Source organism: Rhizobium sp. PRIMUS64, from assembly GCF_023006465.1.
Taxonomy (GTDB): domain Bacteria; phylum Pseudomonadota; class Alphaproteobacteria; order Rhizobiales; family Rhizobiaceae; genus Rhizobium; species Rhizobium leguminosarum.
The window spans coordinates 114,171-171,841 of record NZ_JALBGX010000001.1; the positions used below are offsets into that span (position 1 = coordinate 114,171).

The 57,671-nt window shown below is 60.3% G+C and carries 52 protein-coding genes (2 of these 52 cut by a window edge); 14 read left to right on the forward strand and 38 right to left on the reverse strand.

The features are described 5' to 3' along the window. The 6 genes from MOV76_RS00550 to araD form a co-directional block, all read right to left on the reverse strand. Positions 1–800, reverse strand: the 5' portion of a protein-coding gene (locus MOV76_RS00550; RefSeq protein ID WP_247263564.1) for an ABC transporter substrate-binding protein. Its footprint begins 721 nt before the window's first position; only the first 800 of its 1,521 coding nucleotides appear in the window; its start codon is at positions 798–800; its stop codon lies beyond the left edge, outside the window. Positions 801–984: 184 nt separating this feature from the next. Then, positions 985–1,890: a 5-dehydro-4-deoxyglucarate dehydratase gene (locus MOV76_RS00555; RefSeq protein WP_112906899.1), complete on the reverse strand. Its 906-nt coding sequence runs from the start codon at positions 1,888–1,890 to the stop codon at positions 985–987. A gap of 17 nt (positions 1,891–1,907) precedes the next feature. Next, positions 1,908–3,422, reverse strand: coding sequence for an aldehyde dehydrogenase (NADP(+)) (locus MOV76_RS00560; protein WP_247263565.1), 1,515 nt, complete (start codon positions 3,420–3,422; stop codon positions 1,908–1,910). Positions 3,423–3,601: 179 nt separating this feature from the next. After that, positions 3,602–4,312 (reverse strand): ribonuclease activity regulator RraA, encoded by a 711-nt coding sequence (locus MOV76_RS00565; protein WP_247263566.1) that lies wholly within the window; start codon positions 4,310–4,312, stop codon positions 3,602–3,604. Positions 4,313–4,334: 22 nt separating this feature from the next. Then, complete coding sequence (locus MOV76_RS00570; RefSeq protein ID WP_047619902.1) at positions 4,335–5,525, reverse strand: L-talarate/galactarate dehydratase; 1,191 nt, start codon at positions 5,523–5,525, stop codon at positions 4,335–4,337. A 9-nt stretch (positions 5,526–5,534) separates the two neighbouring features. Then, positions 5,535–7,271, reverse strand: a complete 1,737-nt coding sequence (gene araD / locus MOV76_RS00575; protein ID WP_018245654.1) for an L-arabinonate dehydratase — start codon at positions 7,269–7,271, stop codon at positions 5,535–5,537. 141 nt (positions 7,272–7,412) lie between these two features. Between araD and MOV76_RS00580 the strand changes: the two genes are divergently transcribed. Next, positions 7,413–8,132 carry a GntR family transcriptional regulator gene (locus MOV76_RS00580; RefSeq protein ID WP_018245653.1) on the forward strand — a complete coding sequence of 240 codons (720 nt, stop codon included), beginning with the start codon at positions 7,413–7,415 and terminating at the stop codon, positions 8,130–8,132. Positions 8,133–8,159: 27 nt separating this feature from the next. Here MOV76_RS00580 and MOV76_RS00585 read toward each other — a convergent pair whose 3' ends face one another. The 8 genes from MOV76_RS00585 to MOV76_RS00620 all read right to left on the reverse strand — a co-directional run bounded on the left by MOV76_RS00585 (position 8,160) and on the right by MOV76_RS00620 (position 14,989). Continuing rightward, positions 8,160–9,107, reverse strand: coding sequence for a 2-hydroxyacid dehydrogenase (locus MOV76_RS00585; RefSeq protein WP_247263567.1), 948 nt, complete (start codon positions 9,105–9,107; stop codon positions 8,160–8,162). Then, entirely contained in the window at positions 9,104–10,738 is a 1,635-nt protein-coding gene (locus MOV76_RS00590) for an ABC transporter ATP-binding protein (RefSeq protein ID WP_247263568.1), read from the reverse strand. Before MOV76_RS00590 ends, MOV76_RS00585 begins: the two co-directional genes overlap by 4 nt. Then, positions 10,731–11,657 (reverse strand): ABC transporter permease, encoded by a 927-nt coding sequence (locus tag MOV76_RS00595; protein WP_018245650.1) that lies wholly within the window; start codon positions 11,655–11,657, stop codon positions 10,731–10,733. The genes MOV76_RS00590 and MOV76_RS00595 overlap by 8 nt, the downstream gene beginning before the upstream one ends. Before the next feature lie 3 nt (positions 11,658–11,660). After that, a complete protein-coding gene (locus MOV76_RS00600; protein WP_018245649.1) occupies positions 11,661–12,575 on the reverse strand; it encodes an ABC transporter permease in 915 nt (304 codons plus the stop codon). A 164-nt stretch (positions 12,576–12,739) separates the two neighbouring features. Further along, the gene (locus MOV76_RS00605; RefSeq protein ID WP_247263569.1) at positions 12,740–13,609 is read right to left on the reverse strand and encodes a DMT family transporter; all 870 of its coding nucleotides are present in this window, start codon (positions 13,607–13,609) and stop codon (positions 12,740–12,742) included. Between the two features lie 271 nt (positions 13,610–13,880). Beyond that, positions 13,881–14,162 carry a hypothetical protein gene (locus MOV76_RS00610; RefSeq protein WP_018245646.1) on the reverse strand — a complete coding sequence of 94 codons (282 nt, stop codon included), beginning with the start codon at positions 14,160–14,162 and terminating at the stop codon, positions 13,881–13,883. A 152-nt stretch (positions 14,163–14,314) separates the two neighbouring features. Further along, positions 14,315–14,797 carry an NUDIX domain-containing protein gene (locus tag MOV76_RS00615; protein ID WP_222335357.1) on the reverse strand — a complete coding sequence of 161 codons (483 nt, stop codon included), beginning with the start codon at positions 14,795–14,797 and terminating at the stop codon, positions 14,315–14,317. Between the two features lie 24 nt (positions 14,798–14,821). Then, positions 14,822–14,989: a hypothetical protein gene (locus MOV76_RS00620; RefSeq protein ID WP_018245644.1), complete on the reverse strand. Its 168-nt coding sequence runs from the start codon at positions 14,987–14,989 to the stop codon at positions 14,822–14,824. A 237-nt stretch (positions 14,990–15,226) separates the two neighbouring features. On the opposite strand from MOV76_RS00620, the gene MOV76_RS00625 reads away from it, so the two are divergent. Continuing rightward, complete coding sequence (locus tag MOV76_RS00625) at positions 15,227–15,907, forward strand: redoxin domain-containing protein (protein ID WP_018245642.1); 681 nt, start codon at positions 15,227–15,229, stop codon at positions 15,905–15,907. Positions 15,908–16,016: 109 nt separating this feature from the next. On the opposite strand, the gene MOV76_RS00630 is transcribed toward MOV76_RS00625, so the two are convergent. From MOV76_RS00630 to MOV76_RS00670, 9 genes are all read right to left on the reverse strand, one after another. After that, the gene (locus tag MOV76_RS00630; RefSeq protein ID WP_247263624.1) at positions 16,017–17,087 is read right to left on the reverse strand and encodes an ABC transporter ATP-binding protein; all 1,071 of its coding nucleotides are present in this window, start codon (positions 17,085–17,087) and stop codon (positions 16,017–16,019) included. 67 nt (positions 17,088–17,154) lie between these two features. Beyond that, positions 17,155–18,453, reverse strand: a complete 1,299-nt coding sequence (locus tag MOV76_RS00635; protein WP_247263570.1) for a D-tagatose-bisphosphate aldolase, class II, non-catalytic subunit — start codon at positions 18,451–18,453, stop codon at positions 17,155–17,157. Beyond that, positions 18,450–19,403: an SIS domain-containing protein gene (locus MOV76_RS00640; protein WP_247263571.1), complete on the reverse strand. Its 954-nt coding sequence runs from the start codon at positions 19,401–19,403 to the stop codon at positions 18,450–18,452. Before MOV76_RS00640 ends, MOV76_RS00635 begins: the two co-directional genes overlap by 4 nt. An 11-nt stretch (positions 19,404–19,414) precedes the next feature. Next, positions 19,415–20,248 (reverse strand): carbohydrate ABC transporter permease, encoded by an 834-nt coding sequence (locus MOV76_RS00645; RefSeq protein ID WP_020493433.1) that lies wholly within the window; start codon positions 20,246–20,248, stop codon positions 19,415–19,417. A gap of 23 nt (positions 20,249–20,271) precedes the next feature. Next, positions 20,272–21,189, reverse strand: a complete 918-nt coding sequence (locus MOV76_RS00650; RefSeq protein WP_247263572.1) for a carbohydrate ABC transporter permease — start codon at positions 21,187–21,189, stop codon at positions 20,272–20,274. After that, a complete protein-coding gene (locus tag MOV76_RS00655) occupies positions 21,186–22,442 on the reverse strand; it encodes a sugar ABC transporter substrate-binding protein (protein ID WP_247263573.1) in 1,257 nt (418 codons plus the stop codon). The genes MOV76_RS00650 and MOV76_RS00655 overlap by 4 nt, the downstream gene beginning before the upstream one ends. A gap of 31 nt (positions 22,443–22,473) precedes the next feature. Further along, positions 22,474–23,433 carry a BadF/BadG/BcrA/BcrD ATPase family protein gene (locus MOV76_RS00660; protein WP_247263574.1) on the reverse strand — a complete coding sequence of 320 codons (960 nt, stop codon included), beginning with the start codon at positions 23,431–23,433 and terminating at the stop codon, positions 22,474–22,476. Next, positions 23,430–24,224, reverse strand: coding sequence for a DeoR/GlpR family DNA-binding transcription regulator (locus tag MOV76_RS00665; protein WP_247263575.1), 795 nt, complete (start codon positions 24,222–24,224; stop codon positions 23,430–23,432). Before MOV76_RS00665 ends, MOV76_RS00660 begins: the two co-directional genes overlap by 4 nt. 199 nt (positions 24,225–24,423) lie before the next feature. Then, a complete protein-coding gene (locus tag MOV76_RS00670) occupies positions 24,424–25,740 on the reverse strand; it encodes an alpha-glucosidase/alpha-galactosidase (protein WP_247263576.1) in 1,317 nt (438 codons plus the stop codon). Between the two features lie 99 nt (positions 25,741–25,839). Here MOV76_RS00670 and MOV76_RS00675 point away from each other — a divergent pair, with 99 nt between their 5' ends. Next, a complete protein-coding gene (locus MOV76_RS00675) occupies positions 25,840–26,706 on the forward strand; it encodes a helix-turn-helix domain-containing protein (RefSeq protein ID WP_247263577.1) in 867 nt (288 codons plus the stop codon). 121 nt (positions 26,707–26,827) lie between these two features. Here MOV76_RS00675 and MOV76_RS00680 read toward each other — a convergent pair whose 3' ends face one another. From MOV76_RS00680 to MOV76_RS00705, 6 genes are read right to left on the reverse strand one after another with little or no spacing between them, the layout of a single operon-like run. Then, the gene (locus MOV76_RS00680) at positions 26,828–27,499 is read right to left on the reverse strand and encodes a flavin reductase family protein (protein ID WP_247263578.1); all 672 of its coding nucleotides are present in this window, start codon (positions 27,497–27,499) and stop codon (positions 26,828–26,830) included. Between the two features lies 1 nt (position 27,500). Continuing rightward, complete coding sequence (locus tag MOV76_RS00685) at positions 27,501–28,925, reverse strand: Xaa-Pro peptidase family protein (RefSeq protein ID WP_018245630.1); 1,425 nt, start codon at positions 28,923–28,925, stop codon at positions 27,501–27,503. A 45-nt stretch (positions 28,926–28,970) separates the two neighbouring features. Then, a complete protein-coding gene (locus tag MOV76_RS00690) occupies positions 28,971–29,792 on the reverse strand; it encodes an ABC transporter permease (RefSeq protein ID WP_018245629.1) in 822 nt (273 codons plus the stop codon). After that, on the reverse strand, positions 29,785–30,612 hold the full coding sequence (locus MOV76_RS00695; protein WP_018444758.1) for an ABC transporter permease: 828 nt from the start codon (positions 30,610–30,612) through the stop codon (positions 29,785–29,787). Before MOV76_RS00695 ends, MOV76_RS00690 begins: the two co-directional genes overlap by 8 nt. Positions 30,613–30,621: 9 nt before the next feature. Further along, complete coding sequence (locus MOV76_RS00700; RefSeq protein ID WP_018444757.1) at positions 30,622–31,671, reverse strand: extracellular solute-binding protein; 1,050 nt, start codon at positions 31,669–31,671, stop codon at positions 30,622–30,624. Next, positions 31,668–32,903, reverse strand: a complete 1,236-nt coding sequence (locus tag MOV76_RS00705) for an ABC transporter ATP-binding protein (RefSeq protein WP_047620200.1) — start codon at positions 32,901–32,903, stop codon at positions 31,668–31,670. The genes MOV76_RS00700 and MOV76_RS00705 overlap by 4 nt, the downstream gene beginning before the upstream one ends. 505 nt (positions 32,904–33,408) lie before the next feature. Between MOV76_RS00705 and MOV76_RS00710 the strand changes: the two genes are divergently transcribed. The 4 genes from MOV76_RS00710 to MOV76_RS00725 all read left to right on the forward strand — a co-directional run bounded on the left by MOV76_RS00710 (position 33,409) and on the right by MOV76_RS00725 (position 37,364). Then, a complete protein-coding gene (locus MOV76_RS00710) occupies positions 33,409–34,341 on the forward strand; it encodes an ABC transporter substrate-binding protein (protein WP_247263579.1) in 933 nt (310 codons plus the stop codon). Between the two features lie 5 nt (positions 34,342–34,346). Beyond that, positions 34,347–35,183: an amino acid ABC transporter permease gene (locus tag MOV76_RS00715; protein ID WP_247263580.1), complete on the forward strand. Its 837-nt coding sequence runs from the start codon at positions 34,347–34,349 to the stop codon at positions 35,181–35,183. Between the two features lie 129 nt (positions 35,184–35,312). Continuing rightward, on the forward strand, positions 35,313–36,443 hold the full coding sequence (locus tag MOV76_RS00720) for a sugar phosphate isomerase/epimerase family protein (protein ID WP_247263581.1): 1,131 nt from the start codon (positions 35,313–35,315) through the stop codon (positions 36,441–36,443). 174 nt (positions 36,444–36,617) lie between these two features. Beyond that, positions 36,618–37,364, forward strand: a complete 747-nt coding sequence (locus tag MOV76_RS00725) for a GntR family transcriptional regulator (protein ID WP_026188695.1) — start codon at positions 36,618–36,620, stop codon at positions 37,362–37,364. 181 nt (positions 37,365–37,545) lie between these two features. Here MOV76_RS00725 and MOV76_RS00730 read toward each other — a convergent pair whose 3' ends face one another. Together MOV76_RS00730 and MOV76_RS00735 are read right to left on the reverse strand one after the other, a co-directional pair. After that, complete coding sequence (locus MOV76_RS00730) at positions 37,546–38,505, reverse strand: HD-GYP domain-containing protein (protein WP_309506022.1); 960 nt, start codon at positions 38,503–38,505, stop codon at positions 37,546–37,548. 86 nt (positions 38,506–38,591) lie between these two features. Then, positions 38,592–40,406, reverse strand: a complete 1,815-nt coding sequence (locus MOV76_RS00735; protein WP_247263582.1) for a bifunctional diguanylate cyclase/phosphodiesterase — start codon at positions 40,404–40,406, stop codon at positions 38,592–38,594. Between the two features lie 369 nt (positions 40,407–40,775). On the opposite strand from MOV76_RS00735, the gene MOV76_RS00740 reads away from it, so the two are divergent. The 7 genes from MOV76_RS00740 (at position 40,776) to MOV76_RS00770 (ending at position 49,070) form a co-directional block, all read left to right on the forward strand. Beyond that, positions 40,776–42,311, forward strand: coding sequence for a sensor histidine kinase (locus MOV76_RS00740; RefSeq protein ID WP_018245619.1), 1,536 nt, complete (start codon positions 40,776–40,778; stop codon positions 42,309–42,311). Positions 42,312–42,601: 290 nt separating this feature from the next. After that, complete coding sequence (locus MOV76_RS00745; RefSeq protein WP_047619946.1) at positions 42,602–43,612, forward strand: LacI family DNA-binding transcriptional regulator; 1,011 nt, start codon at positions 42,602–42,604, stop codon at positions 43,610–43,612. 42 nt (positions 43,613–43,654) lie between these two features. Beyond that, positions 43,655–44,929, forward strand: coding sequence for an ABC transporter substrate-binding protein (locus MOV76_RS00750; protein WP_032983656.1), 1,275 nt, complete (start codon positions 43,655–43,657; stop codon positions 44,927–44,929). A gap of 72 nt (positions 44,930–45,001) precedes the next feature. Continuing rightward, positions 45,002–45,853 carry a carbohydrate ABC transporter permease gene (locus MOV76_RS00755; protein ID WP_018245616.1) on the forward strand — a complete coding sequence of 284 codons (852 nt, stop codon included), beginning with the start codon at positions 45,002–45,004 and terminating at the stop codon, positions 45,851–45,853. Further along, entirely contained in the window at positions 45,850–46,707 is an 858-nt protein-coding gene (locus MOV76_RS00760; RefSeq protein WP_018245615.1) for a carbohydrate ABC transporter permease, read from the forward strand. Before MOV76_RS00755 ends, MOV76_RS00760 begins: the two co-directional genes overlap by 4 nt. Before the next feature lie 13 nt (positions 46,708–46,720). Beyond that, positions 46,721–47,779, forward strand: a complete 1,059-nt coding sequence (locus MOV76_RS00765) for an ABC transporter ATP-binding protein (RefSeq protein WP_047619950.1) — start codon at positions 46,721–46,723, stop codon at positions 47,777–47,779. 19 nt (positions 47,780–47,798) lie between these two features. Continuing rightward, entirely contained in the window at positions 47,799–49,070 is a 1,272-nt protein-coding gene (locus MOV76_RS00770) for an MGH1-like glycoside hydrolase domain-containing protein (RefSeq protein WP_193444479.1), read from the forward strand. Between the two features lie 13 nt (positions 49,071–49,083). On the opposite strand, the gene MOV76_RS00775 is transcribed toward MOV76_RS00770, so the two are convergent. From MOV76_RS00775 to MOV76_RS00805, 7 genes are all read right to left on the reverse strand, one after another. Next, positions 49,084–51,711: an AAA family ATPase gene (locus MOV76_RS00775; RefSeq protein ID WP_247263583.1), complete on the reverse strand. Its 2,628-nt coding sequence runs from the start codon at positions 51,709–51,711 to the stop codon at positions 49,084–49,086. Continuing rightward, entirely contained in the window at positions 51,708–52,832 is a 1,125-nt protein-coding gene (locus MOV76_RS00780; RefSeq protein ID WP_247263584.1) for a DNA repair exonuclease, read from the reverse strand. Before MOV76_RS00780 ends, MOV76_RS00775 begins: the two co-directional genes overlap by 4 nt. Before the next feature lie 289 nt (positions 52,833–53,121). Beyond that, complete coding sequence (locus tag MOV76_RS00785) at positions 53,122–54,513, reverse strand: aldehyde dehydrogenase family protein (protein ID WP_247263585.1); 1,392 nt, start codon at positions 54,511–54,513, stop codon at positions 53,122–53,124. Position 54,514: 1 nt separating this feature from the next. Then, positions 54,515–56,161 carry an acetolactate synthase large subunit gene (locus MOV76_RS00790; RefSeq protein WP_018245609.1) on the reverse strand — a complete coding sequence of 549 codons (1,647 nt, stop codon included), beginning with the start codon at positions 56,159–56,161 and terminating at the stop codon, positions 54,515–54,517. A 248-nt stretch (positions 56,162–56,409) separates the two neighbouring features. Continuing rightward, on the reverse strand, positions 56,410–56,937 hold the full coding sequence (locus tag MOV76_RS00795) for a GNAT family N-acetyltransferase (RefSeq protein WP_018516793.1): 528 nt from the start codon (positions 56,935–56,937) through the stop codon (positions 56,410–56,412). After that, complete coding sequence (locus MOV76_RS00800) at positions 56,934–57,212, reverse strand: DUF1778 domain-containing protein (RefSeq protein ID WP_018245607.1); 279 nt, start codon at positions 57,210–57,212, stop codon at positions 56,934–56,936. The genes MOV76_RS00795 and MOV76_RS00800 overlap by 4 nt, the downstream gene beginning before the upstream one ends. Before the next feature lie 154 nt (positions 57,213–57,366). Beyond that, a protein-coding gene (locus MOV76_RS00805; protein WP_026188693.1) for a DUF6030 family protein crosses the window boundary here: on the reverse strand, positions 57,367–57,671 show its 3' portion. 574 nt of this gene lie beyond the right edge of the window; only the last 305 of its 879 coding nucleotides appear in the window; the start codon falls outside the window, past its right edge; its stop codon occupies positions 57,367–57,369.

Sequence of the window (57,671 nt, forward strand, 5' to 3'; positions counted from 1 at the left end):
ATGCGCAGCGATGTCGTTTCGGAATTCGGATAGGCGAAATCGGTTTCCTTGTTGGTGGCATCCTGTACGGATACGGCCGGAACGATATCGGCTTCGCCGGCATCGACCATGGCCGCAGCAACGGCGCTGTCGGAGCGGAACAGGTAGGTCGCCTGTTCAACCTGCGGCTTCTCGCCCCAATATTCCGGATTGCGCTTCAGCACGATCGACTGGCCGATATCCCATTTGTCGAAGGTATAGGGTCCGGTGCCAATCGGCTTGCGGGTGAATTCGTCGGCTGGTGTCGCCTCGGCCGATTCCACAGCCATCACCGTCATCAGAAGCGGAAGAATCGGCTGCGCCGGCTTTGTCGTAATCCGGATGGTGTTGGCATCCGGCGTTTCGAAGCTGAACTCCGTGCCGCCGAAATATTTGCCGCCGGTCTCACAGCTGAGCTTCTTGTTCTTGTTGCGCTCGATGGTGAACTGGACATCTTTGGCGGTGAACGGCTTGCCATCGTGCCATTTGACATTCGGGCGCAGCTTGAACTCCCAGGTGTCGTCGTCGATCTTCGACCATTCCGTCGCCAGGCGGGGTTTGAGGCCGCCATTGACGTAGTCGAATTCCACCAGCATCTCGTTGACGTTTTCAGAAATGACCCGGCCGACGTCCTGGCGCGCTGCCATGCAGGGCTCGACGACATCGACGGTTTCGGCAAGCACAACAGTGACCTTGCTCTTGGCATCCTCAGCGTGAGCCGAGCCGGCGCTCAGCGCGAGCACCGTTGTTGAAAAGCAGGCAGCTAACAAATGCAATTTCATATCGTTCTCCTCCCATGCGCCTTTGGCGCTCCTCACAGTGAACTGCGTCCCGTGTCCGGTGCCCCGGCATCTATCTCCTCATAGTTCTGCAAAGCACAAGTGCACTAATATACTAGTTGACGACAGCCTTCAACCCTGACGCTCCGAAGCGCGGAGCCTTCAACCGTGGCTGGGATGCGAAATTTTACCTTGCCGAAGCAATCAGTTCGCGCATCATCTCGACTTCCTCATCGGTAAGATCCGTCAGCGGCGCCCGTACCGGTCCGGCCTCGAAGCCGCGCAAACGCACACCTGCCTTGACGGCGGAAACTGCATAACCGGCCTTGCGATCGCGGATACGGGCAAAGGGATAATAGAAATCGCGCAGCATCTGTTCACAAACAGCGTCGTCACCGGCAAGGAATGCCTTGTGAAATTTCAGTGCCGTTTCAGGCACGAAATTGAAGACCGCCGAGGAATAGGTCGGCATTCCGGCTCCGCGATAGGCCTGGGCAAACAGTTCATGTGTCGGCATGCCGCCAATATAGGAAAGCCGGTCCCCGAGCGCGATCGTGACACGGCGCACCGTATCGATGTCGCCGGTACCGTCCTTGAAGCCGATCAGATTTGGGCATTCGTCGGCAAGCTGAGCGAGCTGCTCGGCCGAAACCCGCGCCTGCCCACGATTATAAACGATAACGCCCATATTGGTGGCCTTGCAAACGGCCCGTACACGCGCGGCAATGCCATCTGCCGGCGCCTCGGTAAGGTAATGCGGCAGCAGAAGAATGCCGTCGCCACCTGCCGCCTCGATCTCGCGAGCCATGTCGCAGGCAATGCGCGTGCCGTAGCCGCATCCGGCAATAACAGGCGCATCGCCGGACACGGCGCGGGCGGCCTTTACCACTTCGACCACCTCGCCTGGCGTCAGCGAGAACAGCTCACCGGTGCCGCCGGCTACGATCAGGCCGGCAACGGGGTAGGATGACAACCATTCCAGATGCGCTGAAAACGGCCTGGGGGCAAACCGGTCCTCGGCATCGAAAGGGGTGACGGGAAAGGACAGCAGGCCGTTGCGAATAATCTCGCGAAGTTCCGTCGGGGCGATCAATTTTATACTCCTCGGTTTCAGTTGCGCAGGTCTTGCGGCAATAGGTCGGCGGGGAAATTCTGATAGGCGACGGGGCGCAAAAACCTGCGGATCGACATGGTCCCGACGCTGGTCGCGCCGAAGTTGGTCGAGGCCGGATAGGGTCCGCCATGCACCATGGAATCGACAACCTCGACGCCGGTTGGGAAGCCATTGACCAGCAATCTGCCCGCCTTTCTTTCAAGGATCGGCAGCAGGTCGCGGGCAAGGTCAAGATCGGCGTCGTCCATGTGGATCGTCGCGGTCAGCTGTCCCTGAAAGCTTTCGGCAAGGGCGACCATCTCTTCAGGCGAGCCGACGCGCACGACAAGGCCGAGAGGGCCGAACACCTCTTCGCTGAGCGAGTGATCGGCAAGCCAGGCCGAGCCGTTGGTCTCGAACAGGTTCGGCGCTGCGTCGCGGCCGGCATTCTCTGCGGTGAGAACCGGCGCGACCGCATTGCTTGCCCGCATCCGGTCGACACCTTCGTGATAGGCGGTGGCGATGCCTTTGGTCAGCATCGTCTGCGGTGCCACCTTTTCAAGAGCCGACTTGGCAGCACGGGTGAACTTGTCCGCCTCCGGCCCGTCGACGACGACGGCGATACCAGGGTTGGTGCAGAACTGGCCGGCACCAAGCGTCAGTGAACCGGCCCAGCCGGAACCGATTGCCTCCGCCCGGGCAGCGGTAGCGGCCGGTAGCAGGAACATCGGATTAACGCTGCCGAGTTCCCCGAAAAAGGGGATCGGCTCAGGGCGCTGGGCGCAAAGGTCGAAGAGCGCACGACCGCCGGCGAGCGAGCCGGTAAAGCCAACGGCTTTGATGGCCGGATGCGTCACCAGAGCCGTTCCGACATCACGGCGGCCCCCCTGGATCAGGCTGAAGACGCCGGCCGCCATTCCAGTGCGCTCGATAGCAGCTGCAATCGCTTCGGCAATGATCTCACCTGTGCCGGGATGGGCTGAATGTCCCTTCACCACGACCGGGCAGCCCGCCGCAAGCGCGGCCGCCGTATCACCGCCGGCCGTCGAGAATGCAAGCGGAAAATTCGAGGCGCCGAATACGGCGACCGGCCCGATCGGCCGCTGTACCAGACGGATCTCGGGCCGCGGCGCCGGTTGCCGATCTTGGGCCGCATCGACGCGGGCGTCAAGATGCGCGCCCCCGCGGATATGGTCGGCAAACAGTCTGAGTTGGCCGGTGGTGCGAGCGCGTTCGCCGTTGAGCCGGCCCTCTGGAAGCCCGGTTTCCTGCGTTCCGATGAGGGTGACGGCCTCGCCGCGCTTGTCGATCTCCTCGGCGATTGCCTCAAGGAAGATGGCGCGTTCCTCGCGTGTCGTTGCCGAAAATGCTGCAAAAGCAGCTTCGGCAGCGCGGCAGGCGCGGTCGACCAGTTCCGTTGTGCCAACAGCAAAGTCATGTGCCTGCCCATGCGCCGGCTCGGAGCGAAATGTCGTCGTTCCGGCGATCCACTCGCCGGCGATGAAATGCCTGCCTGAAGGGGTCCAGCTCATTGTTATTCTCCTCGGCGGAGCCTCGCTCCGTCCTGATGCGTGAAGTGTTGTTCAAGATGCGCCGCCTTAGAACTGGATGATTTTAGGCCAAGTCGGCCTAAAACGTGAATCCTGTTCTAAATTAAAGAGTTAGAGCATGATGTCGTCCGAAAACCGCTCACACTTTTCGGCATCATGCTCTAGCGGCCATTCACCTTCCGCCATCCGGCAAAGAGCGTCAGATTGCTTTCGTCGGTGGCCGGGTAGAGACCAATGATCGTGTGGCCTTGCTTGACGCGCTCGGTGACGAAATCCTCGTAAGCGGTCATCTCGACCGCTTCATCGGCGATCTCGTCGGCGATCTCGGCAGGGATGACGATCACGCTGTCGTCGTCGCCAACCATGATGTCGCCCGGGAAGACCGCAACATCCCCACAGCCTATCGGCACATTGATGTCGATTGCCTCGTGGAGCGTGAGGTTCGTCGGGCTGGAGGGACGATTGTGATAGGCGGGAATATCAAGGCCGCCGATCGTCATGGCGTCCCGGAAGCCGCCATCGGTGACGACGCCGGCCCCGCCGCGCATCATCAGGCGGGTAATCAGTATGTCGCCGGCAGAGGCTGCGCGCGGATCCTTGCGGCTGTCCATCACCAGAACAGAGCCTTCCGGGCAAGTCTCGATGGCAAGCCGTTGCGGATGTTTCGGGTTCCGAAAGACGTTCATCGCGTTGCGGTCCTCGCGCGCCGGCATGTAACGCAGCGTGAAGGCCGGTCCCACCATATTGCGGCCCTTCGGCTGCACCGGCCGAACATCCTGGACCGTCTGGTTTCTCAAGCCGCGCTTGAACAGTGCCGAACAGAGCGTCGCGACGGAGACGCCCATCAGCTTTTCACGGGTTGCGGGGTTCATATTTCCTTCTCCTCGTTCTCGTTCAGACGCCGAAGCTGCGGGTTTCCACTGTCCAGTCACGGGTTTTGCCCGTCAGGCTGCAACCAAGCCCCGGACGGGCCGGCACGATCATCCGACCGTCCCTGATATCGAGTTGTTCGTTAAACAGTGGCGCCAGCCAATCGAAATGCTCTACCCACGGCTCATGCGCATAGGCGGCAGCCAGGTGCAGATGGATTTCCATGGCGAAATGCGGCGCCAGGCGCATACGTTTCGCCTCGGCGTGCGTGCAGATGCGCAAAAAGGGCGTGATGCCGCCCACCCGCGGCGCATCCGGCTGAATGAAGTCGACGGCATCGGCCCGGATCAGCGCCATGTGCTCGTCGGCGCTTGCCAGCATTTCGCCGGTGGCGATCGGCGTGGCGAGTTCGCGTGCCAGTGCCGCATGGCCCTCGGCATCATAGGCATCGAGCGGCTCTTCGATCCATTCAAGATTGAGCGGCTCGACCATCCGGCCGAAGCGCAAGGCCGTCGTGCGGTCCCATTGCTGATTTGCATCGACCATCAGCGGAACACGGCCATCGATATGGCTGGTCACGGCATCAAGCCGGCGAAGGTCGATCATCGGGTCCGGCTGTCCGACCTTGATCTTGATGCCGCCGATACCGGCGGCGATCGAATGGTCGATGGCATCGCGGATTTCCTCGACGCTTGATGACAGGAAGCCACCGGAGGTGTTGTAGCAGGCAACACTGTCGCGATGGGCGCCAAGCAGTTTTGCAAGCGGCAGGCCGGCGCGTTTCGCCTTCAGGTCCCAGAGGCAGATGTCGATGGCGGCGATTGCCTGGGTTGCAATGCCGGAGCGGCCGACCGAGGCCCCGGCCCAGCAGAGCTTGTCCCAGATGCGCGCGGTATCGTTGGGATCTTCGCCAATCAAGTTGTCGGCAAGCTCGCAGGCATGTGCATAAAGGGCAGGTCCGCCTGCCCGCTTCGAATAACTGAAACCAAGCCCACTATGGCCAGCCTCGGAGACGATCTCGCAAAACAGAAAAGCCACCTGGGTCAGCGGCTTCTGCCGGCCCGTCAAAACCTTGGCATCGCTGATCGGCCGCGCCAACGGCAGGTAAACGAGCGACAGGGTGACCGATCGGATAGCGTCCAGCTTGGACGGACCGGCAGCGAAGCCAGCCTTGGGCGGCTGTGCGGGGATCGTGCGTCGATTGGGATCAAACATCGTGGTGCCTCAGTTGATAGCCGGTTCCGGCGTCTTGCCGCCGAATTCCGTCGTCAGGAAATCAAAGTCGCAGCCTTTGTCTGCCTGCTCGATATGGCTGGAGAACATAAAGCCGTAACCGCGCTCGTAATGCCGCGTCGGCGCCACCCAGGCGACCCGCCGCGCTGTCATTTCTTCTTCGGAAACCAGCATATTCAGACTGCGTGCCGGAATATCGAGCTCGACCATGTCCCCCGTTTTCAGCAGTGCCAGAGGCCCGCCAACATAAGATTCCGGTGCGACATGCAACACGCAGGCGCCAAAACTGGTTCCGGACATGCGGGCGTCCGAGATGCGTACCATGTCGCGCAGGCCGAGCTTCAACAGCGCCTTCGGCATCGGGATCATGCCCCATTCCGGCATGCCCGGTCCACCCTGCGGGCCGGCATTGCGTAGAACGAGAACCGTGTCCGGCGTCAGCGGATAGTCGGGATCATCGATGATCTTCTTCATCTCCGCATAACTGTCGGCGACCAGCGCCGGGCCGCAATGGCGATGGAATTTCGGGTCGCAGGCCGCTGGTTTGATAACTGCGCCGTCGGGACACAGGTTCCCCTTGAGCACGGCCAGCGAACCTTCGTGATAGACCGGGTTCGACAATGGCCGGATAACGTCGTCATTGTAGATCTTCACCTGGTCGAGACCATCCACCAAGGGTTTTCCCGTCACGGTAATCGCGGTTGGATCCAGCCTGTCGCCAAGCTGCTTCATCAAGGCGCGCAGGCCACCCGCATAAAAGAAATCCTCCATCAGGTAGGTCGAACCAGAAGGCCGGATGTTGGCGAGAACCGGCGTCGTGCGACCGATGCGATCGAGATCGTCGAGCTCCAACGGGACGCCGGCGCGCCGCGCCATGGCGATCAGGTGAATGATGGCATTGGTGGAGCAGCCGGTCGCCATAGCAACCGTGACGGCATTGTCGACGGCCGCCGGAGTGATGATCTGATCCGGCGTCAGATCCTCCCACACCATATCGACGATACGGCGCCCACAGGCCGCCGACATGCGCTGGTGGTTGGCGTCGGCTGCCGGGATCGAGGATGCGCCCGGCAGCGTCAATCCCATAGCCTCTGCGATGGCCGTCATCGTCGACGCCGTGCCCATGGTCATGCAATGGCCATAGCTGCGGGCGATTCCGCCTTCGATGCCCTGCCACTCCTCCTGGGTGATCGTGCCGGCACGCCGCTCATCCCAGTATTTGAAGCCGTCGGTACCGGAGCCCAGCGTCTTGCCGGCATAGTTGCCGCGAAGCATTGGGCCGGCGGGCAGATAAATGAAGGGAATGCCCATGCTGACTGCGCCCATGACAAGGCCCGGTGTCGTCTTGTCGCAGCCACCCATCAGAACGGCGCCATCGACAGGATGGCTGCGCAGCAGCTCCTCGGTCTCCATCGCCAGCATGTTGCGATAGAGCATCGTCGTCGGCTTGACGAAGTTTTCGGAAAGGGAAAGAGCAGGCAGTTCCATGGGGAACCCACCCGACTGAAGAATTCCGCGCTTCACCCATTCGGCGCGTTCACGGAAATGCATGTGGCACGGCTGAGCATCCGACCAGGTGTTGATCACGGCAATGATCGGCTTTCCCTGCCAGTCCTCCGGTGCGTAACCCATCTGCATGGTCCGCGACCGGTGGCCGAACGAGCGCTGATCATCCGGCAGCATCCATCGGGCCGACCGCAATTGCTCGTAGGTTTTCCTTGCGGTCACGGCTCTCTCCCACCTTTTCGCTTGTTTATCTCAGCGTTTGCACCAACTGATATTTTAGTTTGACAAATATATCAATGGAAAGTTTGCGTTCTTGTGCATTAGGTCGTGCAAAGCTATGAATGGACAAAAGGATGCCGCACCATGAATTCCCAGTTCGCCTCCACATTCGGCCTGACTGCACCCGGTTTTCCGGTCGTGGCCGGCAGCACGGTCCAGCGGGTCTATGATGATCTGCGAAAGCGCATCATCACCATTCAGCTACCGCCGGACACCACGTTGTCGCGCACCGAGCTTACGGAGACTTATGAAGTCAGCCAGACTCCCATCAGGGACGCATTGCAGCTTCTCAAACAGGAGGGTCTGGTTCGTATTTACCCGCAATCCCGCACTGTGGTGACCAGGATCGACGTCCTGCAAATTTACGAGGCACATTTCCTTCGCGTGGCGCTGGAAACGGAGGTTTGCCGCCGCCTCGCAACCGATCCGGATCCAGATCCGAGCGTCATCACGCGCGCCCGGTCGATCATCAAGATGCAGTCGGCAGTCGCTGACGACGCCGATCAGATCGCGATCTTCCAGGAGCTCGACGAACTCTTTCACCAGACGTTGTTCGCAGGCGCCAAGCGCAGCAGCCTCCACCAATTGATACGTGAGCGGTCCGGCCATCTCGAGCGCATTCGTCGTCTGCATCTGCCCGAAAAGGGCAAGATCGCGAGCATTCTCGATGGGCACCACGCCATCATCGATGCGATCGCCGCTCGCGACGAACAGGGCGCGGTCGATGCGATCCGCGAGCATCTCAGCCGCACCGTCGCAAAAGTGGAAGACATGCGGAAGGAGTTCCCGGACTATTTCGTGTGATCTGCCGCGCCGCGGGTTTTGCCGGCGTCAATTGACCGGCGTCAGCAGCGGCCTGCCTGCGAAAAAGGCGGCAAGGTTGTCGACCGTCAATTGCGCCATCCTGTCGCGCGTTTCCTCGGTACCGCTGGCATGGTGGGGATAGAGCACAACGTTGTCGAGCGCTGCAAAGCGCGGATCGGGATTAGGTTCGTTGAGGTAGACATCGATGCCGGCCGACGCGATCCGCCTTTCCTGCAAGGCCTTGATCAAGGCCGGCTCATCGACCACGGTGCCCCGGGCAATGTTGATGAAGCTGCCAGTCGGCCCGAGCGCATTCAGCACGTCCGCCGATATCAGTCCTTCGGTCGAGGGGCCGCCGGGGGTTGCAACGATCAGGATATCGGCCCAGTCGGCCAGTTTTACCGGCGCGTCGAAATAGGCAAAATCGTTGCCGGCTTTCTTCGTCCTCCCATAATAGCCGACCATCAGCCCGACAGCTTCGCATCGCTTGGCAATCGCCATTCCTATGCGACCGAGACCGACGATTCCGGCCTTCTTGCCAGAGGTCGATGTCGTCAGCGGCATCATGCCCTTTTGCCCCCAGTCGCCGGAGCGCACATAGCGATCGCCTTCCGGCAGGCGCCGGCGTGCCGCCAGCATCAGAAGCAATGCCATGTCGGCAACGTCGTCGCACAGCACCTCGGATGTGTTGGTGAGCTTGATGCCGCGCCGCGTCATGGCCTCGACATCCATCTGGTCGTAGCCAGCCGAGGAACAGGCGGCGAGCTTTAATGCCGGCAATTTCGAAAGCAGGGCTTCGTCGATTGTCACATGGCCGTTGCAGACCAGCGCGGAAGAGATCGGGCCGGCTTTCCGCAGGAGAGCATCCCGCTCTTCGCCTTTGACAAGATCCAGCCGGTGCAGCGTGTAGGTCTCTTCCAGCATCGCCATCTGATGGGGCCGGAGCGGATAGGCGACGATGACATCGGGCTTCATGCGGAAACGAGTCCTTCCTGTATGTGGCGGGCGGCGCGTCGGCTGGCCTGAACCTCCGGATCGGGATCGAGGCTCGCGGCAAGAAGCGCCTGCGTGTAGGGGTGGGAGGGCGCGTTGAAGATCTGTTCCACCGGACCCTCCTCGACAATCTCGCCGGCCTTCATGACGATGACACGATCGGCGAAATCACGAACCACCGGCAGGTCGTGTGCGATGAAGAGGTAGGACAGGCCGAATTCGCGACGCAGGCCCTCAAGCAAGGCAATCACCTGCGCCTGGATCGACACGTCGAGCGCCGAAACCGCCTCGTCGCAGATGATCAGTTTCGGCTCCATCGCCAGCGCCCGGGCAATCGCGATGCGCTGGCGCTGGCCGCCGGAAAACTGGTGTGGATACCGATCGGCCATATCCGGTTTCAGGCCAACCTTGACCAGCAACTCGGCCACTTTCTCCTTCCATCTTGCTTTCGGCAGGATATCCGGGTGAATGACCCAGGCCTCCGAAATCAACCGGAACACGCTCATCCGCGGGTTCAGTGACTGGGTCGGGTCCTGGAAGACCATCTGCAAATCGCGACGCAGCCCGAATATTTCTCGAGGGGTCATCGCAAGCAGATCGTTGCCGCGGTAGAGGACCTGGCCCTCCTGCGGATCGTCGAGGCGAACGATCGCCCGGGCAAGAGTTGACTTACCGGATCCGCTCTCACCGACAACGGCAACCGTCTCGCCGGGCATGATGACGAAGTCCACGCCCTTCAGCGCCTGGAATGCGCCAAAACTCTTTTTCAAGCCGATGGCGCGCAGCAGCGGTTCGCCCTGCCGGTCACGCTCTTGCACCATCGCACCCTTCCCGGGTGCTGCGGCTATCAGCTTCTTCGTATAAGCGTTCTGAGGATTGCGATAGACTTCGGCCGCATTGCCGGTTTCGACGACGCAGCCGGAATTCATCACCACGACCCGGTCGGCGATCTCGGCAACGACGCCCAAATCGTGGGTGATCAGCAACAGGCCCATGCCGGTTTCCTGCTGCAATTCCTGCAGAAGTTCGAGCACCTGCGCCTGTACCGTAACATCAAGCGCGGTGGTGGGTTCATCCGCGATCAGGATATCGGGCTTGCAGGCGATCGCCATGGCGATCATCAGGCGCTGCCGCTGTCCGCCGGAGAACTGGAACGGATATTTTCGCATCGCCGCCTGCGGATCGGTTATGCCGACGCGCCCGATCAATTCGAGCGCCCTCGCACCGGCACGCTCCGCCGACTGACCATGCGTCGTCATCATTTCGGTGATTTGCCAGCCGACCGGATAGACCGGGTTGAGATGGGCGAGCGGGTCCTGAAAGATCATGGCGATCTTGGCGCCGTTGATCGAGCGCCGCTCCTCGGGCGTCATTTCCAGCATGTCGCGCCCGTTGAGGAGAATGGTGCCGCTGGTGATCTTGCCGGGTGGCATGTCGATCAGGTTCATGATCGCCGAGGCCGACACGGACTTGCCCGAACCGCTTTCCCCGAGGATCGCCAGCGTCTCGCCGCGATCGAGATGCCAGCTGACATCCTGCACCGCCTTGACGGTCCCGCTGACGGTGTGGAACTCGACCGAGAGGTCACGCACTTCCAAAAGATGTTCAGCCATTTTTCCTGCCCCTCATTTCAAGGCGCCAGCGTTGCGTCGGATCGAGTGCGATGCGCAGCCAATTCGACAGAAGGTTCAGCGACAGCGTCGTCAGGATGATTGCAAGACCCGGCCAGAAGGAAAGCCACCAGGCATTGGTGAGATAGGGTCGTCCTTGCGCAACCATGAGACCCCAGGTGATCTCCGGCGCCTGAATGCCGATCCCCAGGAATGACAGGGAGGATTCCGCCAGCATGACGAAGGCGAAATCCAGCGTCGCGATAGTCACCAGCGTGGGGAAGATCACTGGCAGGATGTGATGGAAGACAATGCGCCAATACGATGCTCCCATGACCTTCGCCGCCTGCACGAACATCCGCTCGCGCACTTCCAGCACCTCGGCACGCGTGGTGCGCAGATAGATGGGAATGCGGGTGATCGCCAGGACGAGGACGATATTGGTGACCGAGGGCTCGAGCATGTAGAGCACGATCACCGCCAGAAGCAGTGACGGAAAGGACATGATGACGTCGCCGAGGCGCATGATCCATTGAGCCGCGGAAGAGCGGCTGTAACCTGCGACCAGACCGAGCGCCGTACCGACGACAGATGAGGCAAGCACGGCTGCGGCGGCAACCAGGATGGTGTTTTGCGCCGCCACGATGACACGGGCAAGAAGCGGCCTGCCCAGCGCATCGGCGCCGAGGACATAAAGCAATCCGCGGGTGATATCGAACGGCGGCGCATTTCGGCCCCGCAGGTTCTGCTTGGTGGCGATGGCCTCCAGCAGCAACGGGCCAAACAGCGCACAGAGCAGAACGATCAAAAGGAACAGGGCCGCGAAGAAAGCGAGCTTGTCCGCCCACAGCATCGTCAGCCAACGCCCGATCGGGCCGCTTGTTTTTTTCTCGGCGAGGATTTGTGTGTCGGTCATTGTCATCGCTCAATACCGGATACGCGGATCGAGCAGCGCATAGGCGATATCGATCAACAGGTTCATGATGAAGATCGCCAGCGCCGAGACCATGATGACGGCCAGCACGACGGCGAAATCGCGAAGCAGGATGGAATCGATCATCAGCTTGCCGATGCCGGGAAAGCCAAACACCGTCTCGACGACAACCGCACCGTTCAAGATGGCGGCCGCCTGGTCGCCGATGACTGTGATCACCGGCAGCATGGCGTTGCGCAGTCCGTGAATGAAGATGATTGAGTTCGAGCGGACCCCCTTGGCGCGGGCCGTCTTCACATAGGCGGAAGACAGAACACTGATCATCGAGCCGCGGACCACCTGCAGGATCAGGCCGAAGGGCCGGATGAACAGGACGCTGACCGGCAGGATCCAGTGCCAGATAGTTCCCGTTCCTGATGTCGGCAGGACATGCAGTTTGACGGCGAAAATGACGATCGCCACGATGGCCAGCCAGAAATCCGGCGCCGCGGCGCCGATCAACGAGAAGAAGGTGGCGAGACGGTCGAAGATGCCGCCGACGCGAAACGCCGCAAGCGACCCAATGACGATCGCGGCGATCGTGACCAGCACCATGGTGATGACAGCCAGCCAGAAGGTCCAGACGAAGGCCTCCAGCACGACATCCATGGCAGGACGGGCCTGTCGCAGCGACTGACCGAAATTACCTTGTGCAAGATCCGAGACATAACGACCGAACTGCATGATCAACGGATCGTTGAAACCGTTCATCTCACGGAATTGCTGGCGCATTTCCGTGGTCGCGTCGATCGGCAGATAGAGGTCGGTGGGATCGCCGGTCAGCCGGGAGAGGAAGAACACGATGACGATAAGCACCACGAGCGATACGCCACTGGCGATCGCGCGTTTGCCGATGAAACTCTTCATACCACTCCTCCCGAGTGAACCCATAGGGGCCGTGATGTCTCGTCTTCGTCTGTGCCGAAGCCACCTGTCATGCCCTCCGGCAACAGGCACGACTTCAAAATCAGTCGCTACAACTGAAATATTAGTTCATCTAAAATTTTTGTGAACCCCAAAAATGATCAGGGCTAATCAACCGGCGGCTTGCGTCGCCATGTGATACCGCGGGTTCCAATAAAGGCCGCGCCGATGATCACCGCCGCGCCGATCCACGTCTGTGCGGCCGGAACTTCCGAGAAAAATGAGAAGGCCATCAGGGCGACGACGGGCAGTCGGAGAAAGTCGAGCGGTGCCAGAACGCTTGCTGGCGCCATGCCGAAGGCACGCGTGATCAGCGTCATGTTCAGTGCTCCGAGGGCTCCTTGCATAGCAAGCAGCCCGAGTTGGCTCCAGGTCGGCATTGACCAGACCGGCAGCATGAGGATTACGCCAAGCGGCACCGTCGCTATCAGATTCCATGCAACCAGCCGGTCCGCACTATCCCTCAATGCCATCCGCCGCAGCATCAATTGGCTGGCCGCCGTCAAGACCGCTCCTGCCAGTGCAAAAAGCAGCCATTGGTCGAAACCGGACGCTCCGGGGCGAATGATGATCATGACGCCGACAAAACCTGCGACAATGCCTGCCACGCTGGAGATGCCGACATGTTCCTTGAGCACCAGCCACGCACCGAGAACGAGAAACATGGGCATGGTGAAATTGATCGCCGTGGCATCGGCGAGTGGTGCGTGCGCAAAGGCGACGAACAATGCGACCAGTGAGGCAAGCTTCAGACCCGCGCGCACGACATGCAGAACACGATAGGGTGAGGCTTCCAGGTCGACCCGTGACACGATCCAGGGCGTGACGACAAGAAGTCCGAAAAACGACCGGAAAAAGCCGATCATCAATGGATGCACGTCGCCGGCCAGCAAGCGTACGATGACTGCGTCGAGACTATTTAAGAAAGCGGCGGCCACCATCATGCATACGGCAAGGCCCGTGCGACCAGGCTGCATCACGCTTCCCCTGATCGAAGAAAGGCGAACCCCGCCATATCGACCATTCGATACGGCTGCGCGTTGAACCGGCAATCCATGAGAAATAAAGCCTTCCTGGCGTGTCTGCTAATCTCCGGGCTCCCAACGGTGCCGCGGCGGAGACCGCTCGTTCTCCTAGGGTCCGGCAGCATCCGTTATCCCCAGCGCGGATTAACGGCTTTATCTCAATCCATCAACCGCCGTCCACACTGACACAGCGCATTGCTGACAGGGCCGCCCTCGCCCTCGGCTAGTGGACCACTCGGTTCGGTTTCGCGCGGTTCGAGAATTGGTGGACGAGCATGATGCCCTGCTCAAGCAGCAACTCGGCCGCCTGCAGATCGCGCGGCGTGAGATCGCCGGATAGTCCGCGAATCGTATTCGCGACGCAGATGGAGTTGGCGACGAAGCGGGCGTCGCCCTCACCTTCTGCCTCCTCGGCCGTTGCTTCCAAGGCGTCGGCGACGGTGTCGAGCAGGCTCGAGCGTTCGACAAGCGTCATGTCGTTCAGGGTTTTGGAAATGCCGTTCATGATTGTCTCCTCGCGCGTGCCCAAGGCGGATCGCAGCTCCAATTTCTCGATTTCAGTCACATGGCGTGACTGTCAGATAGGATTGCTGTCTTCAGAAGCAACTCATGGCTGCCGCGCACCTCACGCATGAGTGCAGTGAGATGACGGCTCGATCAATAACTTCGGGCCGCTCGTTCCAGATGCGTCAGGAGGTCGGGAAGCATTGGTCGCTGCCCTTTCAAGAGCTTTATGGCTGCGTCGGGCAGGGAAAACCATCCCGCACGATCAACCTCTGGAAAGCTCTTTACCCGCCCTGACCGTGGCGGCCATTCCATTTGAAATTCGGAACTCTGTATCGCATTCACGTCCAGTACCGGATCGGCTTCGATCGACCAAGCGATAACTATCTTTCCGCCAGGTTGTCGGTATTCGCCCAACGGTGTGAACCTGCCATTGACCGCTATATCAAGCTCTTCGGCAGTCTCCCTTATTGCCGCCGCGAGCTCGTCTTCTCCAGCCTCGACCAGCCCTTTCGGGATCGACCACGCAGCCTCGTCTTTCCTAGCCCAGAAAGGGCCGCCCGGATGGACGAGAAGGACTTCGATGTCCCCGGAAACACGCCGGTATATCAAAAGTCCGGCGCTACGGATGACCATCGCCTTGTGCCCCTCTTGTGTCGATCACGAGGCCAGGCATTCCTCACAGATGCCGCAGCCGTCATCATCCATCCACCGACGCCGGCGCTTGCAGCAAAGGCAAGCAGCACCGTCTGGTTGTTCTTTTATGTCTTCCGGAGGAATGATCTCGATCGTCGTGTCGAATAGAGTGTCAGCCACAAGTTCCGCCATCTCATTGCTCCATTAGTCTGTTCTAAATAAGATAGGAGCGGCGATCGATACCGGCAAGCTCTCGACGACGTCAGGCGGTTCAATGAAAGGGTCAGCTTCGACGCCGGTCAGAGCGGCAAATGCCATGCCGAACCACATTCGGCGATCTCAACATCGAACACTGGGCCTTCTTGCGACACAAGTGGTATAGTCAAATTTCGGTCGTCCACCTGGACGATACGACAAAGGAATTATTCCATGGGAGACCAGAAACGCCCGCTGCAACCAGGAGAAACCGCCCCCGCCTTCGCACTTGCCACGGCCAACTTCGACGGAACCGTCTCTTTCGCCGACTTGAGCGGTCGCCCGTTCGTCATCGGGTTCTTTCGCGGGCTGCACTGCCCGTTCTGCCGGCGCCAGTTAGAACAGCTTGCCAGCGTACAGCCGACCTTGCGCGCCGCCGGTGTGGAGACCGTGGCCGTTATCAACACGCCGGTGGAACGTGCCCGCCTGTATTTCCGCCACCGGCCGACGCCAATAACGCTTCTGTGTGACCCCGACTGCCGCACGCATCGAGCCTACGGTGTGCCGCATGGCGAGTTCCTGCCCGAAGGGAGTTGCGAGCAGCCCGAATGGCCTTATGGTGCAACGATGGCGCAGTTCCTGGCGGCACGCATCAACCCCACGGGCGAGCTGCCGGAACCGCTGCACCCGATGGAAGCCAACACGATACTCAACGCCAAGGACGGCTTTGAGCTTGACGAAGCCGATAATGCGATCTTCGCGAACCATGCTACCCAGCTCGTCGGGCACTTCCTGGTCAATGCGAACGGCACCATCGGCTGGGTACAAATCGAGGCGCTCGACGGACCGAACAGCCTCTCCATCTTCCCGACCGCGGCGGAGATCATCGCCGCCGCTGGCAGCCCTGGACACTGACCCGCACCGAATCGTCCGCCAGCGTTGCTGCACGATGTCGAATGAGGGCGACTCTCCGACCTGTCATCAGCTTGAACTCCATGTCACGTTCTGCCGGAAAATCATCAGGTTAGACGGACCTCAACCGCCTTTCGGTTCTCGCGTCGAACAGATGCAGTTTGCTGAGATCTGGGGCAATGACGATCTGGTCGCCGGCGCGCAGATCAAGGCGCTCTCTTACCGTCGCAACGAGGTGATCGGCGCCAAACTTCGTGGTTATCTGGATCTCAGCACCAGTAGGTTCAACGAGGACGACCTCAGCGGTAGCAGGACCTTGTCCGATTGTGAGATGCTCAGGGCGAATGCCGTAGATAATCTGCGCGCCGCGTTCCAATGACGCTGCTTCGGGCAGTGGTAACCTACCTCCGCCGTCCGCGATCAACTCCAGCGGCCCCGAAGTGCTGACCTGCCCTCGAATAAGGTTCATCGCCGGCGAACCGATAAAGCCGGCCACGAAAAGGTTTGCCGGTCGGTCGTAGAGATCCAACGGCGAGCCTATCTGCTCGACGAAGCCGTCCCGCATCACAACAATCCGATCGGCCATCGTCATCGCCTCGATCTGATCGTGGGTGACATAAATGGTCGTTGTCTTCAGTCGCTGATGCAGTTGCTTGATTTCGGAACGCATCTGCACACGCAGCTTCGCGTCCAGGTTCGACAATGGTTCGTCAAACAGGAAGACCTGCGGATTTCTAACGATGGCACGGCCCATCGCCACGCGTTGGCGTTGGCCACCCGACAGATTTCTCGGATATCTGTCGAGCAGATGCTGGAGCCCCAGAATTTCAGCGGCCTCTCGAACACGCTGCCTGGTCTGTTCCTTGGGTGCTTTCGCCAGCTTCAGCGAAAAACCCATATTCGCCTCGACTGTCAGATGGGGGTAGAGCGCATAGGACTGGAAAACCATCGCGATATCGCGTTCTTTTGGCGCGACATTGTTCACGATCTTGCTGCCGATCGAAATCCGACCAGCTGAAATCTCTTCGAGGCCGGCGATCATCCGCAACAATGTCGACTTCCCGCACCCGGACGGGCCGACCAGGATAACGAACTCGCCGTCTTGGATATCAATATCCACCCCATGCAGAACTTCGAAGTGACCGTAGCTCTTGCGGGCATTCGCCACACTTACTGACGCCATAACTTTCTCCGGCTGAATATTGATATCTTCGGGACGCAGCCGCTCGTGTGACACGGCTGTCGATTGCTCATGGGCTTGCCGTGGCGGCTGAATAAGGCGCCAATACCGCGTCGACCGCAGCAAGGCAGAGCTCGCGGGCCTTCGGAGCGACCCGCATTGACACCACGTCAGAATATAGTCGGCCGAGATATTGGCTGATCAGAGTTTCGGGAATTTCATCAGGAAGCCGGCTGAACAATTCACCGACCGCGGCGGATGCTCGAGGATCCGGCCAGTAATAGCGAATTCGATCACTATAGCTGAAATGCCGTTGCAGTCGCTGCTCATCGGGACTGCCGCCATAGTGGCCCGCCCAGCTTGCCGGTTGCTCAACCATGATTTTTTCCATGGTCGTCATCAGTCCGGTTCGTGGCGTCTTCCCTGCAAGCACATCAGCGATTGCATCGAGACCGTAGAGGGCTTCGCGCAGCGCGAACGTCAGCCCTGGTCCGACCTTGAGGATTGCAAAGCCGCCGTCAACGAGAGCAGACAAGGCTTCGGCCGGCTGGTAGTCGGTGGAATGTGCTTCGAAAACCAAGCCCGGCATGTCGTCGAGCGAACGAATGAGGCTCTTGGCCCGTTCAGGCTTGTAGAGCGCCACGTCCGTGTTGCCGAATTCCACACCCGGCTGAACCACTATCCCAATGACCCGCTCCATCGCCGACGCCAAACCTGCCTCGGCAAACGACGCCCGGTGAACCGCGAGGGTTTTCATCGCCGCATCGGCTCGCGTAATTTCGATCTCTTCGAGTGCGTGCGTTGCACCACCCGGAGGCGGCACCTCGGTTCCGATGATATAGACCGGCGGACGGCGGCCTGAACGAAGAGCGGCCTCTTCGGCGGCTTTTGCCAATCGAGCGGCCCGCGCCGCGGTCAATTCGTCATCGAGCGCCGTTGGTTCACCGGCACAGCCCATCGACGTGTCCAGGTGAATCTTTTCGAACCCTGCCTCGACATAGGCCGTCACCATAGCCATGGCGCGCAACATTGCCTCCTCGGCCGCCAACGTCCTCCATGGGTTGGGGCCGAGATGATCGCCTCCCAGGATGATGCGTTCGGCTGGAAAATCAGTCGCTGCGGCGACGTTCTCGATGTACCGGCGAAAGTCCACCGGCGTCATCGCGGTATAGCCGCCCTCCTGATTGACCTGATTGCAGGTGGCTTCGATGAGGACCGCCCGGTGCTCCATGCCGGCACGCCGAAGGGCTGCCTCAATGACCAGCGGATGAGCCGAGCAGACCGAAGTGACGCCATGTGGAAAGGGCAGATTTCCGGCACCGAAAAGCTTTCGCAACGCGATCTGCCGGTTCTCTTCGATCCTCGTCATGCGAGCGTCACAACCTTCGTCAGGTGACGGGGAGAAACCGTATCGATTTGCCGAGTCTGCGCGGCCCGTTCGCCGAGGACCTGCAGCGCCGGAAGGACAACGAGACCCGCAAGTGACAGATCGACATCAACGGCGAGTTCCAGATCGCCCGGACCACCCACACCGATGACAACCGCGCCTTTTTCTCTCAGTTCTCCCACCAGTTTCGTCTCCGCCTCCCTCTGGTCGGAGCTGTACAGCATGACTGCAACCGTCTTCCCGTCAACGAGGCTGATCGGCCCATGCCGGTATTCCAGCGGGTGGAAGGCCTGGGTCATGATCTGGCTCATTTCCATGAGCTTGAGCGCTCCTTCCAGCGCGACGCCGAAGAGGGGTCCCCCACCGAGAAAGACGAAGTGCGACCGGTCGGCGATAATTCCAGGCAGCGCGGCATCGAGAGCGCTCGCGAGCTGGCGAGCCGAATTCACGACAGAGACAGGAACCTTCTGCCCGATCATCTGCAAACCGAGAAGGACCATGAGGCTCGCCGATACCGTCATGACGATACCTTCGTCCGGATGGGTTTCGGCCGCGACCATCCGATCGCAATTTTTCGCAAGAGTGCTTTCCGGTTCGACCGTTATCGCCGTCACGAAGGCGCCGGCGGCCCGGCTTGCTTTTGCTGCGGCGACTGTTTCTGTCGTCTCGCCGCTGCGGGAAAGCGCGACGACGTGCGTGTTGCGCCACTCCGGCCAGAAGGCCGAGGGGCGGTTTTGCCATTCGGCGCCGGGCACCGCGATTGCCTTTCGTCCGGCCAAATTGGCATAGGCTGCCAGCGAAAGTGCAAGATTGAAAGACGTGCCACAGCCGACGAAGACGAGCAGCTCCGCCCTATCGGCAGCTGAATTCGAGCCGATCGCCTTCTCCCAGTAGGGGAATTGCTCGAAAATAACTTTTTCGGTCGTGTTCATGAAGTCTCCGATTATTTGACTGAACCAGCCAACAGGCCGCTGACGAGGTAACGGTTGAGGAAAATGACGACGAGGGCGGGAATGACGATGGCGATCGAGCCGCTCGCCGTGATGAGGCCGTAGTCGATGAAGTTCTTGGTTACGAATTCCGGGATCAGAACGGTCAAGGGCTTCGTTGCCTGCGGCGAAAAAATGAGCGGTACGAGATACTGTCCCCATGCACCAAGAAAGGTGAGGATCGCCGCTGCCGTCAGACCCGGTCCGGCCAGCGGCAGGACGATATTGAAGAAGATGTAGAGCCGGCCGGCTCCGTCGAGTTGCGCCGCTTCCTCCAGTGCGATCGGAAGAGCTTCGAACACGCTCCGCAGCAGCCATAACGACAGGGGCAGGAAGGCCGAGACATAGATCAGCGAGACGCCCACATAGGTATCGACGAGATGCAGCTTGATCATGATCTGATAGAGCGGAATCAAGACCGCGTAGGCAGGAATGGCCAAAGTCGCGACGACAGCGACAAAAAGCACTTTGCGGCCAGGAAACTGAAGCCTGGTGAACGCGTACGCGCCAAGAGCGGATATCGCGACGCAAAGCAGCGTGGCAGCGATTGATGTCACCACGCTATTGAGCAACGCGGCCCGGAACTGTTTGAATACCTCAACACCTCCGATCCGCGCGATATTGATGCCAAGCAGCCGTGAGTAGTGATCGAGCGTAAAGTGCTGCGGAAAGAAGTTGATCGGTCGGGTCGAAAAGTCGTCGCTGGGCGTAACCGAACTCGCGATGGTCCAGTAGATCGGCCCTAAAGACCAGATCAACAGGACAACGACGCCGGCCCAAATCATCATTCGATAGGCAATGGTGGATTTCATCAGTCGAACCGTGTGTTGCGGTAGACACGAAGGACGTAGACCAGCGAAATCAGCAGAGACACGAGAGTGATCACGACCGATAGCGCCATGCCATACGAGAAGCGGAGATTCTGGAAGGTTTCGAGGTAGATCTGGACGAGCACCGGTCGGGTCTCGAGGCTGGCACCCGCCAGAACCCAGGCCTCGTCGAAGAGATTGAAAGCATTCACGGTTGCGTTCGTCATGGCGACAGCGATCGCACTGCGAACCAGCGGAAGGGTTACCCATCCGAACATCTGAACGCGCGTCGCTCCATCGATTCGCGCAGCCTCATAGAGATGAGCAGGGATACTCTGCATCGCCGCAAGGACGATGACGATCGTCAAAGGCATCATGCGCCAGACGTGGACGATTGTTACGGCGACGATGGCGCTTGTGCGATCGTTGAACCAGACGTGATTTTCGAAGGGGAGCCCGAGCGCCGAAAGAATGCCGTTCAACAGACCCGCACCAGGTTGATAAATCCAAAGCCAAATGACCGAATTTACAACGCCGGGCAGCGCCCAGGGCAAGATCACTGCTGCGAGAACCCACTGCCTCCCGACCTTGATCTGATTGATGAGAGCGGCGGCAAGAACGCCAAACACGGTTTCGGCGACGACGGCCAGAACAACGTATGTGAGCGTGTTGCTCCAGGTGGTCGCGAGCTGGCCATCCGATAGCATTCGGCTGTAGTTTTCCAGGCCGATGAATGGAGTGCCGGCCTGCATGGGGTTGACCCTGTGCAGGCTGTCCCAGACGGTTCTTCCCATCGGGTAGAAGACCAAAGCTGCCATCGTGATAACGATGGGCGACACCAACAGCAAGCCGAGTGTGGCGTCGGCGTTGAAGCCGACCCCACGCTTGCTCGTGGCCCCTTCGGACGCCAAAGCGGTCATTGCGCCATTGCCTGCTTGGCGGCGGAAGCGATAGCCTCCATCGCCTGGTCGACGCTCATCTGTCCCTTGGCAGCGCTATTGATCGCTGTGTTTACGCCGCTGGAAAATTGCGGATACCAAGGCGGCGTGCCTTGCGGGAAGAGCGGCTCAACGGTTTTGGACTGTGCCACGAGAGCATCGCCGCTGTTCAGCTTTCCAGACTCGTTGAGTTCGGAAAGCGCCGACGTGCGGGTCGGCAGGAAGCCGTTCACGGCATTCTTCTTCTGGAAGTCCCTGCTGGTGAACCATTTGACGAAGGCGATCGCCGCCTCCTTGTTGGGAGAGACGTTTGGAATAGCCAGCGCTTCTGGAAGGCCGAAACTGCGCGTTTCACCACTCGCCGTCGGCACGAGGATCGCTTCAACCTGGCCGGCGACTTTCGACTGCTTCGGGTCGCTCATCTGGCCGAGACGACCGGGCTCACCGGAGATCATGATGCTGGTGATGCCCTGCCCGAACATGCTCTCATTGATCTGGCTGTCTTTCAAGCCGGTAGACGCCGGATCGACCAGCCCTTCTTTGAGGAGCATCAGCTCGAAAGCAAGCGCCTTGTAACCAGCCGAATCCGGCGAGGTGAAGAGCGGATTGAAGTCCTTGTCGAAGAGTTCGCCACCGAAGGCCTTGGTCAGCAAGTACCAGCTCGTTGACGCGCCTTCGGTTGCTGAAACCGGCAGGCCGATCGGATACTCGACAATGCCCTTTTCCTTGATCTTCTTGGCTGCAGCGACCAGCGCATCCAATGTTTTCGGCATCTCGGTGATGCCTGCATCCGCGAAATGCTTCTTGTTGACGAGCATCACCCGGAAGTCGTTGGTGTAGGGGATACCCAATAACTTGCCGTCGACGGTGAAGATCTTCGCAACACCGATATCTTTCACGGTGTCGGCGTCGATCACATCGTCAAGCGGCATATACCAACCGGCGGCGCTGAACTGACCGGTCCAGGACCAATCGAATTCGGTCACATCAGCCGGCGCTGTCCCGGCAACCAAAGCTGTCACCAGCTTCGGGCGGATGTCGTCCCAAGACAAGGTCTGCAGGTCGACGTGAATGCCGGTTTCGGCCTCGAAGTCAGAGGCGATATTCGGTCCCTGCGGCGATGGCATGAGCACCGTGATCGACTGGCCGGCAAGCGGCTTGGCGTCCTGGCCAAGAGCGGGTACGGCGATTGCCAGGGCTGCTGATGCAAGTAGAGGCAAGATCAATTTATGCATGTTCCCATCCTTCATTATTCTTGAGCTCAATTCACTGGGATGCGCAGTCACCGCCTTCGGCCGTGGCCACCATTTGCCCGAACCAGCCGTCGTCTAACGGCCAGTCGAGAAGCTGGGCGGCAGCCAGAAGCGCGCCGCCAATGGGGGGAAGTTTCGGCAAAGCCGGAGGCCTGCCAATACGGCGTTCAAGCGCCTCCAGAAGTAGCCGGCTCGAAAAGGTACCGCCGGCATAGGTCCAGCCGGAATCCGGATCACAATGGCCGGCAATTGCCGCATGATGCTTCGCCAGTTCATCGGCGGCCTGCTCGATCAACCCGATCGCCCCTTTGTCGCCGCCAAGTGCGACCTGATCGACGAGGGCCGAAATTGCTGCAATGTCTGCCCGTGGATTCGCCAAGGAGCTGGCCCAATCGCCGAGGCCATTCATGGGATTGCTCGGGTCGATGCGAAGGTGGTCAAACAAGGCCTTTGCGAGAGCCGTTGCCGGAGCACGCCCGTCCAAGCTTTGGCTGACAAGGTTGAGCGCCCTCTGTCCGATCCAATGGCTGCTGCCCTCGTCGCCGATGAGATCTCCCCAGCCGCCAGTGCGCGCCGACTGGCCTTCAGAATTGCGCGCCCATGCCATTGAACCCGTGCCGGAAAGAATGAGGATACCCGGCTCACCCGCAAAAGCACCGAGATGCGCCGCGTCGACGTCGTTGAGGACGCGCCGGTGGACGTTTGGGAACAGGCGCTCGATCGCATCCCGTTGTAGAACCGACAGGCGCTCAACCTCCCCGTAGGCGGGCAGCGCTGCGGCGACGGCCGCCAGATTTCCTTCATCGCAAAAGGGAAGGAGATGCTGCTCCAGCTCCTGGAGCCAATTCGGATTGTCCATGGGATTGACCCCGTGGCCGCGGGAACGCCGCAATATCCGGCCACGCTTGTCCGCGAGGGCAACCAGCACCTTGCTTCCGCCACCGTCGATGCCGAGGATCAGCGCGTCGCTCACTCTTTCGCCCTCAGATCGGCGATCGTTGCGTCGACGCCGAAGTTGACAAGCTCGTCGCGCCAATGCCGCGAAAGCCCGGAATCGGTAATGACTTTCGCGGTGTCCAGCGGCGCGACCTTGTAGGTCGCCGTGGTTCCAAATTTCGAGGAATCGGCCAGGACGAAACGATTGGCCGACCGAGCCAGCATGCGCTTGTTGAGGCTCGCTTCCGCACTGTCCACGCTGTAGATCGCGCCGTCGGAACTAATGGCGCTGGCGCCAAGAAAGAGCTGGTCGAACCATAAAGTTTCCAGCATTGCCTCCGCCTGAGGTCCGACAAGCGACGCATTCTCGCTACGGAGCTGACCGCCGAGAAGCACCACCTCCAAATTCGGAATATTCAGGAATTCCTGCGCTACAGTCAGGCCGTTGGTGAATATCCTGAGCGGCATGGGGTTGATGCGAACGAGGCGCGCAAGCTGCAGGACGGTCGTTCCCGCGTCGAGAAAGATTGCCGTACGCGGATGAAGCAGATCGTAGGCCGCGGTGGCAATCGCCCGCTTGGCCGAAAGATGGCGCTTTTCCCGCTCCTGAAATGCAACCTCAACCGAAGATCCTTCGGCAATGCGCGCTCCACCATGCACGCGATCAATGGCCCCCTCCTGCTCAAGGATCTGCAGGTCTCTACGAACCGTGGCGAGCGATGCTCCGATGGCATCGGCAAGAGCCTGGATGGTCGAAAAGCCGTTCGCGTAGAGGTGGCTGCGAATGGCATCCAGCCGATCGACCTTCACTCCGACTGCCTGGCTCAACGAAAATCTCCCTCACGATCCATCCCAAGTTCGATCACATTTTCATTTCAAATGATCAGTGTCAATCAATTTTCTGACGTTTTGTGATTTATTGGATGAGAGCCGGAATGAAAAAAGGCGCGCCGTGAATTCACGGCGCGCCACTAACGAATGAACTGCCATCCCGAGCAGCGCTTGTGGCTGGCTTACCCGCGGGATTTCACTGATATCTCGGCAGCAAATCGCCGTGCGCATCGATCAGGTCGTCGACAAGGTTCCAGATTTGGTCTGGAGACAATTCCGCAGACGTATGCGGATCGAGCAGAGCGGCTTGGTAGATGCGCTCGCGGTTTTTTGTAAGAGCCGCCTCGACCGTCAACTGCTGAACAGAAACGCTCAAGTTCATGACGGCGGAAAGCTGAGAGGGGATACGACCGACCCGGACCGGCTGAATTCCGTTTCTGTCGACATGGCAAGGCACTTCCACGATACATTCATCGGGCAGATTCTCGATCAGGCCGTTGTTTGGCACATTGCCGTATATCAGCGCCGGGTTGCCGGTTACCGCGGCATGAATGATGCCGGCCGCGTATTCATTGCTGCGGCACACCTCGATCGGCTTGTCGCCTTCCAGTTCCTTCCGCAAGGCATGCCACTCTTTGATCTGCACTTCGCAGCGCCGGATGTATTCGTCCAACGGGATATTGAGCTGATCAATCAGATCCCCTCGTCCCTCCTTGATGTACCAGGAGGTATACTCGGAGAAATGCTCGCTGGATTCGGTGACGAAGTGGCCGAGCCGTTTGAGCACATCGAACCGCACCCGATCGTCCGGCGGAACGCGGCCATCGGCGGCGAGAGCGTTCAGTCTCGGATAGAGATCTTCCAGCCGTCCGTCGCTGTGAACTTTCTCATATTTCAGGAAGAAGGCGACGTGATTGATCCCAGCCGAAACGTAGTTCACGTCGGCAATGTCCTCGCCAAGGCATTGCGCGAGATGCCGGGCTGTGTGTTGCACACTATGACACAAGCCGACTGTCCGGATTTCCGGGGCCAGATCCTTGATCGCCCAGCAGTTGATGGCCATCGGGTTGACGTACTGCATCAGAAGAGCCCGCGGGCAAACCTCCTGCATGTCTCGGCAGATCGCCTCAAGGACTGGTATCGTCCGCAAACCGCGGAAAATACCCCCGATGCCAAGGGTGTCGGCGATCGTCTGACGCAAGCCATATTTTTTCGGAATGTCGAAGTCGGTGACGGTAGCCGGCTTGTAGCCACCGACCTGCATCATGAGGATCACGAAATCAGACCCGCGCAGTGCTTCCCGCCGGTCGAGCGTGGCGTCGATCCTGACGCTTGAAAGCTTAAGCGACTCGCAGATCCGGCGAGCGACGATTTCTGAGGTCTTCAGTCGCTCTGGATCGATATCGAAGAGGCTGATGACGTAGTCGCCGCCTCTCTGCGAGGACAGGACATCTCCCAGAATGTTCTGGGCAAAAACGGTGCTACCAGCGCCAACCAGACAAATCTTCGGCATTGCAATCTCCCCATCGGTTGTGATTGCTTATTGCTCCTTCTAGATCAGAATTTCTTCCTGCTATCGGCTTATTAATTCCGGGATTCGAGTCTTCTACAAATGAAACATAGCCAAAGCCGCGGCGAATGGATTGGATCCCGAGGGCAGTTCCTGATCGAGCGTCACATCGCTGATGCGATGGCCGCACCGCATTGGCACGACCACGTTGAATTAAACCTGCTCATGGCAGGCCAGATGACCTACCTTTTCAATGGAAGGCAGGAACAGGTTGAGGCCGGCCGCCTGGTTTTATTCTGGGCCGCAATTCCCCATCAGACGATCGCTGTTGCCGAAAACGCGCCCCTCGTATGTCTCTATCTTCCCCTTATCGATTTCCTTGGTCTGCCGGTGGACAGAAAGGCCAGGCAGTCGATCATGCAGGGGAGGTTTCTGGCGCAAGCAAATCAGGAAACGATGGATGCGTTGACACTCCCACGATGGGAAAAGGAATGGCAGGGCGGCAGTGCGGCAAGACGGAAATTGATCGTCGAGGAAGTACGACTGCGAATACGACGTCTGATCCTGGACAATGCTGAAATCGACAATTCGCCAACCCATGTCTCTCCGACATCGTTGGCTGACCACGCGGTGCGCCACGTCGAGCTGCTGATCGACCTCATCAATTCCCGATACGCAGATGCGATAAGCGTGCCCGATCTCGCCAAGCTTGCGGGAATGCATCCAAGCACCGCTAACAGCGCTTTCCGAAAGATTCTGGGGATATCAGTCAACGAATACCTGACCCGACATCGGATTGCCCGGGCGATGCAGCTTCTCGCAGACACGGACGATCCTGTCCTCCAGATCGGATTTGACTGCGGGTTTGGTTCCAGCAGCCGCTTCTACGAGATTTTCAAGGAGCGAACGGGTACGACCCCCCGTCATTTCCGAGAAGCGGTGAACTCCAAGAACACTCCGGCGCCTTGATGCGATATGAGCTGTCGCCCCCCCAAATTGCTCGCGGGATCGACAAGAAGGAGTTGATGCTCGATATGTCGGCGTGAGGATCGGACGAGGTCCGTGAGAAAATCTCGGATTGGTGGCAAGCTCAAGCGGTGGCCGCATTCGAAACCTCTTGGCGCAAAGCCCACTCCTCCTTCGTCAGAGTCTTGATGTCGAACTGGTCGCGCGTCCTGGCATAGGTGTGGCCGCCCATCCTGCCGACGGCATCCATTCGCTGTTGGTCGATGTGCAGGTTCGCCGGATTGACCGCATCGCTTCTGACATAGACGCCGAGCACTTCGCCAAGGATGATTTCGCGGGCGGGACCGACCTGCAGGGTCGTGTGGCGGCGGCATTCCAGCGCTGCGGGGGCTGCGAGGATGCGTGGGCTTCTGACCATCTGTCCCGGTACCGTTGTCAGTCCGGCTTCCGAGAGTTCATCGACTTCAGGCCCGAACTTGATGGCGCAGACCTCCATCCGCTCGACGAGCGCGTCGTCGCAGATGTGCACCGTGAATTCGCCGGTTTCGCGGATGTTGCGGGCTGTATCCTTGAAGCGCATGTCGCCATAATTCTCGACGCCGATCGCAACGATTGCCGGGTCGTGGGTGAGAACGTTGAAGAAGCTGAACGGGCCGGCATTCGGCAGGCCTTCCTTGCTCAGAGTGGTGACCAGCGCGATGGGGCGCGGGATGACCGTGCCGATGAGGATCTTGTAACGCTCGCGCTCGGTCAGCTTGGCGAAATCGAAATGCGTGTGTTGTTTATGATGGGTCATGTCAGGCCTCGGCAGCGACGCGGTGGGTTTCAAGCGGGGTATGGCGGCTGAGGTTCTCAAAACCGTCCTTGGTCACGACATACATGTCGCCGATATTGCAGCCGGCCGACAGCGGTTCCAGCCATTGGGTGTGGAGGACGAAGACCATGCCCTCCTCCATCCTGTCGTAGTTGTGCGAGGAGATGTTGAAGCTGTTCTGGCCGCCGGCCATGCCGACCGAATGGCCGAGGTTCGGATTGTGCGGTCCGTGCGTTGCCGGATAGACATGCATGAGCTTGCGGCCCTGCGCCTCCCAGTCGATGTCCTTCACATACTGATTGGGGATCAGGCGTGCTCCGCCGTCTTCCATCGGCGACCAGTTATAGGGCATGGTGCGTGCCTCGGGTGACATGAGCATGCCGCGCTCGATCATCGGTTCGAAGGCGGCATTGTTGACGTCGCGCATCAATGCGCCGGGTTTGACGAGCCTTTCGGCCCGCTTGACGCCTTCGGTGCAGGCGGCAAGCACATCCTCCTGATGGCTGGTGATGTCGCCGATCGCGATCATGCGGGCGGTCTGGGCCGTATAGCCGCGATAGGTGACGTTGGAGATGTAGAGGTTGATGAGGTCGCCCGGGCGGACGATGTGGCCATAGGGCTTGCCGCAATGCGTGCCGAATTCGTTGATACCGATCTGGTAGCCGTCGCCAGTCTCGCCGCCGAGTGCCATCTGCGCATAGGTGAAGGCGGCCAGGATTTCATGGTCGGTCACGCCGGGCCTTGCCACATGATAGGCAGCCTGCGTGCCGATGCTGATCAGCTGGGCGGCGGCGCGGAAGATCTCGATCTCGCGCGGCGAGCGGACTTTCTGCATGCGGTCGAGAATGGCGTTGTCGGCAACGAACTTGTTCTTCGGCATCAGTTCGTCGAGCGCAGACCAGAGGGTCAGCGAAGTGCGGTCGCCGATCCTGCCGATCTGGGCCTTGGCGAGACCGAGATCGGCGAGAACCTTTGCGCATTTCTCGGCGGTCTTGACGACGGAATCCCCGGGGCGGTCGGCATACTCGCGGCCGATCGGGCCGATCTGCCAGATTTCGTCGACGAGTACGGGCTCGCCGCCCGGCGGCAGCAGGACGGATTGCGTGAAGAAGGACAGAAGCACCATCGCCTTGTCGGCGTCGGTCGGGATGATCAGCACGCCCTCGCGCATCCAGTCGCAGATATAGCGCAAATAGGCATTCGAAGCGTGGAACCACCCGACACTGCCGGCATGGACGATCAGCGCGTCATGACCGGCTTCGACCGCCTGACGGCGAATTCTGCGAAGGCGATCCTCGAACTCTTCGACAGGAAGCGGCAGCGGGGCAGAGAAATCGAAATCCGGCTGGAAATCGGCCAGCAGCGATCCCATCCGATAGGCGCCAGCGTTTGTCGGGCGCATGTTCATGAGTTTGTTCCTTCCAAGTTCAGGCATAGGTCAATGACGGATTGTTCAGGCCTGCCGCGGCGGCGCGAGAACGCGCCGCGCAACCAGCAGTCCCACCAGCGTCACGGCGATCAGAATTCCCGAGATTGCCGCGACGCGCACATCAAGCGATTCCTCGATCAGCGCGAACATGCGCAGCGGCAAGACGGTCGTTCGGGCGTCGGCGAGGAAAAGCGATACCGACACATTATCGAGCGACTGGATGAAGACGAGGAAAGCGCCGGCCAGAATGCCGGGCATCAGCAGCGGCAAGGTCACACGCCGCAGCGTCATGAACCAGCTCGCGCCCATGGTGGTCGATGCCTCAGCAAGCGAGGGATTGAGTCCTTGGGCGACGACGGAGGCGGCTCGGTACATCAACGGTCCGAAGACGACCACATGGCCTGATACGGTCAGCCAGAGCGACGGCTTGAAGCCGATGAAATTGGCGACGATCAAGGCGGCAAGGCCGTAGACGAGGCTCGGCAGAACGAGCGGGGCGAGCAGCAGCGGCTCGATGGTGCCGGCGGTGCTGCGCTTCATGCGCGTCATGCCGATGGTTGCCGGAACCGCAAAGATCAGCGATCCGAGGACGGCAAGGCCGGCGATCTTCAGCGAGTTCCAGGCGGCGATATGTTCGGTGGCCGAGCGCACGGGATCGAGCAGCGCCGCGTACCACCTGAGCGAGAAGCCCTGCGGCGGGTATTTCAATGTCTGCCCCGAGGTAAACGACATCGTCAGCGCTATCACGATGGGTGCCACGAGATAGATGACGCAGAGCCCGCCGCAACCGTAGACGAATGCCTTGTAGAGCATGACGGGCATGGGATTTTCGCGACGATCACGCATGACCGACCAACCTCCTGTGACGGGACATCATGGTAAGGGCGACCAGCAGGCAACCGGTGGACAGCAGGAGAACGACGGCGATGGCCGAGGCCAGCGGCCAGTCGAATAGCGTGCCGACTTCGCGGTAGATCAGCTGCGGAACATAGACGTTGCGCGCACCGCCGATGACGGCCTGGGTGACGAAGGAGCTGCTGGTGCTGGCAAAGACGAGGATCCAGCCTGCCAGCAGGCCCGGCAGCATCAGCGGCAGAAGCACGGTGACAAGGATGCGCCAAGGACCGGCGCCGGAAACCTGGGCGGCTTCCGTCAGTTGGACGGGCGTGCGTGACAGGATCGCGATCAGCGGCAGGATGATCAGTGGCAGGTCGATCTGGCACATGGCCATGACCAGGCCGAGTTCGGTAAACAGCAGGCTCGTCGGCATGCCCACGAGGCCGAGCCCAACCAGCGCTTCGCTGATCGGCCCCTGGCGCCCGAGGATGACGATCCAGGCGAAGGTGCGCACGACATTGCTGGTCAGCATCGGAATGAGCGTCAGGAAAATCAGCACCTGCCGCAGATTTCGGCCGCCATGCCAGTAGAGAAGCGCGATCGGCACGCCGAGCAAGGTCGTGCCGATGACGGTTTCAAGGCCGAGCCTTGCGGTATTGACGAGGACGCGGAAATTGAACGCGTCCCCGAAGAAGCGGGCATAATGTTCGAGGGTTGCTCCGCCGGAGCCGGCGAAGCTGAAACCGACGAGGACGGCGAGCGGCGTTGCGAAGAACGCCACGGAAAGCAACAGCATCGGTAGGACGTATGGGAAGCCGCTCGCCTTCATCACATCACCTCAGCCGGCAACGAGGGCGTCGAACTGGCGAATCCAGTCGTCGCGGTTCTTGTTGATCGCGACCCAGTCTGGATAGACCATGGTCTTGATCTGGTCGCGGGTGACATAGGCTTCGATGCCAGGTGTCAGCGCCACATCCTTGTTGGTCGGGAACATCTCGGTCGGCGGTTCCTTGAGCTGATCCTGGGCAGCCTTGGAGATGGCGGCATCCATGTAGGCGTAGGCCGCATCGACGTTCGCGGAGCCCTTAGTCAGATGGATGTTGACCGGGGCTGCCGGCGAGCCCGTTTCCGGATGAACAAACTCGGCGTTGAGGCCGAGGCTCTTCAGATGCGCGACGTTGCCGGTCGAGCACATGAAGACGGCGATTTCGCCCTGCTGGAACAGCGTCATCTGGTGATTGGTGCTGTCGACGACGCCCTTCAGATGCTCCGGATGGTCCTTGAACAGCTTGAAGACGGCATCCATGTCGTTGGGACCAGAACCGAAGATCTTGGCGATTTCGGTATAGGCCATCACGGCGGTGTTCGAGGCAAAGCCCGTCCACGAGACCTTGCCACTATAGGCCGGGTTCTCGAAGAGATCACGATAGCCCTTCGGCTTCGGAACGAGATCGGGATTGTAGGCGATGCCGTTGACTTCGATGGTCACGGTTGGGCCGTATTCGCCCTGGAAGGACGGATCGAGCATTCCCCAGTTCTTGAGCTTGCTCGAATCGATCTTCTGGATCAGGTTCTTCTCGATGGCGACCGCCATCTGGCCCGGCGACATCAGCAGCGTGTCATAGGGCGGGTTGCCGGGGCTCGCCATGATCTTAGCGAGCTGGTCCTGCGCGAGTGCCGGAGCAACCGTGAGGTCATAACCTGCATCCTTGACCATCGGGGTCAGGACGGTGCGATAGGCGTCCTCCCAGCTCCCTGGAAAGGTGGCAGCGACAGCGCCGCCGCCTGCAGCGCGGACTGCAAGCGGAAGCATGGCAGATGCGGCGACACTGGCCGCCAGGAAACCGAACCCGCGACGGGTAATCTGAAAGTCCTTCATAACGTTCACCTCTGTTGATCTGTTTCTTCACTCATGATTTCCGGTTCGGCCGGAAAGGCGTGACACCTTGCGGTGTCGATCTCTGCAAATAGCTGTGTTCCCGGTTCGGGAATGAATGTGGTGGGTCCTCTGACCTCGGACGTGCGCAGGCCTGTGCCGTCTTCTAGAACAAGGTCATGGACGAGAGAGGGGCCGAGCGGGACGGAAACCGTCATACGGACGGGCAAGGTGCTCTCGCTCGGCTGCGTCGACAGGCGAGCCTCTTCCGGACGGAAGGTGATCGTGAGCTTCGAGCCGAGAGTGAAGCTCAGCCGGCGCGGCAGGAGCAGGGTCCGGTCATTGGCAAGGCCAATCAGGGTGCTGTCAGCATCGAGCCGCAGCACCGTTCCGTTGAGCAGGTTGGCCTGGCCGATGAAGGTGTTGACGAAGAGCGTCTTCGGGCGATCGTAGACCGCCATCGGCGTGTCGATCTGCTCGACATTGCCCTGGTTCATCAGCACCAGGCGATTTGCGAGGCTCTGAGCCTCCTCCTGGTCATGCGTGACGATCAGCGTCGTGATGCCGAGCGTCTTCTGCAGGTGCAGCAGCTCCACCTGCAGATCGAAACGCAGGGCGCGGTCGAGCGCGCCAAAGGGTTCGTCGAGCAGAAGAAGGGACGGGCGTCCGGCGATGGCGCGGGCGACGGCCACGCGCTGCTGCTGACCGCCGGAGAGTTCCCGCGGCAGGCGGTTTCCATAATCTTTGAGCCTGACGAGAGACAGCATCTCCTCGACGCGCTCCTTGCGCTCGGCGCGGGGAAGCTTCTGGCAGGCGAGCGGATAGGCTATGTTTTCTGCGACCGTCAGATGCGGAAACAACGCATAGTTCTGGAAAACCATGCCGACGCCGCGCGAGCGGGCCGAGACATTGGCGAGGTCTTGATCCCCGAGCACAATCCTGCCGGTCTTCGGCTGTATCAGCCCGGCGATGGCACGCAGCACGGTCGACTTGCCGCAGCCGCTCGGCCCGAGCAGGGCAACGATCTCGCCGGCCTCGATATCGAAGGCCACGTCGCTGATGGCATTCTGGCCACCATAGCTGTGGGTGAGGCCCTGAACACTGAGCCGTTTGCGTTCAGCCGTATTCGGTATGCCTGGCATAGGGCCTCCCTGGTTCTGGGGCGGGGTCACGGACTGCTGCGCTGTCTCCGGCACAAGACGGAGGTGCGGTCCAGCGAGGAATTTTGCGTCGAGCTTGTTCATGAAAAGCGAATTGCAAGCGGCATGCCAGTTTTGCAGTTCGCGCTTGACGATAGAAGCAAACATATGAAAAATAATCGATATTTATGATTTATAAAGTTTCGAAAGTTTATAATAAGAGATATTAAATTGAAAATTCGAATTTATGTTTTGTATAAATTTTCGCCAGCATCGTATATTAAATGAGCATCAGATAGCCGCAGTCACGGCCTCTGAGCAGGCGACCATGTGTCGAAAATCATGGGATTTGGCATCTGAGGAGGCGTTTTTTTGGTCTTGTGGGCGGATGAGTCGGTCAAAAATGATACGACAGGGCCAGGTAGCATAAAAATTGTGCATTCGATGTTCGAAACTTTATGCGAATAATACTGCGAAACTGTGTCCGAAATATCGTCATCGACAAAAAGTGTATAAATATCAGATAATTATTGATCAATAACTGCAGGTGGCACGACGATTGCATGGATGATCCCGAGAATTCACCGATACAAAAATGGAAGGGGATCACATGATGCGCATTCAGAAAATCTTGAAGGCCGGAGTTGCCGGAGCGATGGTCACCTTGATCGCAGCCTCTGCCCATGCCGCCGAGAGTGCCGCCGAGAAGATGACGGCCGATGCCGATGTCGCCAAGCTCCCCGGTGTCGTCCTCACGCAGAAGCTCGCCGACGGGCTGCCGCCCTCCGTCAAGTCATCGGGCGTCCTGAAGGTCGCGACCGACCTGACCCCGCCGATCAGCTTTCACGGCGAAGACGGCAAGCTGATCGGCATCGATGCCGATATCGCCGCCGCACTCGGCGTCATCCTGGGTGTCGATGTTGAGATGACCGATGTCGGCGCGGGTGCTGCAATCGTGCCCTCCATATTGGCAAAGCGCTTCGACATCTCGATCTCGGGGATCAACGACGACCCGGAACTCGAAAAGCAGGTCGACGTGATCGACTACATGTATGACGCCACCACGATCATGACCGGCAAGGACAATCCGCTCGGGATCAAAAGCATGGACGATTTGTGCGGCAAGAAGGTCGCCGTTCCTGTCGGTACCTTCCAGGCGAAGATGGTCGAGGCGACATCGGCCAAGTGCGCGACGCCGGTCAACATCATGTCGATCCCGAAAATGCCGGATGTGCTGCAGGCCGTACGCACTGGGAGGGCTGACGCCACGGTCAATGGCTACGCCACCAGCGTCTACACGACCAAACACCAGACCGGAAACGGCAAGGGCCTGCAGGCGCTGCCGGATATCCGCCTTGCCGTCGGTTATCTCGGCATGCTGACCGCCAAGGACAACCCGCAACTGCGCGACAGCGTCGTTGCCGCCTTGCAGCAGATGGTGGACTCCGGCGCCTACGAGACCATCATGAAGAAGTGGAGCCTCGGACCGCTGGCCGTGAAGACCGTCAAGGTTAACGATGCCGCCAACATGCCTGCGGATTGACGCCGATGGCCCAGTTTCAAGCGTCACCAATTTCGCTTACCCTTGCGCCATCGGTCGGAAGACCGATGCGTTGGGGCCAGATCGCAACCGGTGCCATCGCGATTTCAGCGCTGGCCTTCTTCGCGCTCGTCGTCGGGCAGAGCCAGAGTATCCAGTGGTCGGAGATCCCTCGCTATCTCGTGGATCCTTCGATCCTGCGCGGCGTGCTGTTGACGCTTGAACTGACGGCAGGCGCCATGGTGTTCGGCATCGTGCTCGGATGCCTGCTGGCACTGATGGCGACGAGTCAGAACCTGGTCCTGAAGGCGATCGCCGCCGGCTTCGTCTGGTGGTTTCGCGGCGTCCCGCTCATTGTCCAGATCTTCTTCTGGTTCAACATCGCCCTCTTCATCCCGCAGGTCGGGATGGGAAGCTTCACCATTTCGATCAACGATCTGGTGACGCCGGCCCTGGCTGGCTTTCTCGCACTCGGGCTGCATGAAGCCGCCAACATGTCGGAGATCATACGCGGTGGCCTGGTCGCGGTCGATCGCGGCCAGCGGGATGCGGCATCCGCGCTGGGATTGAAGCCGGTGCAGACATTGCGGGCCGTTATCCTGCCGCAGGCAGCCCGGCTCATCGTACCGCCAACCGGCAATCAGGCGATCGGCATGCTAAAGGCGAGCGCCATCGTCTCCGTTATCGGGATGCAGGATCTGCTGACCCAGGCACAGGCGATCTACGCCCGGAACTTCCTGGTGATCGAACTGCTGTTCGTAGCCTCGATCTGGTACCTCGCAATCACCAGCATCGCATCGATCGGCCAGCATTTCCTCGAACAAAGCCTCGTTCCGAAGGGCTGAAGCTCGGCGGAGAGGCCCCGTGTCAGGAGGCGCGGCCGGTAGCGTCGGCTGCCTTTAATTTCACCGAACGCCCAACACCAAAGATCGCCATGGAAGCGATCCGATCAGGAAACAGTAAAGGAGCTTGAAATGAAATTGGGTATCGACGGGCTGAAGCTGCCCGAAGCGAAGAAGCGTGGCCCGCTGGCAAGTCTCGACCATGTCAAGGAATTGGGTCTGGCGGGCATCTTCTTTAGCACTGTCCTCGACATGAGCCCGGATCTCGATGGCGGTTTGCTGCGGGAGATCCGCGCCAAGGCCGACGAGCTCGGCCTTTATCTCGAAAGCGGCATCGGCAAGATCAATCCCTATTGCAGCGCCGAAGCGCCGGAACTGCGAGCAATCGGCGATGGCGACATCATCGCTGGCTTTACACGGATGATCGAGGCGAGTGCAGCAATCGACTGCCGTGAGCTCTGGGTTTCACCTGGTAACTTCAAGTCGGTTTATCGCGGGCGGCTGGCCAATGACCGCTTCCGCACGGATATCAGCTGGGAAGACCAACTTATCGCCATCGAAAAGGTGCTGCAGAAGATAGCCCCCGTTGCCCGCGCAAACGGCACGCATATCAACATTGAAACCCATGACGAGATCACCTCCTTCGAGATCCTGAGGCTGATCGAGGCGGTCGGCTCCGACTGCGTCGGCGTCGTCTTCGATACGGCAAACGGACTGCAGCGAGCCGAGCATCCGGTGTTTGCCGCCAAGCGTCTGTCGCCCTATGTGCGCCAGACCCATGTCAAGGATGCCTATGTCGGTCGCGCCCCCGGCGGTCTCGATTTTCAGACCCGGCCCTGCGGCGGCGGCATAGTTGATTTCGCCGCGATCCTTCCCATTCTTGCGGACGCTAACCCCACGCTGAACCTGTCGCTGGAAGTCGCCCAGTCTGTCGCCGACAAGCCTCGCAAGGCTAATCCGCGGCAGTGCATCGAGATCGAGGATCCGGTCTGGCGAGCTGGCCACCCGGACCTGACGGCGGATGAGCTTGCGGCCTACATGGCGATGGTGGATGCCTATGAAAAGCGGGTCGCCTCCGGAGCGGTTCTCGACTGGGAAGCTTATGAGAGCCGCTGCTACGGCTACCCGACCTATCAGACGCAATCCTACGGCTTCAATGAGGCGATTGTTTTCATCAAGCAGTCGGCCCGCCACATCGAGGCTATTTGCGCCGAAACGGGTATTGCCTTGTCCCCGCCGGCAAAAGAACAAAAGGCAGCCTAGCCTTTGAAGACAGCGCGCGGGCGGAAATTTTCGTCGGCGCCCTCACAGGGGATTTCTATCAAAATCCAGTGGTTGCGCAGAAACATTCTTATAGAAATAATTACAACGAATGGATATTCGGTGCACGAGTAACTGGACACGCAAAACATACCGAGGCTTGAAGTGGTGAAGGCAATAAGGAAGACGCGCCGCCAAAACGTAAAGACGCCGCCCGCGTCCAATGGGGCGGCCGATAGCGCCGACAACAACGACGACGTCTCCGAGCGCATTCGCGCCACGCTGGCGGCAGCTATCGGTGAAGGCGCCTTAAAGCCGGGCACGAAAATCCTGGAGGAGGCGATCGCGGAGCATTTTGGCGTTAGCCGCACGGTCGTACGCGGCGCGCTCGGTGTTCTCGAAAGTGATCACCTCCTGGAGCGAAAGAGAAACCGCGGCACTTTTGTTGCCGAACCCAGCATTGCCCAGGCCAATAACCTGTTCGAAGCCCGCCGAAAACTTGAAGGACTTCTGCTGGAACTCGTTATTGCACGGGCAACGGCCGAACAACTCGATGCCCTGCAAAAACTGACCGACGAAGAAGAGCACATCCATCACCATGGTGATGAGAAGTCCAAGACGGTTCTGTCTGGGAAATTTCATATCGTACTCGCCGAAACCGCCGGAAATCCTGTCTTGACGGAGATGCTCTCGAAGATCGTCGCTCGCCTGTCCCTCGTCATGTCCTTGTACGAAGAAGAGCGTAAGGACGACTGCGGCGCAGACCACCACCGAATGATCGTGGCGGCGCTGAAGGCCAAGGACCTGGCGAAGGCTCAGCAACTAATGGACCATCACCTGGCCGATATCGAGGGCCGCGTGCGGCTCACCGAAGGACACGGTGATCGGCATACGTTCTTGGCTGTGCTGGAGAACTTCTCGTAGTTTCGAACGTCGCCTCCCGAATAAGATATGGCCATCAATGTTCGCCTTGATGATATTCGAACCGACGGGGTGGAGATCGCTCCTGTGCCCTTGGCCTCTGCTGCCGAAGTGACCGCCGATCCGGAGCGGAGTTGCAATTGACGTTTGGCCGGTGCGACGCGCCGTCCGGCAACTGACGGCTCTAGTGGAGCGTGCCGCTGATCACCATTTTTGATACAAATGCGGAAAGAAGCTGGCTGTCGAAATGGCCCGGCGAATTCATCATCATGTTGATTGCCTCCGCTTGCGAGAAGGCGCGCTTATACGGCCTGATTGTGGTCAACGCTTCGTAAACGTCACAAATCGCCGCAAGCCGGGCTACGTAAGGGATCTTCTTTCCGGCGAGCCGACCAGGATAGCCAGAGCCATCGAACTTTTCGTGGTGGTAGCGACAAATGTCGAGCACCTGCTTGGGAACATGCGCGACATGAGAAACCAGCTCATATCCTCGCTGAGGATGCCCGCGCACAAGATCCATTTCCTCGGCCGTCAGTTTACCGGGTTTCGTCAAAATTTCGTCCGGCAGCGCCATTTTTCCCAGATCGTGAACCAGTCCACCCAGTCCCAGGACCCGTACCTCCTCTTCTCCATGACCGAGGCTGCGCCCCAGGGTGATCATCAGTGCGCTAACCGCCAGCGAGTGGAGAAACGTCAGCTCATCTTTTTCCTTCAGCTTCGCAACTGCGATCAGCGCACCGGCATTGTCGAAGGCTGCCGACATGATCCGCTCCACAGCCGAGCTTGCCGCATCGCTGGCAAAAGAGGCTTTGATCCTGGCGTGGGCAAGCATTTGGCGGATCTGCGGTCTCGTATCCTCTACGCATTCCCTCGCCTGCTTGATATCCTTCGCCGAAAACACGGCACGAAGCTGGGCGTCAAACGCAGCCCGGTCGATGTCCTGTGTCGCACCCGGGTCGACATCCGCGCCTTTTCGGACGTCGATCACGACCGTCATCAGGCGGCTTGCCATCAAACTCTCGACCTGACCGGCCGCCGAGATCAGGAACGGCTTGAACCGGCGTGTCCTGTCTTCCCCCTCAATCTCGACGTCCTCGACATACATTCCGACCCGCAATTGGCTGACATGTATCCGTTTTCGCATCTCTGATCCGTTCAAAATGATCTTGGTACTCATGTGTTGTCTCAGGTATCGGGCCTTGCCCGAGCGCGAAACCTCGCCCAGGGAGGCTATCGGGCTCCGGCACGGGTCTTGTCTTTGTTGGGCCATTGTCCATGCTGCTCTAAAATGGCTGCGGCAGCCGTTCGATCGACTGCTTTCGAAAAGAGGTAGCCCTGTCCAAGCTTGCAGCCGAGCTGGCTCAACTGAGCAGCTTGGGATTCTGTCTCAATCCCCTCTGCGACAACCCGGATTCCCAGCTTGTCAGCTATTCCGATCAGGCCTTCAACGATGAAAGTTCCTGCGTCGCCGGGCACCATGCGATCGATGAAGGACTTGTCGATCTTGATGATGTCGACCGGCACCGTCAGCAGATGGGTCAAAGACGCGTAGCCCGTGCCAAAGTCGTCGAGGGCAACCCGTAAGCCCTTGGACCGAAGAGCCTTTATCTCCTCCGCCACAACATAGTCCCGTTGTCCGAGGTAAACCGATTCCGTTACTTCGAGGATGATGTGCTTAAGAGGAACCTCCGCTTCCCCGAAAATGCGGCACAGCCTGTCTTGCAGATTACCGCCACGAAAATCTGCGGCAGACAGGTTGATGCCGACATGTTGAAGAGGAAGGCCTCGGGCGAGCCAGCTCCGGATGTCCCTTGCAACCCTCAGTAACATCCGTTGTGTCAGCTCAGCAGCAATATGGGCGTCTTTCGTGGCCTCATGGAAATGCGCTGCGGCTATGATTTCGCCGGAAGGCGTGGTCATTCGACACAAGGCTTCGAAACCGACAATTTCGCGAGTATCCAGGCGCAATATCGGCTGGTAATGCGCGTCGATCCGATCCTCTTCCAGGGCGACGCCCACATCGCGAACCGCCCTGAAGCGTCGGGTCAGGGCGGTGCCCAGGCCGGGATAGTGTTGCACGTACCGGCCGCGATTGTGTTCTTTCGCATGATAGAGCGCCACATCGGCGTTCTGGCGGATCTGGTTAGGGTTTGGTTCCATCTCAGCCAGCGCACCGCCAATCGTCGCGGCGGGAAAGACGACATGACCGTCGCAGGTTGACGGAGAGGACAGTGCTTTCAAAATGTCGGTTGCCCTGACATTCAGATCAAGGTCCTTGTCGTCCGACACAATGACAGCAAACTCATCTCCACCGAGCCTAAACGTGTTTTTGGGGCCTGCTGTCGCGGCGATCCGGTCTGCAACCACTTGAATCAATGCGTCGCCGGCTGCGTGCCCGAACGTGTCGTTCACGAGTTTCAAGTTGTCGATGTCCACCAGCAAGATGCCCCAGGCGCGCCGGGATCGAGGCAGCTCTTCGGCTAGAAGCTGGTTGAAACGAGCGCGATTCGACAGCCCTGTTAAAGCGTCGCTGTATGTCAGCCGCTGACGTTCCATTACACGTTCTTCGCGATCGATGGCGATTATGCAGAGATGGACACAGGCGTCGACGAGGTCCCGTTCGATGGCCTTCGGACCGCGGTGGTCTCGATAGTAGAAGGCGAAACTACCAATCACCTGCTCGCCACGCTTGATCGGGCTGGACCAGCAAGCCTTCAATCCCAGTGGAAGGACCAGGGACTTGAAGTCCTGCCAACGAGGATCAGTCTCGATATCGGTGACAATGACCGCTTCACCGAAATAGGCAGCAGCGCCACAGGAGCCCGCAAGAGGACTGGCCTCAAGATTGTCGACAGCCGCTGAATAGTGAGGCGGTAGGGAAGGTCCAGCGAGTGTGTGAAGACGGCTCCCGTCGAACGTCAGCACCGAAGCGATGATCCCAGGAACGGCGGCCTCAACCTCGAGGCAAAGTTGCTCCATCGTTGCTGCCAGCGGTTCCCCTTTGGCAATCATTTCCAGAATGGCATTCTGCAACTCAAGGATCATGACGTCACTTCCCGGAAGGAGACCCTCCCTAGCAAACCGACTTTCAGATCAGGTTACGCGGTTGATTAGATTTTGATCGAATAGACGCCGATGATCAGTTAAGAACCCCGTCGTGCCGAGCCTCGCGTGCGAAAGGTTTTATCCATCATTCGGATCTCCTTCTCGAACGGAGTGGGATTGACCGAATGTCGCGGTCATTCTCTAAAGGTGACTGTGAACATACAATCCTCAGTCGTACTTTTGAGGACGCCGAGTAGTGAGCACTGCATAATTTTCGAGAGTCAGAAATCAGCTTATCGGATATGGTTCGGAATGCGTTGCAATGTCCCCGTCTGGCCGTCGCCGCACTATGGAAATTGGCCCAAAAAGATGATCGGTGGCGATAAATACGTTGGCTCCGTAGGCAAAGCATCGCTCGCGATCATCGCGCTGATGTTCCTGTCATTCACCACCCTCCTGTCGATCTGGCTCATATCCAGTTACGAGACAGCTGTTCGCCGGGGCGATGAGCGTGTCAGCGCCGCTTCCAAAATCGTTGCAGCGAACGCGAATTGGTTGAATTCCCTTGCTCGGGAGACCCTGCACCGAATTGATGATGCTCTGGGGCCGAGTACATCTTTGCCCGGCCCCGATCGGGTGCGCGATCTCGACGCTGCCGTCTATGACCTTCCTCCTCAGGCGACCGCCTATGTCATCGGGGCAGATGGAAAAACGCTCTTTTCGAACGATCGCGATATCAAGCCGATCAACGTTACGGACCGCGACTACTTCGTTCGGTTGAGAAACGGCGCTGACGAATATACATCCCCGCTGATCATCAGCCGCCTTTCCCAGCGGCAGATATTCGTCTTCAGCCGCAGGCTCGAACGCAATGGCGTGTTCGCTGGCGCCGCCGTGATTGCCTTCGACGCGAGCATCCTAAGGCCAATATGGGACGCGGTCGCGATAGGCGAGAACTCGATTGTCGGCCTCATCAGGCGCGACGGGCAACTTATCGCCCGATACCCGGAACCCGCCGGACCAGTCGATATGCGAAACCACAAGCTGTTTACCGACTATATGAGGAAGGCGACATCAGGCACATATCGCTCCGTGTCGCCAGTCGACAATGAAGATCGCCTGGTCGCATACCGAATCCTCGAACGCACCCCTTTTGTGGCCATTGCTTCGGCAGATATCAACGTAATCATGCAGCCCTTTTGGGAGGATGCCAAAATCGCGGCTTTATTGGTCGCTTTCGCCCTCGTCGGGGCTTTGGCAGCTGCATTGTGGATTCAGAACCTCATCAAGGTGGACACATTGCACACCAGGCAGCTTGCGGATGCGTTGCGATCGAATGAAACGCTCATGCGCGAGATACACCATCGAGTGAAGAACAACCTGCAGACGGTGATGGCCCTGCTGCGCTTGCAGGGTTTTGAACCGGAAGCCGTTCAAAAATTAAACGAGCGCATCTCTGCGATGTCCGCAGTTCACGAGCAGATGTACGGCTTCGACCAGTTTAGCGGAATATCTGCTCGGGAATTCATTCCATCATTCGTTAGGACGCTCGTAGACGTCCATGGTCGCGCCGTTTCCGTTGACTTTGAAATCGACGACATCGTGATTGCGGCCGACAAGGCAACGCCGTTTGCCCTCCTGCTCAACGAGTTGATTGCCAACAGCATGAAATACGCCTTCGACGGCCGGGCATCCGGAAATATTCGCGTCATGCTGCACGCGACTGAAGGAGAGGAATCCCAACTGACCGTCGCCGACGACGGGATTGGATTCGATGGCCGATCGGACAGCGCCGGGATGGGGACGCGGCTGATTAAAGCCTTCGTAAATCAACTGCATGGCGAGGCGAGATACAATCGCCTGGAAGGAACGCAGTTTACGGCAACCCTCAAGCTTACCGATTGAGCGAGAGCTAATTCGAAGCCACCTCCCTGCCCAAAGCAAGACTTCGGTTATCCCCGCCGCATCGGGAGCGGGACGCGGAGCTACTTTGCGAACTTCCCGAGCGTATCCAGATACACAAGATAGTGGTCCCGCCTAGGCTGCGCTGAAAAGACCCGCCCCTTCGCATATCTCTGTGACGTCTCTGCTCGTCTTGAAAGATCATGCGTGCGACATCTGCACGAATCCAAAACGTTTTGGCTTGACTCCCAAAACGTTTTGGAGAATCTTTTTCTCACTTCGGGAGGACGATCTTGGCCAATCTCAAACAGCTTGCGCAATCGCTGGGACTGTCGATCACCACGGTGTCGCGTGCGCTCGACGGTTACGCCGATGTGTCGGCCGCCACGCGAGAACGGGTGCGCGAGGCTGCCGACAAGGTTGGCTACCGGCCGAATGCTTCGGCCCGTCGCCTCCGCAGGCAGCGCGCCGAGCTGGTTGCCGTCACGCTGCCAAGCGATCCTGGCCATATCGGCCCTCCGCATTTCCTCGATATGTTGTCCGGCTGTGCCGAACATCTTGCCGCTGCCGGCCTCAATCTGGTGATTGCACCGGTGCCGCGCGGCGAGAGCGAACTCGACATCTGCCGCCGCTTCGTCGATGGCCGCCGCGTCGACGCCATGCTTCTCGTCCGCACCAAACGGAAGGACGAGCGCGTCGAATTTCTGCAGTCGCGTGGCATTCCCTTCGTCACCAACGGCCGCACCGAAAGCCTGCTGCCCCATCCCTATATCGACGGCGACGGCTTTGCTGGCTTCCGAGCCGCGACGCTGCGCTTCCATGCCGCCGGCCACCGCCGTATCGGCCATATCGCCGGCCCGCAGGAATATTATTTCGCGCATGACCGCTGCCGTGGCTGGCGGGCGGCGATGGAGGAATGCGGCCTTGCGACCGACCTCTGCGCCGAAGGTGCGCCGTTGGAACAGGGCGGCTACCTCGCGGCGCTGGAACTTCTGCGCCAACCATCGCGTCCGACCGCACTCGTCTGTGCCACCGACGAAATGGCGATCGGGGCGCTGAGGGCGCTGCGCGAGGTCGATGGCGGCAACCAGATCAGCATTGTCGGCCATGACGATCTGCCGATGGGCGCCTTCACCAGCCCCCCGCTCTCGACCATGCGCATGACCGGCGAAAACCTCGGCGCGAGCTTCGCCTCGCTGCTGTTGCGCGCCATTGCCGGAGAGCCCGCCGAAGAACTCCAGGAACTTCACGCGATCGAATTCGTCGATCGCGACAGCCATCGCCGTCCCGCCAAGGCGGCATAGACAGAAGTGCATCTCAAACAAAGAACAATGAAGGAGGAGAAGATGAAACATATCATGTCATTTGGAATTCTGGCTTCCACCGTGCTGGCCTTCGCCTCGCCGGTGCTTGCCCAGACGGTTTTCGTGTCCACCCAGCTTCGCCCGATCGAAGAGGCGACCGTCGTCCGCGAGGAGCTGTTGAAGGATGTCGGCTCGGTTGATTACGTGGTCGAGGAGCCGCCGCAATTTGCTGTCCGCATGGAGGCCGAACGTCAGGCCGGCAAGCGCACCGTCAGCCTCGTCGGTGCGCTACATGGCGAGCTCTCGCCGCTTGCCGACAAGGACACGCTCGAGCCACTCGACGATCTCGCCAAGAAGCTGGCAGCGAGCGGCATGCCGCAGTCGCTGCTCGACCTCGGCAAGCTCGGCAAGCCGACCCAGCAGTATATCCCCTGGATGCAGGCGACCTATGTGATGGCTGCCAAAAAGGAAGCGCTGCAATACCTGCCTGATGGCGCCGACGTGAACGCGCTGAACTACGATCAGTTGATCGAGTGGGGCAAGAATATGCAGGAGGCGACGGGCCAGCCGCAGATCGGTTTCCCGGCCGGCCCGAAAGGGCTGATGGCGCGTTATTTCCAGGGCTATTTCTATCCGTCCTTCACGGGGGGTGTCGTGCGCACCTTCCAGAGTGCCGATGCGGCTGCTGGCTGGGAGAAGCTGAAGGCGTTGTGGGCCTATGTGACACCGAATTCGACCAGCTACGACTTCATGCAGGAGCCGCTCGCTGCCGGCGAAGTCATGGTCGCCTGGGATCATATCGCCCGGCTGAAGAATGCCATTTCTGCCGCACCGGATGATTATGTGGTCTTCCCCGCTCCCGCCGGTCCCAAGGGCCGCGGCTACATGCCAGTCGTTGCTGGTCTCGCCATTCCGAAGGGCGCGCCTGACAAGGCCGGCGCAGAAAAGATCATCGAGCATCTGTCTATGCCGGACACGCAGCTCCTGACCGCCTCCAAGGTCGGCTTCTTCCCGACCCTGAACGTCAAGCTGCCGCCGGATCTCGACGCGGGCGTTGCCCTTCTCGCCGGTGCGGTCACCGCCACCCAGGCTTCCAAGGACGCCGTCATCTCGCTGCTCCCGGTCGGCCTCGGCGACAAGGGCGGCGAGTTTAACAAGGTCTACATGGACAGTTTCCAGCGCATCGTGCTGCAGAACGAGCCCGTTGCAGACGTGCTGAAGACCCAGGGTGCCACGATGGCCAAGCTGATGACCGACACGAAAGCTGCCTGCTGGGCGCCCGATGCCAAGAGCGACGGCCCCTGCCCGGTCGAATAAATCCGCCCGAGACGCGTCCGGGCGAAATGCCCGGGCGCTCCTTCACCACTCTGCTCGTCAAGGCGGGAGCCGATGACCAATAGCCGACCCTGGATCCCCTATCTGCTGATCCTGCCATCCGTCGCCTTTCTGGCGCTGCTCTTCGTCGTGCCGCTGGTGCAGACAATCTGGCTGGCGGTTTCGGATAATGGTGTGCTGTCGCTTGATAATGCCGAGCGGATGGTCACCGACATCAATTTCACCCGCTCGGTGAAGAACACCTTCCTGCTGACGATCGCTGTCGTGCCGGTGCAGATCGCCATTGCGCTTGCTATGGGCACCATGGTCGCCAAGGTCGGCCGCGGGCGCGAGACGATCCTGTGGATCTGGACGATCCCGCTCGGCATTTCCGATCTCGCCGCCGGTCTCGTCTGGCTGTCGATCCTGCAAAATACCGGCTATCTGAATTCGCTGCTCTTCGGCCTCGGCATCATCGGCAGGCAAGCGAGCTGGCTTTCCTACCAGACGCCGGTCGCGCTCTTCATTGCAATTGCGGTTGCCGAAATCTGGCGCGGCACGGCCATCGTGATGGTCATCATCGTCGCCGGTCTCAACCAGGTGCCGAAGGAATTCAAAGAAGCCGCCGAGATCTTCGGTGCTGGCCCGTGGACGCGCTTCTGGCGCATCACCCTGCCGCTGATCCGCCCGGCTCTACAATCGGCGCTGATCCTGCGCACCGTGCTCGCCTTCGAAGTCTTCGCGGTGGTCTATGCGCTCGGCGGACGCAATTTCCCGGTCCTCGTCGGCGAGGCCTACAACTGGCAGAACCAGAACCAGAACTACAGCGTCGCTGCCGCCTATGCGGTGCTGATCATGATCATCTCGCTTGCCGCCACGCTCATCTATCTGAAGGCCTTGAAAGTCGATCCGGAGCGCCTGCCATGACCACGGACACCATCAGCACGGCCGCAGACACACCCAAAGCGGCCGGCTTCGTCTCTTCACGCCGTTGGCTTCTCTGGAGCGGCATCGCAGCGCTTTGCGCCTGGGTGCTGGTGCCGATCTATCTGGTGGCACTCGGCGCACTTGGCGGTCGCCAAGGCGTCTATATCTGGCCGAAGACCGGTCTTCCCACTGGCATATCGCTGGAGCCCTTCATTCTCTTCCTAAAGACCGAAGGCGTCGTCCAGTCCTTCCTCAATTCGCTGGGGGCAGCCGGCATTACGGTGGCGCTTTCGATCCTGCTCGGCGCGCCGGCCGGTTATGCGCTCGCCCGCTATGATTTCCGCGGCAAGGACAGCTACCGCCTCCTGGTGCTGCTGACCCGCGCCTTCCCGCTGGCAATCCTGGCATTGCCGCTGACGGTCTCCTTCATCCGGCTCGGCCTCTATGACACGATCGTCGGCGTCGGTCTCATCCATACCGTCCTGGCGCTGCCTTTCGCGGCACTCGTTACGCAGGGCATTTTCCTCGGCGTGCCCAAGGAGTTGGAGGAAGCCGCCTGGGTGTTCGGCTGCACCCGCATCCAGGCCTTCTTCAAGGTGGTGGCACCCTTGGCGCTGCCCGGCATCGTCGCAACCGCGGTCTTTGCCTTCGTCATCTCGTGGAACGAGGTCTTTGCCGCCTCGGTGCTGACGGTGCGCAACCGCACGCTGACCGCCTACCTGCTGACCGTGCTGTCGGAAAGCCCGATGCATTACCGTTTTGCCGGGGGCCTGATGCTCATCCTTCCCTCGGTTGTCTTCATCTTCGCGGTCAGACGTTACCTCTTCGCGATCTGGGGCATTTCCTCCAAATAACGGGACCAGAGATATGGCCAATATTGTCATCGACCGCATCCGCAAGAGCTTCGGAGCCTTCCAGGCGCTGAAAGAGGTCTCGCTGACGATCAACGACGGCGAATTCGTCTCGCTGCTCGGTCCGTCCGGCTGCGGCAAGACCACGCTGCTGCGCATCATCGCCGGCCTCGAGACCGCAACGTCGGGAGATGTCCGCATCGGCGACAAGTCGGTGATCGGCTTGCCTCCCAAGGATCGCGGCCTTGCGATGGTCTTCCAGAACTACGCCGTCTTTCCGCACATGACGGTCTATGAGAACGTCGCTTTCGGGCTGCGGATGCAGAAGGCCGACGACGCCAGGGTGAAGGCGCAGGTCGAGAAGGCCGCCGGCCTCCTGCATATCGAGCAATATCTCGACCGCTACCCGAACAAGCTTTCTGGCGGCCAGCGCCAGCGCGTCGCGGTCGCTCGTGCCCTTGCCGTCGAACCGAAGGTTCTCCTGATGGATGAGCCGCTTTCGAACCTCGACGCGTTGCTCCGCCTCGAAATGCGCACCGAACTCAAGACCGTGCTGCAATCGGCGGGGACCACGACGATCTACGTCACCCACGACCAGACCGAAGCCATGGGCCTTTCCGACCGCATCGCCGTCATGCATGGCGGCGTGGTCGAGCAGGTCGGCCATCCTGTCGAGATCTACAATCACCCGGCAACACGTTTCGTCGGCGGCTTCATCGGCAACCCGCCGATGAATTTCATCAAGGTGCCGGTGACGAACAGCCACGTGGCGGCAGGCGCCGAGCAGCTTGCCGCGCCGCAGGGGTCCGGCAATGAAGTGATCCTTGGCCTGCGCGGCGAAGCCGTCGAACTCGCACCGCTGCCGCAGGGTCTCGAAATGAGGGTACGCGTTGCTGAACCGATGGGCTCGCACCTGCTTCTAACCGGCTCGATCCACGACCAGCCGGTGCGCGTCATCCTGCCGGCCTCGGAAACCGTCAAGAGCGGCGACACGATCGGTCTGAAGCTCGACCAGAAGCGCATCACCTGGCTTTCACCCGAAAGCGGCAAGTCCTTTCCGGCCGTCTTGGCCTAAGAATACCGGAGCATCCGACATGAATATGCATATCGACCAGGCGAAGCGCATCCTCGCCGCCAACGATCGCGGCGGTTATACTGTGCCGACAGACCGGCTCTATCCCTTCCAGTGGAACTGGGATTCAGCCTTCGTCGCTATGGGCTTCGCGCTCTACGACATCGATCGCGCCTATCGCGAGCTGGAACGGCTGGTCGAGGGCCAGTGGGCGGACGGGATGATCCCGCATATCGTCTTCCACGCGCCAAGCGAAACCTATTTCCCGGGACCGAACGTCTGGCGCACGACGCACATGATCCCGACCTCCGGCATAACCCAGCCGCCGGTCTTCGCGATCGCGCTGCGCAAGCTGCATGAAGCCGCCGCGGGCAACGATGCCGAGACGCGCACCCTGCCCCTCTACGAGGCGGCGCTGAGATGGCACCGCTGGTGGTATTCCGCCCGCGATCCCGATGGCACCGGGCTCGTTGCGCTCCTGCATCCCTGGGAAAGCGGCAGCGATAATTCTCCCGCCTGGGACATCGCGCTCGCTCGTGTACCCTCCACCACCGATACCCCCGTCGTGCGCAAGGATACCGGCCATGTCGATGCCGACATGCGCCCGCGCGACGAGGATTACCGCCGCTTCATTCATCTGGTCGATACCTATGCCGCCTGTGGCTGGGATCCAGCGAAACAATGGGAAAAGGCGTCCTTCAAGGTCGCCGAGATCCAGACGACCGCCATCCTGCTCAAGGCCGGCGAAGACCTCGAGCACCTTGCCCGCCTGTTCGACCGGACCGAGGACGCGATCGAGATCGCTGCCTTCAATAACCGCACTCGCAAGGCGATAATGGCCCAATGGCGGCCGGATCTTTCGCGGTTCGTGTCGCGAGACCTGATCTCCGGCAAAGATGTCGAAGCCGCAACGCAAGCCGGTTTCATCCCCCTCCTCTCGCTGGACCTCGACAAGCAGGTTGCCGGCGCCCTGGTTTCGGAAATGAAAGCCTGGTCCAAGGATCTCAAGGTCGCCTTTCCGACGACGAAGCCGGGCATCGCCAGCTGGGAGCCGAAGCGTTACTGGCGCGGCCCCGCCTGGGCGATCATCAACTGGCTTCTGATCGACGGACTGAATCGCAATGGCCACGCGGATGTCGCCGAAGAGCTGCGGCGATCCACCATCGCGGCGATCGAAACGGAAGGTTTTGCCGAATATTTCGACCCGGTCACCGGCCAAGGATGCGGCGGCCTCGGCTTTTCCTGGACGGCCGCCGCCTATCTGTGGCTTGAGCGAGGCGTCGGCGTCGCCTGAGCATCGATCCTCATCAATCCGGCTGCCATGGCTGCATGGTGAGCACATTGCCGCCCAGCTTGGCGAAGGCGCGCTGGCGGCAGGAGAAGACGAGGATCTGCTGGTCGCGGGACTGGCGGTGCAGCGCATCGAACATCCGCTCGATCCGGTCGTCGTCGGAATAAACAAGCGCATCGTCGAGGATGACAGGCGCCGGCCGGCCGTCGCGGGCAAGCAGCCTTGCGAATGCGAGGCGGGTCAGCACCGAGAGCTGCTCCCGCATGCCGCCGCTCAGCCGGTCGACATCCTCGTCCAGGCCGTTGCGGCGCACGATCTGCGGCAGCAAGGTGTCGCCGTCAAACGTGATCGAGATGTCGTCGAACAGCAGGCCGAGCAGCGGGGCGAGTTCGTTCATAACAGGCTTGAGATAGAGGTCGCGCGCCGCCGCCCGCGTCGCCGTCAGTGCCTTGCGCAGGCGATCGAGCACGCCGACCTCCGTCTCGAAACGCTTCACCTGCTCGCGCGCCGCTGCCAGCAAATCCCGGCTTTCCAACCAGTTTTCTTCCACCGCGCTGTCCGAGCGGGTGCGGATCTGACCGCCGAGATCGGCAAGCTCTTCGCGAAGCCTGGCAATTTCGCGGCCTGCGGCGTCGGCGACCGAGCGCGCCCTGGCAAGGGCGGCCTCTGCGCCTGCGAGGTCCCGCCCTGTCCTGCGCAAAGGCTCGGCCCGCAGTTCGACAGCATCGACCTGCTCTTTGGCACTGGAAAGCTTGAGAGCAAGGTCCTGTTGCAATTCAGTTCGGCCGGCTTCGGGGCCGATGACCGCCTCGATGGCCTCGAGTTCCTGGCCAAGCCTGGCGTGCTCCGTCTGCGCGCGCAATATGACCTCGCCGGCTTCCGTGCGCATCACTGACGCCTCCCGCGCCCGGTTCCGCGACAGTTCGATGCGCCGCGTCGCGTCCGCGAGACGGGCGCGCACCTCTTCCGGGTCCGCCTCGAGTTCGACCGGATCCTGGCTGAGTTCGGCAAAGCGTGCGGCGTCGAGGTGAAGCTTGTCAATGCCATTCGGGGCGAGATCCGCGAGCCGCTGGCGCGCCCGCACGAGTTCCTCCTGCTTGTTCCGCGCGGCAATATCGCGCTGTCGCGCCGCTCGCAGACTGTCGACACCGAGCTTGGCAAGCAATGTTTGGCGCGTGGCTTCCGCAGTCTCCAGCGCCCCGTCCTGATCTGCCTGCCGGCTGGAGTGGATGGTCAGGGTGCCGACGCCTGTTATGTCGAGCTTCGCGATCCCGGCAAAGCTTCTGTCCTCACCCCCAATCAAGGGCTGGCGGTCCATGCTCACCGATCCGGAGGCATCCTTCAGGTAATCGACCCTGAGCGTGGGAAGACCGACCTCGGCGGCTGCACGCAAGCCGACGATCTTGAGATCCAGCGCTTCAAGCCGCTCGACCGCATCGGCTGGAATGGCGAGCAATGCATGCGCCGCCTCCCCGTCCTCGATCTGCTGGCGCGCCGATTCCGCCTGTTGGAGACGCAGACGGACCTCGGCCAGTCGCTCTGCGGCGTGGCGTGAACGGAGCGCTGCCTCCAGCCGCGCAAGCAGTTGACGGTCTATCCGCTCCTCCTCCTCGGCCGCCTGCACCTCCGCCGTTGCCGCCTCGCTTTCGGCCAGCGATGCCGTGCGTCGCTTGGCTGCACTCGAGAGTTCTTTCTCCGCCAAGGCGAAACGCCGCGCGAGTTCGCCGCTGCGGTTCAATGCCGTGTGGAAGCGGTCGAATACCTGTTGCGCCTCATCGCGGCGGCTGGCGGCCAAGGTGGCCTCGGCATCGAGCGCTTTGAGTTCCCTGTCATGCAGTTTAGCGGCTTCGAGCACCACCTCGGCATTGGCAATCGCCGTCTTTCGGCCGGCTTCCTCATCAGGGTTTTCCAGTTCGCTCAGTCTCGCCTGCACTGAGCGGCGGCGGTCGAGTGCGCCGTGCAGCATCTCGACCTCCTTGGCCAGCCGGGCCTCCTCCTCCTGCAGCCGGTCACGCTCCTCGAGAGCGGCGGCAAAGCGGCCTCCTGCCTTCGGCCGGAGCGTCGCGGTGACCAGGCGATTGAGTTCGTCCTCGCAGGCTTCGAGCACCGCCGACATGCGCCGTCCGCCCGTCAGCGCCTCCACCTCGCCCTGTACCGAAGACAGCAGGCTTTCGCGCACCCGCTTGTCGTTCTCCTCCTCGCTCTTGCTGCGATTTTCGATGCCGGTGACGCCTTGACGCACCCAGAGCAGGCCTGCCGGGCCGGAGGTTCCGCCGGAAATGAGATCGCCGATGAACGCCTCGGCCTCGTCGGCCTGGGCGACGATCCGGCCGCTGCCGAGATCGGTGACGCTGGCACGCCGTCCGCTATGGAACTGCTTGGTCAGGCGGTAGCGGCCGGCTTCGATCGTGATATCGGCCTCGACGATCGGATTGCCGCCGCTATAGGGGCGCAGCATCTGCACGCTCTTTGGATTGCCGCTGTGCGGTTGGAAGAACAGGGCATGCAGCGCCTCGAAACAGGTTGATTTGCCGTGTTCATTGGCGGCGCTCAGCACATTGACGCCGTCGGTGATTCCTTCGACTGATATGCCGCGGCCGGCGAAACGTTTGACATTGTGGAGGCGAAGGGCGGTGAGTTTCATCGATCGATCGCCTCGCAATAGGAAAACAGGCGGATCAACGCTTGGCGCGCCACGTTCCTGTCGTCGCCGGAACGGGCCTCGTCGAGGCTTTCGGCAAGCAGCAAGTCCGCAGCATCGCGCAGCGCACCGGCTCGATCGATGGTCTCGAGATCATCGCTCTCGCAGTCGGTCCCCAGAAGGGCGGTATCGATCTCCAGATGCGCAAATTCCGGCGCGACCTGCTCCAGCAGGCTGATCATTGCTGTGCGCCCGTTCAACCGGGCACGGCCGGACAGCGCGATGCGCAACAGGGTTTGTCGGCGCGCGAACGGTTCGGGCAACGCGGCCTTCAGCACTTCAACACCGTCTTCCGATGCCAGCAGAGGAAGGTGCAATGTCTGCCAGGAAAAACTGGCGGTCGTCACCGCCGCCGTCGTCGGCATCGCCCCCTGCCCGGCAATGGAAACGACCATCGCCTGCCCCGGCCGGTTATGCTTGAAACGGTCCGGCTCGGGCGCACCGCTGTAATACGTCCTGGCGTCCACCGCCACCGATCCGTGCCAATCGCCGAGCGCCATATAGTCGAGGCCGGCCAGCGCCGCGCGGTTCGGCGCAATCACGTTGGTGGCCGTGGCATCCTCCGAAAATTCCTGGATCGGGCCATGGGCGAGGCCGATGCGGATGGCGCCGTCCGGTGTGGCGGCACCCGTCATCCATTCGGTCAGGTCGCGGCCCGGCCTCCTGGTCGTGCAAGGCGCCGGCAGCAGGATGACATCAGGTCCAAGCGGAAGGGGCACCGCTTCCGTCGCCAGGATGACATTGTCGGGCACAACGCCGCGCGCCGCACTCCAGAGCTGGTCCGCCAGCAGTGAATCGTGGTTGCCCGGAAGCAGGACCCAGCGCAGCGGCGTATTCCGGGCCATCTCGCCAAGCGCTTGCCGAAGCACGGCAGGCGTCGGCGTCTCGGTATCGAAGGTGTCGCCCGCGAGCAGGATGACACCAGCGCCATGCTCTCGTGCCGCAGCGGCGAGCCTAGCGATCACGCCATGCCGCGCCTCGCGCAGGCGCCCTCTCAAATCCTCCGGAAGATTGCCAAATCGTTTGCCAATATGAAGGTCCGAACTGTGCAGGAAGGAAAACATTAATCAGCTATGTTTGCGATGCGCTGCGAGCTTTCGAGCATGGCCAAGGACCTCTCGTCCGTAGTTTCGTGATTCCGTTGTTCCATGACAGACCATGCCCCCCGATAACAGGCGAGGCAAGTCGATCCTGGCTGAGCGAGCTGTTATCCAATGCTTGTCTAACTCTCAGCGGTACTCGACATCGCATCGCCCAGCAGCCTCGATGCAAATGCCGCTGGTCCAGCACGCTGGCGAAAGGGTCGTCCATTGTCTTTGTCGGCTGCCAACGGCGACGGAGTGCCGACTGATCTTAAGTAACCTGGTTGAACACGACCATCTTGTCGTCGGCCATCTCTTCCATCGTTGAGGGAATGCCGCCGACCCCGTATCCGGACTGTCTGCGTCCGGCGAAAGGCATCCAGTCGGTGCGAAACGCCGTATGGTCGTTGACGAGAACGGCCGATGCATCCAGATGTTTTGCCGCCTTGAGAGCAACCGCTATGTCGGCGGAAAAGACGCTTGCCTGGAAGGCATAGGGCAGCGAGTTGGCAATGCGGATCGCCTCGTCGAGGTCGCGGTAGCCGAAGACGCAAGTCAGCGGTCCAAAGACCTCGAGCACCGACACCTTCGCTTCGACAGGCGGGTTCAGCAGAACCGAAGGCAGAAGCGTCGTATCGGACATCCGCCCGCCGCCGATCTGCTTGGTCCCGGCATCCGTCGCCTCCTTGATCCAGCTCGTGACGCGGTCCGCCTCGCGCGGCAGGATGAGCGGCCCTACCTCGGTTTGTGCAAGCTTGGGATCGCCGACATGCAGGGCCGCAACCTTGGCGGCGAGAGCCTCGGTGAAGGAAGCCAGAATATCTTCGTGCACGAAAAGACGCTGCGCCGACACGCAGACCTGCCCAGCGTGGTAATAGCCGCCCTTGACGATGGTGCCGACAATCGCATCGACATTGGCGCTGCGGTCGACGATCACGGGTGCCGCTCCGCCATGTTCCAGCGCGCATCGGGTGCCCGGCGGCAACTTGCTTTTGAGGTACCAGCCGACCTTTGCAGAGCCGATGAAACTCAGAAACGCCACGCGACGATCGGTTGCGAAGGCTTCGGCAAGCGCATTGTCCTCGGTGATGAGGGTCTGGCACCAGCGTTCGTCGAGACCGGCCTCCCAGAACAGCTTGACGATCTCGATGCAGGAAATCGGCGTCGTTGCCGCCGGCTTCACGATCACAGGGCAACCGACCGCAATCGCCGGCGCGATCTGATGGATGATGAGATTGAGCGGATGGTTGAAGGCCGATATCGCCGCCACGACCCCGATCGGCTCCTTGGTGGTGAAAGCCCATCGGTTCGCGCTGGCCGCAGTCAGCCCCATGGGGATTTCCTTGCCGCCGAAATTGCGCAGTTCGTCTGCCGCGTTCACCAGGCCGTCGATCCCGCGCGTTACCTCGATGATTGCGTCGGTCAGCGGTTTGCCGCCTTCGCTGGCGATCATCATCGCAAAGCGGTCGCGGTTCTCCTGCAGAAGCGCCGACGCCTTCCTGAGGATTGCCATCCGCTGATGCGCGGGCAGCCAGCCGTCGCGATCGGCAAAGGTCTTTGCGGCGAGCTGAAGCTTCTGTTCAAGGGCTGCCGCGTCGTCTGCCGGCAGCTCTGCAATCGGCACGCGGTCGAACGCCTGATAGACCTTCATGGTAGACTGCATCTCAGGCCTCCAATATCGCGGGGAGCCGCTCGCGAAGCTCCTTCACCAGCACGCGTTCATTTTCCGAGTAGTCGACCGGCACATTCACCAGATGGACGCCACCTCCAGAGAATGCCTCTTCGAGGACCTTTTTGAACTGGCCGATATCGTCGACCCTGGTTCCCCTGGCGCCGTAGGATTCGGCATATTTCACGAAGTCGGGATTGCCGAAGGTCATCCCGAAATCCGGGAACTCATCCACCGCCTGCTTCCAGCGGATCATGCCGTAAGCATTGTCCTCGATGACAAGAACGACGAGGTTGAGTTTCAGCCGGACGGCCGTCTCGAGCTCCTGGGAGTTCATCATGAAGCCGCCGTCGCCGCAGATCGCCATGACACGCCGCTCCGGGTAGAGCATCGAGGCAACCATCGCCGACGGCAGCCCGGCTCCCATCGTTGCAAGAGCATTATCGAGCAGCAGCGTGTTCGCCATCCGCGTCCGGTAGTTTCGGGCGAACCAGATCTTGTACATGCCGTTGTCGAGCGCCAGTATGCCGTCATGCGGCATCACCTCTCTTATATCGTGGACCAGCCGCTGTGGCGTGAAGCGATCCTCCGTCGCCCGCGCGGCGATGCGCTCGAGAATGCGCTCGCGGAGATGAAGAAGCGCCTGCGCGTTTGGCAGCTTGCCCTCGAGGCGATCGGCCAGCGCCTTCAGAGAGGGGCCGATGTCGCCGATGACCTCGGATTGCGGGAAATAGACCTGCTCGACGGTCGCCGGCTGATATCCGATATGGACGACCTTCGGACCGCCCTTGCCCATGATGAACGGCGGCTTCTCGATGGTGTCATGGCCGATCGTGACGATGAGGTCGGCCTGTTCGATGGCTTCGTGGACATAGTCGCGCTCCGACAGCGCCGCGGTGCCCATGTAAAGTTCGGTTCCACCCGGAACCGTTCCCTTCCCCATTTGGGTCGTGAAGAACGGGATGCGCGTGCGGATCACGAATTGCGCGATGTCGGAGGTCGAGCGCGGACGCGAGGCGGCGGCCCCGAACATCAGAAGCGGACGCTTGGCCGCGGTGATGAGCGCGGCTGCGCGGTTAAGCGCCGCCTCACTTGCCGTCGGCAGTTCGAGCTGGTGCGGCGCAATCAGCGCCACCTCCTGGCATTCTTCGGCCGCGATATCTTCCGGAAGCTCCAGATGCACCGGCCCCGGCCTTTCCTCCTGGGCGATGCGGAACGCCTCCCTGACCGTCGTCGGGATCATCTGCGGCGATACGATCTGCCTTGCGAGCTTGGTCAGCGGCTTCATCGACGCGACGACGTCGACCACCTGGAAACGCGCCTGGCGGGATGAGAGGATCCCTTTCTGACCGGTGATCATCACCATCGGCATCGCACCGAGCAAGGCGTATGCCGCACCCGTCGAGAGGTTGAGAGCACCCGGCCCAAGCGTCGTCAGGCAGACGCCGGGCTTGCCAGTCAGGCGGCCATAGGTCGCGGCCATGAACGCCGCCGCCTGCTCGTGTCGGGTGAGCACGAGCTCAATCGACGACTTGCGGATGGATTCGACGACGTCGAGATTCTCTTCGCCGGGAATGCCGAAGATGCGCTCGACACCTTCGTTCTCAAGCGCTGCCACTAGAAGATCGGAGCCTTTGGTCATGGATGTGTGCCCGTGCTGTTTGATTCGAGGCTTCAAAAGGAAGGACCCTTCGAAGATATGTTCTTTTCCGGGCCTGTCCATGCATTCGGCGGCATCGGCGGTTGTCCTCAATCCCGGTGAGAGTTTGTAGATAGGATTTGGGGCGGGAATAAAAAAGCTCTCCGCAGTTCTGCTGGCAAACAGCTTTGACTGATGATGTGAGGTGTCGCGGTTCGGGCCGGCAGCACAATGGCTTGGCGGCTAAACGGCTACAGGAGCCCCTTGGCCTTGAAGTCGGCGGCGAAGGTGGCAAGCGGCATAACGAGGGTGAGCGGTTTCCCTTGCAGCGGTTCGGCGCCGTAGCTGGCATACCAATGGGCGGCGCGCTCGCTCTTGGCATCGATGATTAGCAGGATCCCGCCGCCCTCGCTGGCGAGCCGCAGGCAACGGAGCGCTGCAGCAGCGATGAGCTGACCGCCTAAACCTTTTCCCGCCACCTTTATGTCGGTTGCCAAGCGCGCGAGCTTGAAGCCTGCGACTTCATGGCGTGCGAGGCCTCTCGTCATCTTCGGAGGCACGGCCTCATGCGTAACGGCAGAGGGCGCGACTGTGTAGAATCCGAGGATGCGATCAGGGTGGGCCTTGTCGATAGCGCAGAAGGTTTTCGCCGCATTCTGCTCATGGCTCTGCCGGGCGAAGCGCCGAATGAACTCGTTCATTGCCGCATCACCGCAATCGAATGAGGCCCGATCATGCGACTTAGCGATCGGCTCTTCATGCCAGACGGGGAGGGTCACAAGGCATCCGGTAGAGCAGAGATCGCGGCGCGTAGTCTCGCGTTTGGTTTGGGCGGGCGTTCAAGCAGGTCGAGGATGCGGATGAAATCGCGGCTCGAAACGGTCTCAACTTCAGCAGCCTGGATGACGGCTTCGGCTTCAGGTACTATCTTATCGAGAATGAAATCGGCCATATCCTTGTTCGAAAGGGCAGCTGCGCGCGCGATCATTGCCTTCTGCTTTGGCGGGATGCGCAGCTGGTAGCGTTCGGATTTATTGTCCGCGGTTCTCGGCATAACTATCTCCTTGATCTCAATATAACGTACACATAGTATGTGTACAAGAAGATTTAGGGATGATCGCAGCATTCATGGCCGAAATCACCACGGCGGTCTGTTTGGCTGCTCGGCGTGACGCTTTCATCGCTCAAAACGATGAAGCCGTCGATGTTTAGCCACAGTTCCAAATTGATCTTGGACTTTGACGGGGGCTTGCGACGTCATTGAGCGCAATTGGCTGATATGGATGCCCCCAAGCGCTCCCTGAAGATGAAGCTGGCAGGAGCACTGCGGGCATTTGTAGCCAGCGCTCAGTCGAAAAATACATCTTGGTCCTCACCTGCGAACCTGAAGTCGCCTTAAGGCCAAGAACAAAATTAAAGATATTTGCGCTGCCGGCTTCACGTGTGAAGCTGAGATAGGAGCCGAATCGTTCGTATTCGACATTTTGAAGGTTTTGGATCGAGGCAAGAGTAT

Coding starts and splice junctions, on each gene's coding strand:
- MOV76_RS00570 (WP_047619902.1), bottom strand. CDS start 5,525: ATGTTTGATCCCAATCGACGCACGATCCCCGCACAGCCGCCCAAGGCT.
- MOV76_RS00740 (WP_018245619.1), top strand. CDS start 40,776: ATGATCGGTGGCGATAAATACGTTGGCTCCGTAGGCAAAGCATCGCTC.
- MOV76_RS00710 (WP_247263579.1), top strand. CDS start 33,409: ATGATGCGCATTCAGAAAATCTTGAAGGCCGGAGTTGCCGGAGCGATG.
- MOV76_RS00675 (WP_247263577.1), top strand. CDS start 25,840: ATGAAACATAGCCAAAGCCGCGGCGAATGGATTGGATCCCGAGGGCAG.
- MOV76_RS00755 (WP_018245616.1), top strand. CDS start 45,002: ATGACCAATAGCCGACCCTGGATCCCCTATCTGCTGATCCTGCCATCC.
- MOV76_RS00590 (WP_247263568.1), bottom strand. CDS start 10,738: ATGGCTGAACATCTTTTGGAAGTGCGTGACCTCTCGGTCGAGTTCCAC.
- MOV76_RS00635 (WP_247263570.1), bottom strand. CDS start 18,453: ATGACGAGGATCGAAGAGAACCGGCAGATCGCGTTGCGAAAGCTTTTC.
- MOV76_RS00765 (WP_047619950.1), top strand. CDS start 46,721: ATGGCCAATATTGTCATCGACCGCATCCGCAAGAGCTTCGGAGCCTTC.
- MOV76_RS00625 (WP_018245642.1), top strand. CDS start 15,227: ATGGGAGACCAGAAACGCCCGCTGCAACCAGGAGAAACCGCCCCCGCC.
- MOV76_RS00760 (WP_018245615.1), top strand. CDS start 45,850: ATGACCACGGACACCATCAGCACGGCCGCAGACACACCCAAAGCGGCC.
- MOV76_RS00800 (WP_018245607.1), bottom strand. CDS start 57,212: ATGCCGAGAACCGCGGACAATAAATCCGAACGCTACCAGCTGCGCATC.
- MOV76_RS00650 (WP_247263572.1), bottom strand. CDS start 21,189: ATGACCGCTTTGGCGTCCGAAGGGGCCACGAGCAAGCGTGGGGTCGGC.
- MOV76_RS00785 (WP_247263585.1), bottom strand. CDS start 54,513: ATGCAGTCTACCATGAAGGTCTATCAGGCGTTCGACCGCGTGCCGATT.
- MOV76_RS00775 (WP_247263583.1), bottom strand. CDS start 51,711: ATGAAACTCACCGCCCTTCGCCTCCACAATGTCAAACGTTTCGCCGGC.
- MOV76_RS00790 (WP_018245609.1), bottom strand. CDS start 56,161: ATGACCAAAGGCTCCGATCTTCTAGTGGCAGCGCTTGAGAACGAAGGT.
- MOV76_RS00720 (WP_247263581.1), top strand. CDS start 35,313: ATGAAATTGGGTATCGACGGGCTGAAGCTGCCCGAAGCGAAGAAGCGT.
- MOV76_RS00560 (WP_247263565.1), bottom strand. CDS start 3,422: ATGAGCTGGACCCCTTCAGGCAGGCATTTCATCGCCGGCGAGTGGATC.
- MOV76_RS00655 (WP_247263573.1), bottom strand. CDS start 22,442: ATGCATAAATTGATCTTGCCTCTACTTGCATCAGCAGCCCTGGCAATC.
- MOV76_RS00620 (WP_018245644.1), bottom strand. CDS start 14,989: ATGGCGGAACTTGTGGCTGACACTCTATTCGACACGACGATCGAGATC.
- MOV76_RS00780 (WP_247263584.1), bottom strand. CDS start 52,832: ATGTTTTCCTTCCTGCACAGTTCGGACCTTCATATTGGCAAACGATTT.
- MOV76_RS00605 (WP_247263569.1), bottom strand. CDS start 13,609: ATGCAGCCTGGTCGCACGGGCCTTGCCGTATGCATGATGGTGGCCGCC.
- MOV76_RS00735 (WP_247263582.1), bottom strand. CDS start 40,406: ATGATCCTTGAGTTGCAGAATGCCATTCTGGAAATGATTGCCAAAGGG.
- MOV76_RS00730 (WP_309506022.1), bottom strand. CDS start 38,505: ATGCGAAAACGGATACATGTCAGCCAATTGCGGGTCGGAATGTATGTC.
- MOV76_RS00685 (WP_018245630.1), bottom strand. CDS start 28,925: ATGAACATGCGCCCGACAAACGCTGGCGCCTATCGGATGGGATCGCTG.
- MOV76_RS00715 (WP_247263580.1), top strand. CDS start 34,347: ATGGCCCAGTTTCAAGCGTCACCAATTTCGCTTACCCTTGCGCCATCG.
- MOV76_RS00585 (WP_247263567.1), bottom strand. CDS start 9,107: ATGAAGCCCGATGTCATCGTCGCCTATCCGCTCCGGCCCCATCAGATG.
- MOV76_RS00595 (WP_018245650.1), bottom strand. CDS start 11,657: ATGACAATGACCGACACACAAATCCTCGCCGAGAAAAAAACAAGCGGC.
- MOV76_RS00695 (WP_018444758.1), bottom strand. CDS start 30,612: ATGAAGGCGAGCGGCTTCCCATACGTCCTACCGATGCTGTTGCTTTCC.
- MOV76_RS00640 (WP_247263571.1), bottom strand. CDS start 19,403: ATGAACACGACCGAAAAAGTTATTTTCGAGCAATTCCCCTACTGGGAG.
- MOV76_RS00645 (WP_020493433.1), bottom strand. CDS start 20,248: ATGATGATTTGGGCCGGCGTCGTTGTCCTGTTGATCTGGTCTTTAGGG.
- MOV76_RS00565 (WP_247263566.1), bottom strand. CDS start 4,312: ATGAACCCCGCAACCCGTGAAAAGCTGATGGGCGTCTCCGTCGCGACG.
- MOV76_RS00610 (WP_018245646.1), bottom strand. CDS start 14,162: ATGAACGGCATTTCCAAAACCCTGAACGACATGACGCTTGTCGAACGC.
- MOV76_RS00770 (WP_193444479.1), top strand. CDS start 47,799: ATGAATATGCATATCGACCAGGCGAAGCGCATCCTCGCCGCCAACGAT.
- MOV76_RS00705 (WP_047620200.1), bottom strand. CDS start 32,903: ATGAACAAGCTCGACGCAAAATTCCTCGCTGGACCGCACCTCCGTCTT.
- MOV76_RS00615 (WP_222335357.1), bottom strand. CDS start 14,797: ATGGTCATCCGTAGCGCCGGACTTTTGATATACCGGCGTGTTTCCGGG.
- MOV76_RS00630 (WP_247263624.1), bottom strand. CDS start 17,087: ATGGCGTCAGTAAGTGTGGCGAATGCCCGCAAGAGCTACGGTCACTTC.
- MOV76_RS00600 (WP_018245649.1), bottom strand. CDS start 12,575: ATGAAGAGTTTCATCGGCAAACGCGCGATCGCCAGTGGCGTATCGCTC.
- MOV76_RS00750 (WP_032983656.1), top strand. CDS start 43,655: ATGAAACATATCATGTCATTTGGAATTCTGGCTTCCACCGTGCTGGCC.
- MOV76_RS00690 (WP_018245629.1), bottom strand. CDS start 29,792: ATGCGTGATCGTCGCGAAAATCCCATGCCCGTCATGCTCTACAAGGCA.
- MOV76_RS00670 (WP_247263576.1), bottom strand. CDS start 25,740: ATGCCGAAGATTTGTCTGGTTGGCGCTGGTAGCACCGTTTTTGCCCAG.
- MOV76_RS00580 (WP_018245653.1), top strand. CDS start 7,413: ATGAATTCCCAGTTCGCCTCCACATTCGGCCTGACTGCACCCGGTTTT.
- MOV76_RS00680 (WP_247263578.1), bottom strand. CDS start 27,499: ATGACCCATCATAAACAACACACGCATTTCGATTTCGCCAAGCTGACC.